The organism is Streptomyces sp. NPDC033165, from assembly GCF_055577965.1.
Genome location: NZ_JBVIPK010000023.1, coordinates 1 through 49,510, shown reverse-complemented (window position 1 = coordinate 49,510; position 49,510 = coordinate 1). Strand labels below are relative to the sequence as shown.

Genomic DNA, 49,510 nt, shown 5'->3' with positions numbered 1-49,510 from the left:
CGCAGCCACCTCATAGACGGCTGCCTCGCCGAGACCGGCCTGACCATCAGACCCACCTGAGCAACCATGTGACATCACGAGTTCAACCTCAGTAAGTACCGTTTGAGAACGCTCACATGAAGATTGCCACCCCCGCAGCCACAACGGAGATTGCGAACAAACCCTCTGACGTCCAGCACAGACGGAAGCGGACAGTCCTCACCCCGTCGCCCGCTCCCGAATGTTTGGCCTTCTGTACGTACTCCTGCACCAACGCGACAGCCTTGGGTGTGGTCTTGAAGACAGCGTCGACGACAGACCCACCGAAAGCGAAACAATGAATTTCGCGCCCGTCGCTAGTCTCGACACACAGGCCACCAGACCCTTCAGCTCGCCCCACGGAGGTAATGGACGCATAGGGAACATAGTGGGAACCAATCAGGTTATCCACTCGCATACCATCCGAGAAAAGAACCAGCCGGCAACTACCCACTCGCAGGACAACGGCCGCGGCACCGCTCATCGATGCCAAAAGCGCCCAAGCGTCCTGAACATTCCCTTTACCCGTGATCGCTTGCCAAGCGGCCAGGGTGATAGCCGCCAGCAAGCCAGCCCCACCCCACGTCACCCAGGGCCATGAACGACGGCGCAGAACAAAACCGCCACTCTCCTGCGCAAAGGCATCCTGCTGCATCTCTCTCAACACGCCTCTCCTGGTGCACTTGCACCGCCAGCTCCACAGAAACCCCATGCGAGCTGTGAATTCACTCCCATATTGAGAGCAGTCCGCCCACGGTCAACCACTTCCACCGGCTGCGTCACCCAGCCCTTCCGGCCGCCTCCCGGACCTGCCCCGTAGCCTCCCTTAGTCCGGTACATCGGCATCCTCACTGTGGCTCGCCCGACAGCACCGGACGTATACGCAGAACGCCATGGAGTCCCCATCACTCGAGCCACTCCACCGGCAACCGCTCCGCCGCCAACGGTCCAGGCCAGCGTCCTAAAATACCCCCCTGTGTCAAATTGACCAGTCTTGAGTGAATCTCCCCCATAGGCTATGGATGCACCAACCACCCCCACCACTGTGCATAGTCCAGCCGATACAACGAGACACGCCACGAATCCACCGATGGTAATCCCGAGCTTGATCCCCTCCCAGTTATCACTCACCCACCCACCAAGCGCCCGCGCATCACGGGCGACATTCGCCACAACTTTGCCACCGGTGTGATCCCAAATTGCTCGCAAGCCTCGCTTGACCGCACTGCCAACATCCGGCCCGTTCTGTAGATTCTTGCTGCGATAGATCTTGTTACCGGGAATGTACTTCGGGATCTTGGGCACCATGTACGTGGTCGGGCTGGCCCGGTAGCTGCTGTACCTCCGCTGCGACTCAGCATCCTCCTTGGGCGCCTGCGTCCAGATCCACTTGCCGCTCTTCTTCGTGAACCCGGCCGTCATCCCCCGGTCGTTCGCCCACCGCTCGTCGTTGTACGAGTTGCCGCCCACCGCGCCGTCCGGGCGCAGGCCCGTCGGGTCGGACTTGGTGAGCGGGCTGTTGTGGGCGTAGCTGTAGGCGTTCATCTGCGCCGGGTCGCCGAAGTCGATGATCGGGTCGACGGAGAGGAAGCGGCCCAGGACCGGGTCGTACTCGCGGGCGCCCAGGTGCGTCAGGCCCGTGGGGTCGTTGGTTCCGCCGACGAAGCCGCGGTTGCCGAAGACCGTTGACTGCTCGGATCGCAGACCGCCGAAGGGCAGCTGCTTCCTGCGGGTCAACGCGAGCGTGCCGACCGCGATGGCCGTCATCGCCGTGCCCTGGTGGTCGTTGATCAGGTAGGCGATGGCGTTGCCGTTGCGGACCGCGACCGTTTCGCCGTTGTGCGTGTAGTAACGCGTCGCCGTCTTCGTACCGTTCGCCGCGACGTTCAGCTGGTCACCGTTCGGGAGGGTGAGGGTGCTGGACCCGTCACCGTTCTTCGCGATGATGCGGTTGCCGTCCGCGTCGTAGGTGTAGCTGGTCTTCTTGCCGGCTTCGGTGAGGGTGGCCAGGTGGCCTTCGGCGTCCCAGGTCAGGTTCTGGACCGTGGAGCCGATGGTGCGCTTGGTCGTGTTGCCGGTCTTGTCGTACGCGAAGGTGCTCGTACGCCCGTCGTCCGGTCCGCCGGTGACGGAGGCCTGCTGCACCGCGTGCGGCCGGTCGCTGCCGGGGGCCGGGTGGGTGTAGTCGGTGACGGCGTCCGTGGTCCCGGTCGAGGTGGCGTGCTCGGTCTGCTCGGTGCGGTTGCCGAGCTTGTCGTAGCCGTAGCTGTGCCAGTACGCGTCCGGACCGCCGACCGTGGTGGCCGAGGGGGCCTTCGCGCAGTCGGTCTTCGCCGTCCACGCCTCGGTCAGCCGGCCCAGCGGGTCGTTGGTGAAGCACTGGGTGTCGGTGGACTTCTGCGCGTCCTGACCGCTGACCGTGGTCACACCGGTGACGTTGCCCGCCGGGTCGTACGCGTACGTGGTGTCGTCGACGCGCTGGGGAGCGACGTCCCGGTCAGTGGTCTGCCGAATGACCTGGCCGGTGTGTTCGTCGTAGACCTTGGTCTTGTAGGCCTTCTGGTTGAGAGTGGCGCTGAACTCCAGGCGCGTGGGCCGGGAGAAGACGTCGTACACCGTGTTGGCGACGAGAGCGCCACGCTGGCCGCTGGTGCGGAACGGCTGGTCGTCGCTGTTGTAGTTGGTCACCACCCGCTCGGATGGGATGTCACCCACGGCAGGGTTGAGCGTCCACAGCAGGGCGCCGGTCTCGGGGTCGTATCCGTACTTCCAGGTGAAGGTGCCCGCCAGGCCACCGGCGGCGGAAGGAACGGTGCTCGTCGTGGACGTCGGCTGGTAGCGGTCGTTGAATCCGTCGGTCGCCGTGGTGTACGCGGCGCCCCCGACGTAACGCGTGCTGCTGGTCAGCCGGCCCTTGGCGAGGGTGTCATAGGTCCACTTCGACAACAGCGTGTCGCCCTGCTTGACCGCGGTCTTGCGGCCCAGCACGTCGTACTGCGTCGTGAGAGTGACGCCGCGTTCGTCCGTCGTGCTGACGGGCCGGCCGAGGTCGTCGTACTTCGTGACCGTGACGCCCTTGTCCGGGTCGTCGCTCTTCGTCTTCTGGCCCCGGCTGTCGAACGTGTAGCTCCAGACGTTGCCGTCGGGGTCCGTGACCTTGCTCGGCTCGTCGTACTTGCCGTACGCGTACGTCGTCTTCTGGGACGCCGTACGTGCGGTGTTCGTGTACTGGAGGAGTTCGGTCGTGCGCCCCCTAGCGTCCGTCACGGTCGTGGTGGCCGTGCCGCCCTTCGGCGGAATGACGGTGGTGCGGTCTCCCTCGTAGACCGTCCTGGTGCGCCACTGCTCGTCGCCGAACTTCACCGAGAGGGCGTCCGTGACGCGGCCGAGACCGTCGTAGCGGTTCTGCACCGCCGCCGGCACGGTGTTCACCGCGGCGGAGGCCAGCGTCGCCGACGGCGCGCCCTTGGCGTAGTAGGGGGCATACGTCTGCCAGGCCCAGCCACGCGTGTCGTAGTGGGTCTCGGTCATGATCCGGTCCTGGGTACCGGTGGCCGGGGCCTGCGTCTGTCGCTCGCGCAGTAGACCGTCGTAGAGCGCGTAGGTCGTGCGGTAGTCGCCGTTCTGCTTCAGCTTCTTGGTGACCACGGCGTTCGCGGCGGTCTTGGAGATCGCATAGCTGTATTCCGCCGAGGGCTTGGTCGCGTGGTCGGCCTTGGCCCAGCCCGGCTCCCACACCTTCAGGACCCGGCCGAGACCGTCGTGGACGGCGTCGGTGCGCTTGCCGTTCGCGTCCACCGCTGAGGTGACCACTCCACGCACCGGGTCGTGGGTGGTGGTCGCCTCGTGGCCACGGGCATTGGTGACGGTGACCGCCGTCGGTGCCAGGAAGGTGGCGGGAGCGTAGTCGGTCCTGGTGGTGTTCTTCAGTGCGTCCGTGGAGGTCTTCTCCCGGCCGTGCTGGTCGTAGGTGTGGGTGGCGGTGGTGAGGTAGCCGGTGCCCTTGGCGTCCTGCTCGTCGAGCCGCGTCACATCACCCCTGACCGGTGCGGCGGTCAGGCTGGTCGCGCCGTCGTAGTAGTGGCGCGCTGCCGAGATCAGGTCCGCCGGAAGGGACGGCGTCGTACCGCAGGCCTTGGCCACGGTCCTGGACTCGGAGATCGTCGTGAGGATGTTGCGCGATGCGTTGCGCACGTAGGTGTTGGTGGTGCACTCCTCGTCACCGGTCTTCGCCGTGTCCCCGAGCGAGGACTCGGTCAGAGTCTGGCCGAAGGCGTCGAAGGTGCGTTCGGTGCGGGTGGTGCGCCAGCCCGCGCCCACGGCCGTACGGGTCTGCTCGCTCTTGCCGGCCGTGGCGTACGCATAGCGGGTGGGGAGACCTTCGGCGCGCTTTTCCGTGGCTGTCGCGGCCGACCGCCACGGCTCGTGGCTGGTGGTGGTTTCGAGCTTGCCACCGTCCCAGTTGTACGTGGCCTCTTCGCGGGTCATGCCGGCGAAGGCTTCTCGGTCGGTGACCGCGATGCCTTGGTGGTCCTTGACCGCGGCCCCGTCGATGCCCCGGAAGTAGCGGTACTCCTTCAGGGTCCGCTTGTCCGGTGCGACGCCGCTGCGCACCTGGACACGGCCGTACCCCTTGCGGTCGCCGTAGGTGAGGTGCTTGGCGTCGGTGAACTCGTCGTCCTTCGACTTGGCCCAGGCCATGCCGTCCAGGTAGGCGTAGTCCGTCTGCTTGGCGGGGGCGCCGCCCGTTTTGTCGGTCTCCAGGATCTGGGTGACGACGTAGGCGTGGAACCAGTCGAGGTAGGGCTCGTAGTCCGCGGCCGGGGCGTCCGGCGGAGACCATTTCACCGGATAGCAGCGGCGCTTGTTGGAGGTGGGCGTGGGGATGCTGCCCGCCTTGCAGTCGGCCGGCGAGTAGGTGATGCCGATCGTGCCGCCGGTCTCGGTGTCGATTCCGTGGACGCGGTAGCGCCACAGCGGCGGCACCGGGTCCGGGTCGCCTCCGGTGGTGGCTCCCTCGACGCGGTTCGGCAGGGCCTTGCCCTTGAACGTGACGGAGGGGAGGGTGACGGACCCGGTTCCGCCGTGCCCGGTGCGGGTGATCGACTTCAGCCAGAGCGCCGGATCGCTGCCGTCGCCGGTCGCGGGGAACTGGTGGGCGAGGGTCCAGGTGTCGACCGGCTTGAAGGCCGTGCCGACGAGCACCGACGTGTCGATCTTCGTCAGACGCTTGCGGTTCCAGAACGAGGGCGAGTAGCGGTCCTTGCACTCGGTGCCCTTGGCGCAGTACCGGTCGAAGGGGACGTCGGGCCAGTTCTTCGCGTGCGCCTTGTCGAAGGTGCCGCAGTCGCTCAGGCAGCGCTCACTGTTCGTGAAGTCGATCTTGGCCGCGGGCTTGGCGTAGAAGTTGGTGGACCGCAGGCCGTACTCGATGCGCTTCAGGGAGCCGCCGCGGGTGTACGGGGTCGCGGTGGACGCCCCCGTGTTGGGGTTGACGTTGCGCCCGTAGTAGTTGGTCTCCTTGTCCCAGTAGTACGTGATGGCGTCGTTGTGCGTGTCGATGACCAGGTCCAGGTTCCACCGCCAGCCCTGCTGGCACCAGGCGTCCTTGAACGACGCCGCGTAGCAGGGTTCGCCGGGCTGGTTGCCGAAGACGGGGACGGTCCAGACCGAGTCGGTCTCGTCCTTGCCCGCGGCCCAGCCGCGCGGCCGGTTGAAGCCGAAGTAGTAGCGCGTGCCGTCCGGGGTCGTCACCCGCCAGTACTCGCCGTTGTTGTCGCCGTTGGCCAGGGAGGTGTTGGTGAGCTGGGCGACTTTGGTGCCGTCATCGCTCTCCAGGCGCCACTCCCCGCTGTCGGTGTCCTTGATCAGGGTGTTGGACCGGCCGCCGAGGTTGATGACGGCGTTGTCCTTCTTCCAGCAGAGGTCTCCGACCTTCGCCGTGGTGGTGCTGTTCTTGGTGTCCTCGGTGCAGGAGATGTACTGGCGCTCGATGTAACCCGGCTCCATCGACCAGCCGTCACCGATGCCGTTGGCCTGGTTGTTCGTCGCCGCGGTACGGCCGTCGACCGACTGGGAGGAGTAGCCGAGCTTGAGGTCCGGAACGGCGCTGCCCGCGACGGCCGGTGTGGTGATCGGGTACGACCAGGAGAACGCGCCGTTCGATCCTCCCGCGGACCAGGACGCGGACGGGGAGAGGGAGGTGGCCTTGAAGTTGCCCGAGGAGCCCGCCGCAGAGGCGGTCGCGGCCAGCAGCACGGTCCCGCTGGAGACGGCACGGGCACCGGCCTTCGGCGCGACGGGGTCGGCGCCCGAGGTGCGGGCGGTGGATTCCGCGGTGGCTGCGGGCAGCCGCACGGCGGCCTCGATCGAGCCCGCCTTCACGTCGTTGCGCGTGGGGAGGGCCTCGCCGGTGGCGCAACCCTTCTTGCCCGGGGTGGTCAGCGCACAGGCGGGGAGCGTCTTCAGTGTGAGGCGGGAAGCCCAGTCGCCGCCGTAGGCGTCCCGGAAGCCCGAGTAGTCGACCGTGACGTCCACGTCGCCCTCGGCCCCCGCGGTGGGGCGCAGCGCGAGCACGAGGCCCTCGACGTCCAGCGCGTCGGTGGTGGCTCGGTCGAGGACCTGGACCTGGACCTTCTTCGGACCGGCCTTCGGAGTCCTGCCGGGAGCGGACGCCCGGGCAGCGGACTTCTTCGCCGGCTTCGCCGCCCCGGAGTCGGCCAGGCCCACGCTGACGGGGAGGGACCCGGCCTTCACCGGAGCTCCGTTGTCACGGAGTGCGGGAGTCGCCGTGCCCGGCTCGGGCCAGGCGACCTTGGCCTTCTTCCACGGGTGCCGGGCAGTCTGGTCGGGCTTGCCCGCACCCTTCTTCTTCACCTCGTCGGTGGGCACCGGGTCCGGCTTTCCCAACCCCAGCAGGTCGAGCTCGGCGGCTGCCGCCACCGGCCCGCCCAGGAGTCCCGCGAACAGGAACGCGGCGAGGACGGCGGCTACCGGTCGCGCCCGTCTTCTCACCCGTCCCGTACTGACGTCCCCACCCGTAAGCATGCGCAGAACTCCCCACCCTGTTGCCGCAAAAGGTCATAGCTGAGGACGGAAGTTAGCAGGGACTCCACAGATTCAGCACAGTTCGTGCGCAACGATTCAGCCCGATCCGATTACTCCGCACACAAATGAGTGTGTGCTTCATTGATAGATGAACCAAAATGAGAAGAATCACCACTGCCAAATCAGCCGTTTGATGCCGCATCACCAGGGCGTTACTTTCATCACGCTTCCCCCACGTTCTAGGGTGCGACTCGTACTCACTCGGGAGGGGACTTCTTTATGGAACTTTTGCGACGCAAGACCAGATGGAGAACAAAAGGGGGCGTCACAGGCACTGCCGCCCTCGCCGTGGTCCTGACTCTCGGCGTGCCCCAGCAGCTGCCGGAAGCCACTGCCGCAGAACCCGGTGCCGCCACAACACCTGTGACGCCAAAGGCCGACGCGGAGAGCTCGGCAGCCGCGGAAGCAGCGGAATCGGGCAAGCCGGTAGAAGTGCTCGCCCAGCGCACCGAGACCTCACAGGTCTTCGCCAATCCGGATGGCACTTTCACTCAAGACACCTACGCACTACCGCAGTTCGTACGCCAGGGAAGCAAGCTCGTCGAGATTGACACGACGCTGAAGTCTCAGACAGACGGAAGCTTCTCCCCGAAAGCCACCGAGGTGGACGTACGCTTTTCCGGCGGCGGCAAAGGTGCTCTGGCGACCGTCGAGCGCGACGGCCGCAGCATGTCCTGGACCTGGCCCCGGCCACTGCCTGAGCCGGACGTCGACGGGGACACCGTGACGTACGGGGAAGTCCTCACCGACGTCGACCTCAAGCTCAAGGCGAGCCCCGCCGGATTCACCAGTCTTCTCGTCGTCAAGTCGGCGGCGGCCGCCGCCGACCCGGCGCTCAGGCGCGTCCAGTTCGACCTGGACACCAAGGGCCTGGAGGCGCGCACCGACTCCCACGGCAACTTCACGGCGGTCAACCCGGCCGGCGAGGAAGTCTTCACCGCCCCGACGCCCCTGATGTGGGACAGCAGCTCAGCCGCGGCTCCGGCGGCCCTCTCGGCCCGCAGTGCCGCCACCGAACCTCCGCCGCCCGCAGACGAGTTCGAACCCGCCTACGGCGCGCAGCAGGCGACCATGGGCCTCGCGGTCGCGGAAGGGAAGCTGAGCCTCACCCCGGACCAGGAACTTCTGACGGGCGAGGACACGCAGTACCCCGTGCTGCTGGACCCGGCCGTCTCCGGCTCCCGCCACTCCTGGACGATCGCCTACAAGAAGCACCCGAACAGCTCGTTCTTCAACGGCTCGAACTGGGACACCGCCAAGGGCACCACCACTGCCCGCGTCGGGTACGAGAACGAGACCAACGGGCTGGCCCGGTCCTTCTTCCGGATGAACGCCAGCAACCTGTGGTCCACCAAGAAGGTGGTCTCCTCGTCCACCTTCCGGATCAAGAACACCTGGTCCTGGTCGTGCACCAACCGGACCGTCGAGCTCTGGGCGACCAGCGCGATCTCCTCGTCCACCACCTGGAACAAGCAGCCCACGTGGCGGAAGAAGCTGGACTCCGTCAACGACTCCCGCGGCTACAACTCGAGCTGCCCTGCGGGCAACCTCGCCTTCGACGTGACCGCGGCGGCGAAGGACGGCATCGCCAACCGGTGGAACACGCTCACCTTCGGCATGCAGGCCTCCAGCGAGGGCGACGTCTTCGGGTGGAAGAAGTTCGACGCCAACTCGGCCGTGCTGTCGACGACGTACAACACCGTGCCCAACGTGCCGAACAGCCTGGACACCGTTCCCAGCTCCGGCGGGTGCGACATGGTCGCCCCGTACACGACCATCGGGAACACCGACGTCACGCTCACCGCGAAGGTCTCCGACCCTGACGGCGGCACCGTGCGCGCCCAGTTCCGCCTGTGGGGCACCAACAACCTCACCGGCGGCGCCGAGATCTTCAACCAGATCGTCTCCGTCACCTCCGGCACCGTCGCCAAGGTCAAGGTCCCCAAGGCCACCTTGCAGAAGTACCTGACGGTGGCCAAGGGCAACTTCGGCTGGAAGGTGCAGGCGCTCGACGCGACCGCCAAGTCTGCCTGGAACCCCAACCCTGGCACCTGCCGCTTCGACTTCGACCCCACCCGGCCCAGCACTCCGCCCACCATCAGCTCCCAGCAGTTCCCCGACGGGACGGACGGCTGGCCCGCCACCACCGGGGAGGCCCGCACCGCCGGTACGTTCGTCCTCGGCGACGGAGGCGTCAACGACGTGAAGTCGTACGAGTACTGGAGTGACTGGGACCCCGCTGTGCGCACCGTCACACCCAACGCCGACCTCGACGGAGACGGCAGGATCGATGCCAAACTCGTCCTGACCCCGCCCGCAGCCGGATCACAGCGGCTCTACGTCCGCAGCCTCGACGCCGCCCAGAACCGCTCCGACCGGACCTCCTACCTCTTCTACGCGAACGGGCTCTCCGTCCCCGACAAGGCCGGCGACCTCAACGGGGACGATCACGCCGACCTCTACGGGGTCCGGAACAACGGCGAACTGTGGCTCTACCCCGGTCAGGGCAACGGCTACACCGGAGTCGGAACCGTCGCGAGCAACAGCGACTTCGACCAGGCCGGCATCACCCACCGCGGGGACTGGACCGGGGACGGATACGAGGACCTCATCGCGGCCGTCCCCGGAACCGACGGCAAGACGCTTCAGCTCTACCCGAACAACGGGGTCGGCTGGGCCTGTACCGCACAGGACGAACAGGCCGATGGCCACTCCCGCTCCTGCCTGCACGAACGCCAGGAACTCGCCGTCTTCGACGAGGCCAACAACCACTGGGCGAACGCCGATCAGATCCTCGCCATCGGTGATGTCGACGGCCCTCTGGACACCGACGGGGACGGAACTCCCGATGTCGCCGGATATCCCGACCTCCTGGTCAAGGAGGGCGACCTCCTCTGGCTGTACTACGGCGCCGAGTCCTTCTACCTCGACGACAGCCGTGCGCCCATCCTCATCGGCAACGGATCCTGGTCGAACTACGACCTGGCAGCACCCGGCGACCGCACCGGCAACGGTCACGTGGATCTCCTCGCACGCCACAGGACCAACGGAGAGCTCCGCCTCTACGAAGGCACCGGCCCGGCGGGTGAGGGCCTCGCCTACGGCCCCGCCGCCACCGTCATCGGAACAGGCTGGACCAGCACATATCGTCCGCTGGTCACGGCTTTCCCCGACGCGGGGTCGGACGGCAAGGCAGATATCTTCGCCACCGGCGGCGACGACCATCTCTACGTCTACTCCAACCTCTCCGGCAGAGGCGTCGCCGTCGGAACCAGCGGATGGCTGGACTTCCAAGCCCTCAGCTGACGTACTCGCCTGGTAGCACAAGGGGGGCTTCCCGTCACCGCGACCCCGCGACGGGAAGCCCCCCCTTCCTCTGCGCCCGCAGGGGCTACCCGCCCGCTACCAGGCAAACGCCTCCGGTGAAGGCCCCGGCCCCGGGAAGATCTCGTCCAGGCCCGTGAGGACGGCCTCCGGGAGGTCCAGGTCAAGTGCGCGCAGGGCGCTGGTCAGTTGGTCGGCCGTGCGGGGGCCGACGATCGGGCCCGTGATGCCGGGGCGGGTCAGGAGCCAGGCCAGGGCCGTTTCGCCGGGCTCCAGGCCGTGCTTGTCGAGCAGGTCCTCGTAGGACTGGATCTGTGCGCGGACCTCGGTGTCGGCCAGGGCGTCGGCCGCGCGGCCCGAGGCTCGGCGGCCGCCCTCGGTCGTCTTCTTGATGACGCCGCCCAGCAGGCCGCCGTGCAGCGGCGACCAGGGGATGACGCCGAGGCCGTAGTCCTGGGCGGCCGGGATGACCTCCATCTCGGCGCGGCGTTCGGCGAGGTTGTAGATGCACTGCTCGCTGACCAGCCCCAGCGAACCACGCCTGGCAGCCTGCTCGTTGGCCTGGGCGATCTTGTAGCCGGGGAAGTTGGAGGACCCGGCGTACAGGATCTTGCCCTGCTGGACCAGGACGTCGATCGCCTGCCAGATCTCGTCGAACGGGGTGTTCCGGTCGACGTGGTGGAACTGGTAGAGGTCGATGTGGTCCGTCTGGAGCCGCTTGAGCGAGGCGTCGACCGCGCGCCGGATGCTGACGGCGGAGAGCTTGTCGTGGTTGGGCCAGGACTCGCCGCCGGCGGCCATGTTCCCGTACACCTTGGTGGCCAGGACCACCTGGTCACGGCGGCCGCCGCCCTGGGCGAACCAGGTGCCGAGGATCTCCTCGGTGCGCCCCTTGTTCTCGCCCCAGCCGTAGACGTTGGCCGTGTCGAAGAAGTTCAGGCCCGCGCCGAGCGCGGCGTCCATGATCGCGTGGCTGTCCGACTCATTGGTCTGCGGACCGAAGTTCATCGTCCCGAGAACGAGCCTGCTGACCTTGAGTCCCGTACGTCCGAGCTGTGTGTACTTCATGGGCCCCAAGCCAACTCCTTCGAGTCCACTCCAGGCAAGCACCCGGAATCGTGCGGCCGCGGGCCCACGCTCAGCGGGTGCCCTCCAGCGTGATCAGCATCGCGCGCAGCAGCCTGTTCAGCTCCTCGCAGTCCGCCGCGTCCAGGTCCGCCAGCAGCCTGCGTTCGTTGCGCACATGGCCCTCCACCGTTTCGTCGACGAGTTCGCGCCCTGCGTCGGTGAGCGTGATGTGCAGGCTGCGGCGGTCGCCGGGGACGGCTTCCCGGGTGACCAGGCCGCGGGCGTCCAGCCGGTCGATGCGGTTCGTCAGCGCGGCGGAGCTGACCATGACGCTGGCGGCGAGTTCCTTGGGCGTGAGGGGGCGCGCGCTGCGGCGGAGCGTGGCCAGGACGTCGAACTCCCAGCGCTCCATGCCGTGTTCGGCGAAGTAGCAGGCGACCTCCTTGTCCACGAGCCGGGTCAGCCGCAGCAGCCGCCCCACCGCGCCCATGGCCTCCAGGTCCAGATCGGAGCGCAGGGCGGCCCACTGGTCCAGGAAGTCGTCGACCGCGTCGCGCATGAGCGCCCACCTCGCCTCTCACCAGTCCCGTCAGTCCCGTCAGCTGATTATTTGACGTCGAACTGTTTGACGTCAGTCTACTCCCCGGCCTACGGTCCCTCTCGACGCAAAGTTCGTTCGACGTCGAAATGTTTTACATCGAGCGGGCGGCGGCAGCCTTCGTATCCGTCGGCCGAACCCACGGAGTCCCCCATGCCCGACCAGCGCCTGGCGGCAACCGCCGCCGTCACCGCCCTCGCCCCCGCCGTATGGGGCTCCACTTACCTGATCACCACCGAGTTCCTGCCGCCCGACCGGCCCCTGCTGGCCTCGACCGTACGGGCGCTGCCCGCCGGTCTCGTCCTGCTCGCGGTCACCCGGGTCCTGCCCCGGGGCATCTGGTGGGTGCGGGCCGCCGTGCTCGGCATCCTGAACATCGGTGCCTTCTTCTACTTCCTCTTCCTCGCCGCCTACCACCTGCCCGGCGGCGTGGCGGCCCTCGTGATGACCGTCCAGCCGATGATCGTGCTGCTGCTCGGGCCGCTCCTGCTCGACGTCCGGATACGGCCCGCGCACCTCGCCGCCTGCGGGATCGCGGCCGGGGGCGTGGCACTGCTGGTTCTCCAGCCGGGGGCCGGGCTGGACCTCGTCGGCGTGATCGCCGGGCTGCTCGGAGCCGTGTCCATGGCGAGCGGGATCGTACTGACCAAGCGCTGGGGGCGGCCCGAGGGGGTGTCGCTGTTCGCGTTCACGGGGTGGCAGCTGACTGCCGGCGGGTTGTTCCTGCTGCCCGTGACCCTGCTCGGCGAATCGCTGCCGGACCGCCTGACCTGGGGCAACGTCGGCGGCTTCGGCTATCTGAGCATCGTCGGGGCGCTGCTCGCGTACGCGGTCTGGTTCAACGGGCTGGCTCGGCTGCCCGCGCTCGCCGCCTCGTTCCTGTCCTTCGCCTCGCCCCTGTGCGCGACGGCCCTCGGCTACCTCTTCATGGGGCAGACGCTCGGGCCGCTCCAGCTGCTCGGCGCGGCCGGGGTGGTCGGGGCGGTGGTCCTGGCCCAGCGCGGCACGCCGTCCGAAGCCGCACGCCCACCGGGCTCAGCCACCTCATCCGCCGAGGGCGGCCCCCACGGCGACGACGAGGAACATCAGCACGAGCACGGCCGCCATGATGCGGTTTCTGGTCTTCGGGTCCACCCTTCGAGCGTAACGGCACCGCTCACCGGCCCAGCGGCCAGGCCCGCACCTCCTCGTAGCCCGGCCGCTCCCCCGGAACGCCGGAGTCCGGGAGACTGCTCCGTACGAGAGTGAGTTCCGCGACCTCCCAGCCCTGCCCCTCGAACCCCGCCAGCGCCTCGGTGAACGGCCGCAGGTCCACCTCAGCTCGGCGGCTCCGGGCCAGCGTGAGGTGCGGGGAGTAGCGGCGGTGCTCCTCCATCGGCAGCCCGGCCCGCCGGGCGGCGGCGTCGGCGCGCTCGGCCAGCAGCCGCAGCGTGTCGAGCCCGCCCGCCGCCCCGGCCCACAGAGCGCGCCCGCCGAAGTGTCCGGCGCCGTGGATGCGGAGGGAGAGGGGCTCGGTGCGGTGTGCGGCCCGTTCGAGGCGTACCGACAGCTCCGGCAGGACGTCCTTCGGCACCTCGCCGTAGAACGCCAGCGTGAAGTGCCAGTCGGCGGGTCGCGTCCAGCGCAGGCCCTGCGAGCCCGGCAACGCGTGGAGCGGGGCGAGTGCCGTACGGAGTTCGGCGACCGCCTCGGCGGGCGGGAGGACGGCGGCGAAGAGCCGCTGGGTGGGCGGACGGCCGGAGCTGTGGCTGCTCATGCGCGCGAGTCTGGCAGGTCCGGGCGTGTCCGGGGCGCCGGGCCTATCGTTGTACTACGCGGCTGCCCGCACGCCCGTGCGGCAGCGGGGAGGAGCGGCACGATGACCGTCGTAGACACCGACAGGATCGACATGGCCGACACCAGCGACGAGCGCACCCTGGACATGATGTTCGAGTGGCTTGAGCCCGTCCCCGAGGGATTCAAGGTCGAGATCGTCGAGGGGAACGTCTACATGTCGCCGCAGCGGGACACGCACTGGGAAATCACCTTCGACATCCTGGAGCAGCTGCGCACCACCTACGAACGCCGGCAGCTGAAAACCGACGTACGCATCGACTTCCCCGGCCTCCTCAACGGCTTCGCCTCCGATGTCGCAGCCCTCTCCGCGGACGCCGCCGAAGGCGAGGACGGCCGCTGGCGCTGCCAGGACATCGAGTTCGTCGCCGAGGTGATCTCCAGGAGCACGGCCGCCAACGACTACGGCTCAAAGAAGGCCGCCTATGCCCTCGCCGGTGTCCCCGTCTACCTCATCGTCGATCCGTACACCGGCACATGGCACCTGCACACTCTCCCGAAGGGCGACGAGTACCGCAGCGTCCTGAGTCTGGACTTCGGCACCCCGGTCGACCTGACGTCAACCGTCGTCGGCCTCACCCTGACCACCGACGCCTTCCCCCGCGACTGACCCGCCGCACGAAGAACGCCCTCCTTCCGGTCGCTCCGGGAGGAGGGCGTTCTGCCCGTACAGCCATCCGTATCCAGCGGCCGTATCCGGCGCGCTACGCCGCCGTCGTCAGCTGCTCACGCGGGACGAAGCGCACGTGCGGGCGGCCCGGGCGGAGGTCGACCTTCAGGCGGAGGCCGCCCACCCGGGCGAGGACGAAGCCCACGGCGAGGGCGGCGATCACCGAGATCGCGCCGCCCGCCGCGAAACCGGTGCGGGCGCCGTACGTGTCGCTGATCCAGCCGACGATCGGGGCGCCCACCGGCGTACCCCCGGCGAAGACCATCATGTACAGGCTCATCACCCGGCCCCGCATCTCCGGGTCGGCGGCCATCTGGACGCTCGTGTTCGCGGTGATGTTCGTCGTCAGGCCCAGCATGCCGATCGGGACCAGCAGGAGCGAGAACAGCCAGACATACGGGGACAGCGACGCGGCGATCTCCAGCAGGCCGAACGCCGTGCCCGCCGCCACCAGCATCCGCAGCCGCGAGGAGCGGCGGCGGGCCGAGAGCAGGGCACCGGCCAGCGAACCGGCCGCCATCAGGATGTTGAAGAACGAGTACAGCCCGGCGCCGCCGTCGAAGACCCCGTCGGCGAAGGCGGTCAGCCAGATCGGGAAGTTGAAGCCGAACGTGCCGACGAAGCCGACCAGGACGATCGGCCAGACCAGCTCGGGGCGGCCGCGGACGTACCGCAGGCCTTCCCGCAGCTGCCCCTTGGCGCGGGGCACCCGCGCCGACGCGTGCAGTTCGCTCGTACGCATCATCAGCAGGCCGACGAGCGGGGCCAGGAACGAGAGGCCGTTGAGCAGGAACGCCCAGCCGCTGCCGACCGTGGTGATCAGGACGCCCGCGACGGCGGGGCCGATGAGGCGGGCGGACTGGAAGTTCGCCGAGTTCAGGCTGACCGCGTTGCGCAGCTGCGCGGGGCCGACCATCTCGGAGACGAACGACTGGCGGGCCGGGTTGTCGACGACCGTCACCATGCCGAGCAGGAACGCGATCAGGTAGACGTGCCAGACCTCGACGGCCCCGGTCAGGGTCAGGACGGCCAGGGCGATGCCGCACAGGCCGAGCATGGCCTGGCTGACGAGCAGGATCTGCCGCTTCGGGAGGCGGTCGGCGATGACACCGCCGTACAGGCCGAAGAGCAGCATCGGGAGGAACTGGAGGGCCGTGGTGATACCCACGGCGGTCGCGGAACCCGTCAGGCTCAGGACGAGCCAGTCCTGCGTGATGCGGGACATCCAGGTACCGGTGTTGGAGATCACGGCGCCCGTGGCGAACAGGCGGTAGTTACGGATCTTCAGCGACGAGAAGGTCCCGCCGGTCGTGCTCTCGTGGGTGGAAGTCGGTGCGGGGGCGGAGTCTGCTCCGGGTCCCGTACTCAAAAGGGTTCATCTCCTCGTGCGTCTGCGGCGTGCGGTCCGACGAGGACGTGACAACGGGCGCTCCGGCGGCCGGCCGGCCGGGCGGGACGAGACGTCCGGTCCGGCGGCGGGGGTCCGCCTTCGCGCCCGTGGGATCACAGGTGGGCGAGCTTCTCCAACACGGGCGCGGCGGCCCGAAGCGTCTCCCACTCGTCCTCGTCCAGGCCCTCGGCGAGATGGGCCAGCCAGGCGTTCCGCTTGGTGCGGCTCTCCGCGAGCATGGCCTCGGCCCGCTCGGTCTGGCTGACCATCTTCTGCCGACGGTCATCGGGGTGCGGTTCCAGCCTGACCAGCCCCTTCGCCTCCAGCAGCGCGACGATACGGGTCATCGACGGAGGCTGTACATGCTCCTTGCGGGCCAGCTCACCGGGGGTGGCCGATCCGCAGCGGGCGAGGGTGGCGAGCACCGACATCTCGGTGGGGCTCAGCGACTCGTCGACACGCTGGTGCTTCAGGCGCCGGCCCAGCAGCATCACGGCGGAGCGGAGGGAGCTCACGGCGGCGGCACTGTCGCCGTCGTGGATCAGGTCAGGCATGTTTGTTAGCGTAACTCATTACCCTATCTAAATACCACCCGATTGCGTGACCCGGCAGGTTCCGATCACCCGAACGGGTGAGTTGGAAGCGGAAAGTGACGCACGGAGCGCTCCGGGGCGGCGACCCTGCTGGACATGGGATCGACAGTGCTCAGCCTGCGGATAGACGGTGAGCTGCTCGACCGGCTCCGGCAGCACGCCGCGAAACGCGGAATGAGCGTCCAGGACTACGTGGTCCGGACGCTCATTCGCGACGACTTCGACGAACGCTTCGAGGCGGCCGTCGAGGAGACGGAGAAGTTCTACGGCGACACCCGGGGGAGCGACTCCAGAAGGGTTGACTCCCGAAGGAGCGTGACGCCACCGGTCACGTGAGGCCGAGCGCCGGCATCGCGTAGTAGAAGACGAACACCGCCGAGACCACGTACATCGCGATCGGGACCTCACGGCCGCGGCCCGCCGCCAGTCGCAGCACGGAGAAGGCGACGAAGCCGATACCGATGCCGTTGGTGATCGAGTACGTGAACGGCATCATCATCATCGCGAGGAACGCGGGGACCGCGAGCGTGTAGTCGCTCCAGTCGATGTCCCGCACCGAGCCCGCGATGATCAGGAAGCCGACCGCCAGCAGGGCGGGCGTGGCCGCCTGCGACGGGACCATGGTCGCCAGCGGCGTGAGGAACAGCGCCACCGAGAAGAGCAGACCGGTCACCACGCTCGCCAGTCCGGTGCGGGCGCCCTCGCCGACGCCCGCGGTGGACTCCACGAAGCACGTGGTGGCGGAGGCGGAGGTCGCCCCGCCCGAGGCGACCGCGATGCCGTCCACGAACAGGACCTTGTTGATGCCGGGGAACTTGCCGTTCTCGTCCATCAGCTTCGCCTCGTCGCCGACGCCGAGGATGGTGCCCATCGCGTCGAAGAAGCAGGACAGCAGCACCGTGAAGACGAACAGCGCACCGGTCAGATAGCCGACCTTCTCGAAGCCGCCGAACAGGCTGACCTCGCCGAGCAGTCCGAAGTCCGGCACGGAGACCGGGGTGCCCGGCCACGACGGCGTCGTCAGCCCCCAGGCCCCGTCGGGCAGACCGGCCACCGCGTCGATGACCAGGGCCAGGGCCGTCATGGCGATGATCGAGATCAGGATCGCGCCGGGCACCTTGCGCACGATCAGCGCGAGCGTGAGCAGAGCGCCGAGCACGAAGACGAGGACCGGCCAGCCGCCCAGGTGGCCGTCGCCGCCGAGCTGGAGCGGCACGGTGGTGTGGGCGGCGTCCGGCACACGCGAGACGAAGCCCGCGTCGACGAGGCCGATCAGCATGATGAACAGGCCGATACCGATCGCGATGCCCTTGCGCAGCGACTTCGGTACGGCGTTCATCACCCTCTCCCGCAGCCCCGTGGCGACCAGCAGCATCACCACGACACCCGCGAGGACGACCATGCCCATCGCGTCCGGCCAGCTCATCCGGGGGGCTAGCTGGAGCGCGACGACGGTGTTGACGCCGAGCCCGGCGGCGAGCGCGATCGGCACGTTGCCGATGACGCCCATCAGGAGCGTGGAGAAGGCGGCGGAGAGCACCGTGGCGGTGACCAGCTGACCGTTGTCGAGCTGGTGGCCGTACATGTCCTTCGCGCTGCCCAGGATGATCGGGTTGAGCACGATGATGTACGCCATCGCGAAGAACGTGGCGAATCCGCCGCGGAACTCGCGCGCGACGGTCGACCCCCGCTCGGAGATCTTGAAGAACCGGTCCAGACGGCCTCTGCGCCGGGGAGCCGCGGGCCGCGGGGAGTCGACCGGAACGGTGGCCGAGGGGGGCATGGGTGACCTCAGTCGTACGTAGGGGTGATGCAGGAGATGGCGATCCGGGCGAAAGGTGATCGAAATTGGATGTTCGAACGAACAATTCGAGCCAGCCCAAAGCAGATTCAGTATGAATACATCAAGCGAAGATCGCTATCTCCGCGCGTAGACCCCTGTGGTCCCCGGCCGACCGGTCCGCGTCCCGCCGATCAGGTGGCCCCATACACTGAACGTATGGAGAAGTGGACACCGAAGCACGAGGCGCCCGAGCCCCTGGAGGGCCCCGTCGTCTCCACCGTCGTCGGCGGCACGATCCTCTGGTTCGTCCTCTTCCTCGCACAGCTCCCCTTCTACGGCTGGTTCGCCGACCACGGGCACACCTGGTGGGTGTGGACCCCGCTGGCCGGCGCCGGGCTCGGACTGATCGGCATCTGGTACGTCCGCGGGCGCGACGCCGCCCTCAAGCGGCACGCGGCCCAGGCGGAGGCCAAGGAGGCCGCGGGCGCCGAGGCGGCGGACAACGCCCTGGGCCGCTGACGGGGGCACGGGCAGCGCCCTGGGTCGCGACGGGGCCACGGGCAGCGCCCTGGGCCGCAACGGGGCCACAGGCCGCCCTGGGTCGCAACGGGGCCACCGGCTCCGTACGACCACGGGACCGATTTGGTCCTCCCCTGGTCGGATCTTCGCCCCCCGCGCGGGAGATTCAGCGCGCGCGCCCGTAACGTCTCACCCATGACGCAGCGGGCACTCGACTCCTCCGGGGAGCAGACCCCCGGACCCTCCCGGCCGGGCACCATCGACGCGGGGGCGGAACTCGATCCCGTGCATCCCATGGAGCCACCACCCCCGGCCCACCGCCCCGGCGGTCTCACCACGGCCGAGGTCGCCGAACGGGTCGCCCGGGGCGAGGTCAACGACGTACCCGTACGCTCCTCGCGCTCCCTCACCGAGATCGTGCGGGCCAACGTCTTCACCCGGTTCAACCTGATCATCGGCGTGCTCTGGGTGATCATGCTGTTCGTGGCGCCGATCCAGGACAGCCTCTTCGGCTTCGTGATCGTCGCCAACACCGGCATCGGCATCATCCAGGAGTGGCGGGCCAAGAAGACCCTGGACAGCCTCGCGGTGATCGGCGAGGCGAAGCCGACCGTGCGGCGCGACGGGACCGCCGCCGAGATCTCCACCCACGAGATCGTCCTCGGGGACGTGATCGAGCTCGGCCCGGGCGACAAGGTCGTCGTGGACGGCACGGTCGCCGAGGCCGACAGCCTGGAGGTCGACGAGTCGCTGCTGACCGGCGAGGCCGACCCGGTGCTCAAGCGGCCCGGCGACCCGGTGATGTCCGGCAGCTTCGTCGTCGCCGGCGGCGGGGCGTTCACCGCCACGAAGGTGGGGCGTGCGGCGTACGCCGCCCAGCTCGCCGAGGAGGCGTCGCGCTTCACGCTCGTCCACTCCGAGCTGCGCAGCGGCATCAGCACGATCCTGAAGTACGTCACCTGGATGATGGTGCCGACGGCGATCGGGCTGATCATCAGCCAGCTGGTCGTGAAGGACAACAACTTCAAGGACTCCGTCGCCCGGACCGTCGGCGGCATCGTCCCGATGATCCCCGAGGGACTGGTGCTGCTGACCTCGGTGGCCTTCGCCATCGGCGTCGTACGCCTCGGGCGCAAGCAGTGCCTGGTGCAGGAGCTGCCCGCCATCGAGGGGCTCGCCCGGGTCGACGTGGTCTGCCTGGACAAGACCGGCACCCTCACCGAGGGCGGCATGGACGTCACCGAGGTCCGGCCGCTGAACGGGAGCGACGAGGCCTACGTCCAGCAGGTGCTGCGGACGCTCGGCTCCTCGGACCCCCGCCCCAACGCCAGCCTCCAGGCCATCATCGACACCTACCCGGCGGGCGACGGGGCCGCCTGGGCCGTCACCGACGCGATGCCGTTCTCCTCCGCCCGCAAGTACAGCGGCGCGGCGTTCACGGAGGCCGACGGGACCCCCTCCGCCTGGCTGCTCGGCGCCCCCGACGTCCTGCTCCCCGAGGGCGACCCCACCCTCACCGAGATCGAGCACCTCAACGAGCAGGGCCTGCGGGTGCTGCTGCTGGCCCGCACGCGGGGTGAGCTGGACGCGCCCGACGTCGCCGCCGGGGCCGCGCCCACCGCCCTCGTCGTCCTGGAGCAGCGGCTGCGGCCGGACGCGGCGGAGACCCTCAAGTACTTCGCCGACCAGAACGTGGCCACCAAGGTCATCTCCGGCGACAACGCCGTCTCGGTCGGCGCGGTCGCCGGGAAGCTCGGCCTCGCGGGCGCCGAGAACACCCTCGACGCGCGCCGCATGCCCACCGACCCGGACGAGATGGCCACGGCCATGGAGCAGAACGCGGTCTTCGGCCGGGTCACCCCGCAGCAGAAGCGGGACATGGTCGCCGCCCTCCAGTCGCGCGGCCACACGGTCGCGATGACGGGCGACGGCGTGAACGACGTGCTGGCCCTCAAGGACGCCGACATCGGCGTCTCGATGGGCTCCGGCTCCGAGGCGACGCGCGCGGTGGCGCAGATCGTGCTGCTGAACAACAGCTTCGCGACGCTGCCGTCGGTGGTCGCCGAGGGCCGCCGGGTGATCGGCAACATCACCCGCGTCGCCACGCTCTTCCTGACCAAGACGGTCTACTCGGTGCTGCTGGCGATCCTGGTGGTCTGCTCGCAGGTCGAGTACCCGTTCCTGCCGCGTCACCTGACGCTGCTGGCCACGCTGACCATCGGCGTCCCCGCGTTCTTCCTGGCCCTCGCGCCGAACAAGGAACGCGCCCAGCCCAACTTCGTACGCCGTGTCATGCGGTACGCGATCCCCTCGGGCGTCATCGCGGCGGCGGCCACCTTCACCACCTACCTGATCGCCCGCCACCACTACTCCGGCCCCGGCGCGCTGGAGGCCGAGACGAGTGCGGCGACGCTGACCCTGTTCCTCGTCGCGATGTGGGTCCTGGCGATCATCGCCCGCCCCTACACCTGGTGGCGCATCGGCCTGGTGGCGGCGATGGGGCTCGGCTTCCTGATCGTGCTCGTGGTGCCGTGGCTCCAGGACTTCTTCGCGCTGAAGCTGGTCGGCACGACCATGCCGTGGGCGGCGGTCGGCATCGCGGTGGCGTCGGCCGTCGCGCTGGAGTTCGTCTGGCGCTGGGTGGGACGGCGCTTCCGGGCGTAGGCGGTACGCACGGGGAAAGCCCCCCGGTGCGGTACGCACGGGAAGCCCCCGGGAGGACGGTGATCCTCCCGGGGGCTTCCGCGTGCCGGGCACTCCTTCGCGTCGGCGCGGTCACCGGCGGCCGAGACACCCCGGGCTCAGTCGAACCAGCGGTCCCGCGCCAGCTCCTCCGTACGCGACGGGTCCTCCAGCAGGGCCGCGACCTCGAAGCGCCGCGGCCACTGGCCCGCCGCCCAGGCCAGACCGGCCGCCACGCCCTCCAGCGTCGCGGCGTGGACGACCCCGTCCGGGGTGCGCCGCCAGTCCAGTTCGACGCCGCCCGCACGGAGCTCGGGATGCTCGATGTACGTGTCCGGGGTCCCGGGTCCGAGCAGGACCCGGACCGGCTCCGGTACACGGTGCTCCTCCCCCTCGCTGGTGACGCCCGCCTCGACCGTCTCGCCGAGGCGCCGCACCTGGAGGAGGTCGGCCAGCTCCGCCGCGCGCGCGGGGGCCACGGGGAGCAGGGGCAGGCCCTCCGTCAGCGGCAGCACGTCCGGGGCATCCGCGATCACGGCGTCCGCGGCGTCGACCACCGCCACGCCCCCGTCCACCACCGCGCGCAGCTCGTCCGGCAACGTCACCTGGTCCGGGTCGAGTTCGGCGAGGGCCGTGTACAGGGCGTGCAGCTGTACGGGGGTGACGGGGCGCTCCTCGTCGGCGAGGCGCCCCAGCAGTTCGGCCGCGCCGCCCGGCTCGTCCAGGAGCGCGGCGACCGAGGTGCGCACTCCCAGGGCCCTCAGCACCTGGGTGTCGTCGAAGCCGGTGGCGTCCACCGCGTCGTACAGCCCGGCCAGGCGCGGGTCGCCGCCCGCCGCGCGCAGTCCGGCGGGGCGCCGGCCGCCCAGCACGGGGTGGTCGCGCAGCCACCACGCGGTGTACGGGCGCACGGACTGCGTCGTCCCGTCCGGGAGCAGCACCCGCACCGGCTGCGTCAGCGCGTCGCGCAACGGCGGCCGGGCCAGCATGGCGAGCGCCTGCGGCCAGGCGTCGTCGTCGACCAGGTCCAGATCCCGTACGGCGACGATCTCCGTGGCGACGGGCGGCACCGGGGTCTCGGGCAGCTGGTCGAGGAGGTCCTCGCACCAGACGTCGACGGCGTCCAGCAGCCCGGCGTCGTCGGGTTCGGCGAAGTCGCTGTCGCGGGGCTCCAGCTCGTCCGGGTCCAGGACGACGTCGGTGGCCCGGACGAGGGCGAAGGTGGCGAGCACCCCGCAGGCGGTGAGGGGCGCCTCGCCCCAGCGGTCGGACAGCTCCTGGTCGGCGAGGGCGAGTTCCCCCTCGCGCATGATCTGCGCGAACGGGCTTCCGGGGAGGACCAGTTCACCGGCGGGGGCCGGTTCGCCGTCCTCGTCGGGAAGGGCGAGGGCACCGAGCCAGGGCTCGTCGCCGGGGGCCAGTTCGGCATCGCGCACGAGGGTGAGGACGGTCTCGGCCAGCTCGTCGGCGTCGAGCGCGTCCTCGTCCCAGATCTCCCCCGCGTCCAGCGATCCGGCGACGGCCGCCCGGACCTGGGGGGTCGTCAGCACGGCGCGCGGGGTGGCGGGCAGGGCGCCGAGCTTCTCCAGCAGCGGGTGGGCGGCGTCCGGGTGGGCGACCTTCAGTCCGAGCCGGGAGAGGCGGGCCAGGACGGTACCGGTGAGCGCGTCCGGGAGCGGCAGCAGGATCTGGCGCGGTCCGATGGTGGTGCGCGGCGGGCGGCCCGCCTGCTCGTCGTCGGGGTCTCCGGCGAGCGGGACGGGGAGGCCGGTGAGCCGGTCGGGGTCGGTGCCCGCGAGGCTGTCGTAGAGCCGGTGCCACCAGGCGGGGTCGCGCTCCAGACCGGCGAGGCGGTCGATGGCCTCGGTCAGGGGGACGCGGGCGACGCCGAGGGCGCGGAGCTCGGGGCGGCGTTCAAGACCGGCGGGCAGCAGACAGGGCAGCACCTCGGCGAGGACCCGTACGGTCTCCGCCCCGACTCCCTCGACGACCTCCGCCTCGACGGGCCGCAGGGCACCGGCGGTGTCCACGGTGGCGGTGGTGTCGTCCGTACGGTCCCAGTCGTCGTCCCAGCCGGCGTCGGCCTCGGCGTTCGCGTCCCGGAGCGCGGCGGGCTCCAGGAACGCAACGCGGGGCAGCCGGGCGAGGATCGCGCCGCGCAGGGCCCCGTCGAGCGCGCCCTTGCCGAGCTGGCCAGGCACCAGGCCGATGGTCCCGGTCGACACCGGCCGCCAGGCGCCCAGCAGCTCCGCGTACGCGTCGGCGGCCCGCTCCACGAGGAAGTCGGTGAGCGGCCCCGGCGCGGGGTGCCTGCGCGCGGTGTCCAGCGGGAGGGAGGCGATGAGCAGGGCGGGGATGCCGAGCGGTTCGTCGGTGGGCGTCGGGGCGTGGACGACGGGTGCCGTACGGGGGTGGAGGGGCGCCCCGGACTCGTCGACCGGGACCGCCCAGGTCACCGACCAGTGCGGGCGCAGCCGCTCCTCGACCGGACGGTCGGCGAGCAGGGCGGGCTCGATGGGCCCGTGGTGGAGGACGGTGCGCCAGCGGCCCAGGCCGCGGGCGGAGTCGTCGATGTGCGTGTACGGGCCGTGGACCGAACGGCTCAGGGTACGCGTCCCGTCCGGGGTCTCGATGACGACCTCGTCCAGGCCGGGCAGCGTGAGCAGCAGCGCGTCGTCCACGGCGGCCAGCAGCCGGGCCACCAGGTCCTCGGCGGTGCCGTCGCGCAGGGGCAGCACGACGACGGTGTCGTACCCGGCGGGCGCGGTGCCCTCGGCGGGCAGCGGGAGGCGCAGCAGCGGTACGTGTCCGTCGCGGCGGCGCAGCTCGTCCCCGAGGCCGGGGGAGCCGACGGCCGCGTCCCGGGCCATCTCGCGCGCCTCGGCCAGCGACCAGCGGACCCCGCCGTGCCGCCCCAGCACCGCGGGCTCGTCGCTGACGGCGAGCACGGCGGCGAACCCGACGCCGAACCGGCCCACCGAGGACTCGTGGCCCTCGCGCTTCGCGGAGGCCCGCAGGGTGCTCAGGGACTCGACGCCGGTGGCGTCGAGCGGCGCGCCGGTGTTCGCGGCGGCCAGCACGCAACGGCCGTCCGGGTCGCCGGGGGCGGCGGGGTGCAGGGTGAGGCGGAGCCGGCCGGGGACGCGGGCGCGGGCGGCGGCGTCCGCGGCGTTCTGGGCCAGCTCGACGACGAGGCGGTCGCGGTAGCCGCCGAGCGCGAGGTCCTCCTCGGCGTTGGCGTCCTCCCGGAAGCGGGCGGGGCCCGCGCCCCAGGCGTCGAGCACGCCGCGCCGCAGCCGTGCCGTACCGAACGGATCGGCCCCCTCGGTCGACTTCATGCTCACGCTCTCGACTCCGTCCGCCGTGTGGTGGGAGGCAGTGCCAAGCCCATGCCAATGCCTGTGCCTGCCGCCCAGTGTGCGCCCGAAGGTACCGCGTCCCCCGACCCGGCCGGGGCTGAGCAGCCCCGCAGAGGCACCCGGCACCCCGGCGACGGTTCCGTCCGCAACGCCGGACGGGCCGGACGGGTGGCCGCCCTACGAGTGGCCCAGGTCCTCCGACGCCCCGTCCGGCTCCGACGGGACCGAGCCCCCCTCGCGCTCGGGCCGGAGCGCGTACTCGTCCACCCGCATCGTGTCCAGCGCGTGCGGCGCGGGCTGCGGCGGCTTCGGCATCACCGCGGCCTCCGAGTGGCCGCCGCACCCGTACGCCAGCGACACCACATGGCCGTCCGCCGGACCGAACTCGTTCGCGCACACCCCGAAGGCCTGCTTCAGGGAGCCCGCCATCGGGATCAGGAACGCGCAGCTGACACACGTCGCCGGGGCCGCCTGGGCCATCGGCGTCTTCGGGCCGAACGCCTCGTCCCAGCGGTCGGCCGCCTCGTACAGCCCGTACCGCGACAGCACCCTCGCCCGCCGCGTACCCAGCTCCTCGGCCACGGAGGCGATGGAACCGCGGCTGGTGGCGGCCACCGGCCGGTCGGTCAGCTCGGCGTCCTCCGAGTCGACCAGCTCGGCCAGCTCCTCGGAGACCACGGAGTTCGGCGGCGGCTCGTCCTCGCCGGTCCAGCCGGGCTCCAGACGCAGGTCCTCCGCCTCGGTGGGCAGCAGGTCCCCCGGGCCCAGGTCGCCGGGGCGCAGCCGCTCGCTCCACGGCACCCACTCCGGCGCCAGGAGCGCGTCGGCCCCCGGCAACAGCACCGTTTCGTCCAGGGTGACGTTCTTGGCGCGGGAGGCCCGCGCCACCGTCACCGCCCAGCGCCAGCCGCGGTAGCCGGGCTCCTTGGACTCGAAGTAATGCGTGACGACCCGGTCCCCTTCGGAGACCACGCCGACATGCTCACCGACCACCCCGGGCGCGGCGGCCTCCTCCGCGGCCGCGCGCGCGAGGTCCACCGCCTCCGCGCACAGACGGTCGGGAACGGGGGTACGGGCCGTACGGCTTCGCGTCGTCGCAGCACTCACAGGTCTTCGCTTCTCTCCATACGCCAGTCTCACGAGCGCGCCAGCTGCTGCACGATTGCCGTTTCGGCCAGACAGGTGGGGGCGGAGCGGACCTGAGGGCCGCGTCGACGTCCACACCCGTTGTGCCTGCCTCGGGCGCGCCTTCTGCCACCCATTCTGCGGGATCGCCGAGAGGCGCGCGGCCAAGAACAACCGCCGGTGGCGCGTTACGCACGCTACCCTCTCCGCCGCTCTGCGCCCACCTGCCCGTCCCAAACGTGCCGTATCCGTTCACCGTGCCGTGTCCGTCAGCCGTTCAGCGTGCCGCAACCGTTCCGCGTGCCGCAGCTGGTCCGACAGGGCTTCACGCGCGCGTCCGCGGCCGATCGCCGTTCATCCCGGCCGGGGTTGGGGCACTATGACGGGGTGACTGCCGCCAGGTCGCACGACGGTCCCGGCCCGTTCCGCAGGGCGGGACGGGCAACAGGCCGTGCCCTGCACGCCCCGTTCACCGGCACGGCCCGGGGCATCCGCAAGGCGACGCACGCCCACGGCGCGGGGGAATCCGGCCTCGGCAAACTGATCGAGTTGCACGCGGTGAACGGCGCGGGCGACGTCATGATCACGGTCGCCCTCGCCTCCACGGTCTTCTTCTCCGTACCCACGGACGAGGCGCGCGGGCGGGTCGCGCTCTACCTCGCCATCACCATGGCCCCCTTCACCCTGCTGGCCCCGGTGATCGGTCCGCTGCTGGACCGCCTGCCGCACGGCCGCCGGGCCGCGATGGCGGGCGCGATGCTGGCCCGCGCGCTGCTGGCGCTGACCATGTCGGGCGCGGTCGCCACCGGCGGTCTTGAGCTGTATCCGGCCGCGCTGGGCGTCCTGGTCTCGTCGAAGGCGTACGGAGTGGTGCGCAGTGCGGTCGTGCCGCGCCTGCTGCCACCACGGTTCTCGCTGGTGAAGGCCAATTCCCGGGTCACCCTCGCGGGGCTGCTGGCGACGGGGGTGGCGGCCCCGATCGGGGCCGGACTCCAGACCATCGGCTCCGCCTGGCCGCTCTACGGCGCGTGCGCGATCTTCATCGCGGGCACCTTCCTCGCCTTCACCCTGCCGCACAAGGTCGACTCCGCGAAGGGCGAGCGCCGGGCGCGGCTGATCGACCCGCACGGCGAGGACGAGGCGGTACGGCCCGCCCCGGGAAGGACCGGCGCGTGGTCCGGCGGCAGCACCCGGGCGGGCCTCTGGAGGGGCGGCGACCGGAAGGGCGGCAGGACCGGCAGCGGGGACAGGGCCGCCAGGGAGCGCCCGCCCGGGCTGCGGTCCGTCGGCGGGTCGGTGCTCCACGGCCTCCAGGCCAACGCGGCGCACCGGGCCCTCTCCGGCTTCCTGATCTTCTTCCTGGCGTTCCTGCTGCGCGAGCACCCGATGGCCGGGCAGAGCGCGGCGGTCTCGCTCGCCATCGTCGGCGTGGCGGCGGGGGCGGGCAACGCCTGCGGTACGGCGGTGGGCGCCTGGCTCCGGGCGCGCGGGCCCGAGGTGATCATCGCGACGGTGCTGGGGCTCGCGCTGGGCACCGCGATCCTCGCCGCCGTGTTCTTCTCCACCCTGCTGGTCGCCGCGCTCGGCGCGGTCGCCGGCTTCACCCAGGCCCTGTCGAAGCTGTCGCTGGACGCGATGATCCAGCGGGACGTCCCCGAGGAGGTCCGCACCTCCGCGTTCGCCCGGTCCGAGACGTTGCTCCAGATGGCGTGGGTGGTCGGCGGCGGCATCGGCATCGCCCTGCCGCTCAACGCGGTGCTCGGCATGTCGGTCGCCGCGGGCATTCTCGGGCTCGGCGCCGCCGCGTCCGTACGGGGCCTCCTGGGGGCCGCGCGACGCGGCACGCCGCACCCCCGCGTGGCGTGAGCGGAGACGACCGATAGCCTTCGGCCCATGACCGTTGCGTTCTTCTCCGGTAAGGGCCGTCGAATCGGCGTCGCTCTTGGTGCCGTGTCCGCGGGACTCCTTGTCCTGTCCGCCTGCGACAAGCCGACGCCGCTCGCCACCGTGACGGTCGGCAGCAACTCGGTGAACACCGAGGCCGCCTGCTACAACGACGGCGAAGCGATCAAGGAATCCCTCATCCAGGGCTGCCTGAACAAGAAGGCCGAGAAGACCATCAAGGTCTCCATGGACGACAAGGTCCGCTTCGGCGTCGACCCCGAGATCGCCGAGAACGGCTGGACGCTCTTCATCAACGGCCAGCAGGCCGAGCAGGAGCCGTTCAAGAAGACCTACCGGACGATCCCCGGCAGCGCCTTCTTCGCCAGCCAGACGGGCCAGCCCGCCGAGAAGACGAACATCTCCATCGTGGAGACCAAGGGCAAGAAGCTCACGGGCATCTGGCAGTTCGAGTTCAAGAAGGACTGACCCGCCCGCCCGTCCCTCCCCCCTCCCCTCGTCCTCGACCCGAGGCTGAATCCGTGCGTGTGCTCGTCGTGACCGCTGTCCCGGTGGAACGGGACGCGGTCACGCGTGCGTTCGGGGGCGTTGCGCAGACCGTGGAGCTGCCGGGGGCCGCCGTGCACCGCTGCGGGGCGTTCGACGTCCTGGCGGGCGGCGCGGGCCCGGCCGCGGCGGCCGCGGCCACCGCGTTCGCGCTGGGCTCCGAACCGTACGGTCTGGTCGTCTCGGCCGGGATCGGCGGGGCCTTCACGCCCGTGACCCCGCTCGGGTCGCTGATCGTGGCGAGCGACATCGTGGCGGCCGACCTGGGCGCGCAGACCGCCGAGGGCTTCCTGCCCGTCACCGCGCTCGGCTTCGGCCGGGACCGCTTCACGCCTCCGCCCGCGCTCGTACGGGAGGTCACGGCCGCCACCGGCGCGGCCTCGGGCGCCGTCCTGACCGTCTCCACGGTGACCGGCACGGCCGAACGCGCCGTCGGCCTGCTCGCCGCGCACCCGGGGGCGCTGGCCGAGGCGATGGAGGGCTTCGGGGTCGCGGAGGCCGCCGAGCGGGCCGGGGTGCCCGTACTGGAGCTGCGGGCCGTGTCGAACGCCGTCGGCCCCCGCGACCGGGACGCCTGGCGCATCGGGGACGCGCTGGCGGCGCTGACGGACGCGTTCGGGAAGAGCGCCCCCGTACTGGAAGGTTGGAACCGGCATGACCACTGACGCGAACCCGGCACCGATCAGGATCGCCTTCTCCCCCTGCCCGAACGACACGTTCGTCTTCGACGCCTGGGCGCACGGCAGGGTCCCCGGCGCGCCCGCGCTGGATGTGACCTTCGCCGACATCGACATCACCAACGGCATGGCCGAACGCGGCGAGCTGGACGTGCTGAAGGTGTCGTACGCGGTCCTGCCGTGGGTCCTGGAGGAGTACGCGCTGCTGCCGTGCGGCGGGGCGCTGGGCCGGGGCTGCGGCCCGCTGGTCCTCACCAAGGAGCTGGGCCTCGACCTGACCGGCCGGACCGTCGCCGTACCGAGCGAGCGCTCGACGGCGTACCTGCTGTTCCGGCTGTGGGCGGCGGAGATGGTGCCGGGCGGCGTCCGCGAGGTCGTCGTGATGCCGTTCGACGAGATCATGCCCGCCGTACGGGACGGCAAGGTGGACGCCGGTCTGGTCATCCACGAGGCCCGCTTCACGTACCGGACCTTCGGGCTGCACAACCTGGCCGACATGGGCCGCCACTGGGAGGACACCACCGGCCTCCCGATCCCGCTCGGCGCGATCATCGCCAAGCGCTCCCTCGGGACGGAGACCCTGCACCGCCTGGCCGACGCCGCCCGCAGCTCGGTCCGCCTGGCCTGGGACCACCCGGAGGTCTCCCGGCCGTACGTCCTGGAGCACGCCCAGGAGATGGACCCGGCCGTCGCGGACCAGCACATCGGCCTGTACGTGAACGAGTTCACCGCCGACCTCGGCGAGGACGGCTACGCGGCGGTCCGCGGCCTGCTGACCCGCGCGGCGGCCGAGGGGCTCGTACCGCCCCTCGGCCCGGACGCGCTGGCGTTTCCCTGAGTCCTCCGCGGACCTCCCGGGTCAGACGTCCAGCTGGTCGGCGACCGCCCGCAGCAGGCCCGCGATCTTGGCGCCGGCGGCCTTGTCGGGGTAGCGGCCGCGCTCCAGCTGCGGCGTGATGTTCTCCAGGACCGTCGTCAGGTCCTGCACGATCGACGCCAGCTCGTCCGGCTTGCGGCGCTGCGCCGCCGCCACGGACGGGGTGGGGTCGAGGACCGCCACGGAGAGCGCCTGGTCACCGCGCTGGCCTGCGACCACTCCGAATTCCACGCGCTGGCCGGGCTTGAGTGCGTCGACTCCGGCAGGGAGTACCGACGAGTGGACGAAGACGTCGCCGCCGTCGTCGCGGGAGAGAAAGCCGAAGCCCTTCTCACTGTTGAACCACTTGACCTTGCCGGTGGGCACGTCTGTCCTCGTCCTCGTACTCGTCGATGTGCGGGAGAGCCGGGATACGGCTCCGGATAGCAGTACAGCGGGTCACCGTGACCCGCTCGGTCCCAGGCTAATGGCCCTACGGCCGGTGACAAGACGTCGCCGGAGAGTTCCTCCGGGCTGGGAACTACCCTGGTGGCGTGAGTACTACTCCTTCAGGCCCGGGCGACCGGCTCGTTCAGGTCGGCGCGATCGTCTTTTTCGTCGGCGCACTGGCCACACTGGTCACGGTCGCCCCGCTGTTTCTCGGTACGGACCCGTTCCCGTCCCTCGCGTACGCGGTCAGCATGCTGATGGGCGTCGGGTTCCTGATCGCCGCGGCGGGCGTCGTGCGTTCGGCCTGGAGCAACTCCCCTAGGCGGGCCGCGAACCGCCTCTAGCGGCTCTAGCGGTCAGCCCCGCCGCGCGACCCGGTCCGCCTCGAAGGCGGTCAGCCAGGCCGGGAAGCCGGTCAGGTCCGCCAGCACCACGTCAGCGCCCGCCGTCCGCAGCTCTGCCGCGGCGCACGGGCCCGTCGTCACCGCGACCGACAGCGCCCCGGCCGCCCGAGCGCCGCGCACGTCCCCGGTGTGGTCGCCGACGTACACCTGCGCGCCGTGGCGGCGCAGGGCCTCGCCCTTGGCCTCCGCCCACAGCCATCCGATCACCGTGTCCGGCTCGATCCCGAGGTGGGACAGGTGCAGCTTCGCGCTCGGCTCGTGCTTGGCGGTGACGACGAGCGCCCGCCCGCCGAGCGCCCGCACGGCCGCCACCGCCTCCCGCGCCCCGGCCAGCACCTCGGTCGGGGCTATCGCATGGCCGGGATACAGAGCGCGGTAGCGGTTCGCCGCGGCGGGCACCTCATCGGCCGGGAACCAGTACGCCAGCTCCGTCTCCAGCGGCGGGCCGATCCGGCTGACGACCAGGTCCACGTCGATGGCCACGCCCGTCTCGGCGGACAGCGCGCGGTAGGTGGCGGCGATGCCGGGGCGGGAGTCGATGAGCGTCATGTCGAGGTCGAAGCCGACCGTCAAGGGGTGCGGAGCCAGAGAGGACATGGCGCCCATTGTGCCGACCGGCCGCCGTCGGCGGCGAAATCGCGCCGCCTAGACTGAGCTCGCACTTAGCCAAGCCTTACCGGACCGGCCAGGCCCCGAGCTCACTGCCCGCAGCGTGTTCGGGGCCTGGCCCGGACCCGTACCCCTCACACCCGCACCTCCCGCATGCCCCGTACGTCCGCACGTACCGTGTCCGTCTCGATTGGGTCAGATGTCAGCGTCAGCGCCGGTCGCCGCGCCCCGCGCACCCCGTCTCTCCAGACGCGCGACCGCGACGGCCGCAGCCGTCGCGGCGCTGCTCCTGGCCGTCCTGCTGAGCCTCGCCGTCGGCGCGCGTTCCATCCCGCCGGGCGAGGTCCTCGACGCCCTGCTGCACGGCGGGCACTCCGACGCCGCCGAGGTCATCCGTACGATGCGGGTGCCGCGCACGCTCATCGGGCTGATGGTCGGCGCGGCGCTGGCGCTCGCGGGCACGGTGCTCCAGGGGATCACCCGCAACCCCATCGCCGACCCCGGCATCCTCGGCATCAGCCAGGGCGCGTCGGTCGCGGTGGTGATGGCGATCGCGTTCGCGGGGGTGCACACGCTGACCGGGTACGTCTGGTTCGCCTTCGCGGGCGCCGCCGTCGCCTCGGTCGCCGTGTACGCCATCGCCGCCGGCGGGCGCGGCGGCGCGACCCCGGTGAAGCTCGCGCTCGGCGGAGCGGCGATCAACGCGCTGCTGGTGTCCGTGACCATGGGAATCCTCACGACGAAGGCGTCCGCGCTGGACGAGTTCCGCTTCTGGCAGGTCGGCTCGATCGCCGGGCGGGAGGCGGACGTCGTCCAGCAGATCTGGCCGTTCCTGCTGCTGGGCGCGGTGCTCGTGCTCTCGGTCGCCCGCGGCCTGGACGCGCTCGCGCTCGGCGAGGACGTGGCGAAGGGGCTCGGGCAGAACGTCGCGGCGGTCCGGATCGTCGGCGGCATCGGGGCGACCGTGCTGACCGGGGTCGGGGTCGCCGCCGCCGGGCCGATCGCGTTCATCGGGCTCGCCGTCCCCCACATAGCCCGCGCGGTCGTCGGCAGCGACCACCGCTGGGTGCTGCCGATGGCCGCGCTGATCGGGCCGGTGATGCTGCTGGTCTCGGACGTCGTCGGCCGGATCGTGTTCCCGCCGAGCGAGGTCCCGGCGGGCGTGATGACGGCCCTGATCGGGGTGCCGTTCCTGGTCGCCCTCGTACGCCGGAAGGCGGTGCCCGCGTGAGCGACGCGACCGCGACCGAGACGCCCGTACGGGTCCGGCCCGCCGGGTACTCCGTCCTGAAGGCCGGACCGCGCGGCCGGTTCCTGCTGCACCGGCGGGCAGCCCTCGCCGCGGCGGCCCTGGCCGTCCTCCTGGCCGCCGTCTGCATCGCCTACCTCTGCGTCGGCGAGAGCTTCGTCGCGCCCGGCGAGGTCGTGAAGGTGATCCTCGGGCAGCCGTCCCCGGCCGAGCTGGTCGTGGGCACGCTGCGGCTGCCCCGGATGACCGTCGGGCTGCTGGTGGGCGTGGCCTTCGGGCTCGCGGGGGCGCTGATCCAGACGGTGGCCCGCAACCCGCTGGCCAGCCCCGACATCATCGGCATCAGCCAGGGCGCGAGCGCCCTCACGGTCGGCGCGATGACCTTCGGCATCACCTCGTACACCGTCCTGCCCTACCTCTCCGTCATCGGCGGGACGGCGGCGGCCGCGCTCGTGTACGTGTTCGCGTGGCGCGGGGGCCTGCACGCCACCCGCTTCGTGCTCATCGGCATCGGCTTCGCCATCGCCCTGCGCTCGGTGACCACGCTGTTCCTGACCAAGGGCGACTACCTGGTCGCCCAGCAGGCGCAGATCTGGATGACCGGTTCGCTGAACGGGCGCGGCTGGACGGAGGCGGGCCCGATCGGCTGGACGCTGCTGATCCTGCTGCCCGCCGTGCTGTGGGCGGCCCGCGCGCAGCGCACCGTCACGATGGACGACGACACCGCGACCGCGCTGGGCGTACGCCTGGGGCGCGTACGGCTCGGACTCGTCGCGCTCGGCGTGGTCCTGGCCTCCGTGGCGACGGGCACGGCGGGCCCGGTGGACTTCGTGGCGCTGCTCGCCCCGCAGATCGCCCGCCGGATGACCCGGACCGCGCAGATCCCGCTGCTGTCCTCGGCGCTGCTGGGCGCGGTGATCGTCGTCCTGGGCGACCTGCTCGCCCGCAGGCTGTTCTCGCCCACCGAACTGCCGGTGGGCGTCCTCACGGCGGCGGTCGGCGCCCCGTACCTGATCTGGCTGATCATCCGCGGTCACCGCGGCCGCAGTGGAGGCACCGCATGAGTCCGACGACCGACGCAGCGCAGCAGACGGGCGGCAGGCTGGCCGCCCGCGCACTGACCCTCGCCTATGAGGACCGCACCGTCGTCCACGAGCTGGACCTCGCCGTGCCCGACGGGCAGGTCACCGTCATCGTCGGCCCGAACGCCTGCGGCAAGTCCACCACCCTGCGGGCGCTCGGCCGGCTGCTGAAGCCGCGCGGCGGGGCGGTCCTGCTGGACGGGACGGAGCTGGCGCGGATACCGACGAAGAGGATCGCCCAGTCCATCGGGCTGCTCCCGCAGACCCCGGTGGCGCCCGAGGCGATCACCGTCTCCGACCTGGTGGCCCGGGGCCGCCAGCCGCACCAGAGCTGGTGGCAGCAGTGGTCGGACGAGGACGAGCGGGCGGTGACCGACGCCATGTCCCGTACGGACGTCTCGGCGCTCGCCGACCGGTCGGTGGACGAGCTGTCCGGCGGCCAGCGCCAGCGGGTGTGGATCGCGATGGCGCTCGCGCAGGACACGGACCTGCTGCTGCTCGACGAGCCGACGACGTACCTCGACATCGCGCACCAGGTGGAAGTCCTGGACCTGGTACGCCAGTTGGCGTCCCCTGCCGCCGACGGCACCCGGGGCCGTACCGTCGTCACCGTGCTGCACGACCTCAACCAGGCCGCCCGGTACGCGGATCATCTGGTCGCCATGAAGGCGGGCCGGATCGTCGCGGAGGGGCGTCCCGGGGACGTCGTCACCGCCGAGCTCGTCCGTGAGGTCTTCGGCCTGGAGGCGGTGATCGTGCCCGACCCGGTGACGGGTTCGCCGCTCGTCGTCCCGGGCGCCCCCTGGACCCCCGCGTCCACGGCTGCATCCGCGTCCACATCCGCACCGGAATCGGAGTCTGCTTCCGCTTCGGCGTCCGAATCCGCGTCCGCCCCGACTCCTGGAAAGGCCCTCTGACCCATGACCCTGCGCAGCTCCCGCCCCCGTGCCCTCGCCGCCGCGTCCCTGACGGCAGCCGCCGCGCTGACCCTGGCCGCGTGCGGTTCGTCCTCCGATTCCGGTTCAGGTTCCGGTTCTGATTCCGGTTCTGGTGGCTCCGCCTCCACTCGTACGGTCAAGACGGCGATGGGGGACGTGAAGGTCAAGGAGACCCCGGAGCGGGTCGTCGTCCTGGACACCGCCGAGCTCGACTCGGTCCTCACCCTCGGCGTGAAGCCGGTCGGCGCGACCCACTCGGACGTGAAGTCGGGCTTCCTGAACTACCTCCCGAAGGACCAGGTCGCGGGCATCGCGGACGTCGGCCAGATGATGACTCCGAACCTGGAGGCCATCGCCGGTCTGAAGCCCGACCTGATCCTCACCAGCAAGATCCGGCACGGCGACAAGTACGCCGAGCTGTCCAAGATCGCGCCGACCGTGATGACGGAGAACACCGGCTACCCCTGGAAGGAGAACTTCCAGGTCCACGCGGAGGCCCTCGACAAGACGGCCGAGGCGAAGACGGTCACCGACAACTACGCCAAGCACGTGGCCGGTGTGACGAAGGCGCTCGGCGGCAAGGAGAAGGCGGCCGCGACCGAGGTCAACATGGTCCGGTTCGTCGAGGGCGCGGACATCCGCATCTACGGCAAGAAGAACTACATCGCCACGATCCTCGCCGACGTGGGCCTCGGCCGACCCGCCATCACGGGCAAGGCGGCGGACGGCTTCTCCTACGACGTCAGCCCCGAGAAGATCGACCTCGCGGACGCGGACGCGGTCTTCCACTCGACGTACGGCGACGCGAAGAAGTCCAAGGAGACGCAGACCACCGGCAGCGGCCTGTGGAAGAACATGGACGCCGTGAAGAACGGCAAGGTCTTCGCGGTCGACGACCAGCTGTGGATCCAGGGCATCGGCTACACGGCGGCCGACAAGATCCTCGAAGAGCTGAAGGCGAACCTGACGAAGTGACCGGCCGGACGCAGCGGCAGGCGGCACGCTCCCTGGACGCGATGGAATGGGAGCTCGGTCTGCACGACTGGGCCGCCCTCCCCTGCCGCAGCTGCTGGAACGCGGCGCACGTCCCCGACGAGCTGCGACGGCTGGCCCTTGCCCAGACGACCGACGCGGCGAAGCCGACCGGTATCGAGTACCACGTGTTCCAGGAGACCTGGGCGACGTGGACCGCGGTCCCGGTGGCACGCGTCCTGATGGCCGGTCTGACGAGGCGGACCCTGTCACCCGCGGCCCGGCACGCCTTCCTTGACCTGCTCTGGTCGTTCGTCGTCGCCGACGACGAAGAGATCACGGAGGCCTGCAAGGACGTCGTGCGCACCGGCCTCGGGACCTTGTACGAAGAGGTGTTCTCGGGGCGGGCGATCGGCACCGCCATGTTCGCCTACTGGCTGCTGGACGACGTCGACGAGCCCGCCCGGGTCGAACGGCTCCTGAGGGACGCCCGCCGTCTCCTGCCGGAGAACCTCCACCCCGACCCTCCTGACGCGGCCCAGTCAGGACCTCACCCCGTACGCCTCCGCGCCCGCCACACCAGGTAGAGCGCGGAGGCGACGGCGGCGACGCGGACGACGACCGGCCAGGCGTCGAGCAGGACGTCGCGCATCGCGCCTTCGCGGATGGGCTCGCCCCAGCGCCCGTCCAGCCGCCCCCACACCCATACGAGCGCCCCGGCCGCCACCACGCCCGGCAGGCCGAGCGCCGCCCACTTCGCCTCCGTACGGGAGAGGGTGCGCGAGCTGTACGCGATGAGCCAGCCGCCCGCCAGCGGCAGCCAGGAGCCGGTGACGACTCCGGCGAGGAGCAGGAGGGCGGCCAGGAGCAGCAGGGGGTGGGCGAAGCCGCGGCGGGGGGCCGGGGCGGCGGCCGCGGGCTCGACCACGGCGGGGGCGGGGGCCTTGCGGCGGCGGAGCTTGAGGAGGCGTGGGGCGCGGCGGCGCTGGGCGGTCCCAACGGCCCCTTCACCACCGCCGTCTTCGCCATCGCCGTCCTCGGCGGTGTCGTCCTCGGCGGTGCCGTCCGTGATGCCGGGCTCGTCGTCCTCCGCGTCCTTCTCCGGGGAGTCGGGCTTCGGCGGCCTCCCGAGGAGCTCCGGTGCCTCGATGCCGCCGAAGAACCCGGGGATGGCGGTCCCCTGGTCGAAGGGGCCCGGCTCCAGGCGCCACCAGTCGGACTCCCCGGTGCCCTGCTGGCCCTCGCCGAGCATGTGCGGGGCGGAGGGGTCGGGCCAGTCGCGGGCGGGGACGTCCTCGGGGGCCGTCGCGTCGTCGGTGTCCGTGCGGGGCCGGGGCCGGGCCCCTGAACCGGCATCCGCACCGCCGTCCGCCCCGCTCCCGCCACCCCGCCGCGACGCGCCCCGCCCGGAACCGGCTTTCGGGGCGGGTCCAGGGGCTGAACCGGAGGCTGAGGGAGGGGCTGGGTCAGGGGCTGAGACGGGTTTCGCGCCCGGGGCGGGGCCCGCGTCCTTCGGGCCCTTGCGGAGCAGACCGCTCCGGGGCCGGGGGACCGCGCCGCGCCCCTTCTCCCGCCGAGGAGCGCCCGCCCCGCCGCCCGGCCGCGCCGACGGCGGCGGGACCGTCCCGTCGCCCGACTCCGCCGCAGCGGCGACCAGCGCGTCCGGGCTGCCGAGCCTGCTGATGATGCGCCGGACCGCCGCCGGGGAGTCCGCGCCCCCCGCGCCGCGCTGCCGGTCGATCTCTCCTCGGAGCGTCGAAACGAGTCGCATCCGGGCGCCCGACGACAGCTGTTGTTGCTGGGCCAGGTCCCCGACCCGGCTCAGGTAGTCGTAGACGAGCTGGTCGCTCTCGATCCCCACGCGGTGCATCCCCTCTACCGGCCCTGCCCCGACGGTAGCGTTCCAGCGGCTACCGTGGGACGGATGGGGACGACCACACCACCGCGCACGCTCGCCGAAGCCCTGCGCGCCCGGGGCGACGAATCGCTGGCGGGGCTGCTGCGTGCCCGCCCCGACCTCCTCAATCCGGTGCCGAACGACATCACCCAGCTCGCCACGAGGGCCGGCACCCGGGCCTCGGTGGTGCGCGCGCTGGAACACCTGGACCGGTTCGCGCTCCAGACCGCCGAGGCGCTGGCGGTGGCCCCGGACCCGGCTCCGTACACCACGCTGCTCTCGCTCCTCACCGGCGACGGTCTCGACGACGGCGAGCAGCACGACGACGCGGGAGCGGCGATCACCGCCGCGCTGCCGGGCGCGCTGGCGACCCTGCGCGAACAGGCCCTGGTCTGGGGCGAGGACGACCGGCTGCGGCTGGTGCGTACGGCCCGCGAGCTGCTCGCCCCGTCCCCGCAGCACCCCTCCCCCACCGGCCTCGGCCCGACGGTCTCCGAGGCGACGGCCGGGATGTCACCGGGCCGCCTCCAGGAGATCCTGGCGGCGACCGGCCTCCCGGCCACGCACGACCCGGTCTCGGCGGTGGCGGCGCTGTCCTCCCTGTTCACGGACCGGACGAGGATGGCGGAGCTGCTGGACACGGCCCCGGTGGAGGCGCTTTCGGTGCTGGACCGGCTGGTGTGGGGCCCGCCGTACGGGGAGGTCACCCCGAACCCGACCCCGCCGGTGAAGTGGCTGCGCGACCGGGGCCTGCTGCTGCCGGTGTCGACGCGCACGGTGGTCCTGCCGCGCGAGGCGGCGCTGCACCTGCGCGCCGGACGTGCCCACCGCGTACCGGAACCGGCCCCACCGGCCGTCGCGGCGTCCGCCGAGCGCGATCCACAGGCTGTGGACAGGGCGGCGGCCGGTCAGGCGTTCACGGCGCTGTCCACGGTCGAGGAGTTGCTGAGCCTCTGGAACGGCGGCGGCCCGCCGACCCTGCGCGCGGGCGGCCTGAGCGTACGGGAGCTGAAGCGGGCGGCCACGGCGCTGGACGTACCGGAGCAGATCGCCGCCTTCTGGATCGAACTGGCCTACGCCGCGGGCCTGCTGGCCTCCGACGGGGAGACGGACGAGCGGTACGCGCCGACGCCCGCGTACGACGAGTGGCTCGACCTGTCCGCCCAGGACCGCTGGACGCACCTCGCCACCGCCTGGCTCCCGGCCACCCGGGTCCCCGGCCTGGTGGGCGGCCAGGACGCGAAGGGCCGGGCCCTGTCCGCACTCGGCCCGGACCTCGACCGCTCGGCGGCCCCCGACGTACGCCGCCGGGTCCTGGCCCTGTTCGCCGAACTCCCCCCGGGCACCGCGCCGGACCCGGAGACGCTGCTGCAACGGCTGCGCTGGGAACGCCCGTTGCGCGGCGGCCCGACCGCCGCCTCCGGCGCGACGCCCCCCGGGGAGGGGGGCGACCTCCGCTCCCGCCTGGCGCTCTGGACGCTCAACGAGGCGGAGTTGCTGGGCATCACGGGCCGGGGCGCGCTGTCCGTACAGGCCCGCGCACTGCTGGCGGAGGGCCCGGACGCTTCCGCCGCGCTCCTGGCCCCTCTCCTCCCCGAGCCCCTGGACCACGTCCTGCTCCAGGCGGACCTGACGGCGGTGGCGCCGGGCCCGCTGGAGCGCCCGCTGGCGCAGACGCTGTCGGTCCTGGCGGACGTCGAGTCGAAGGGCGGTGCGACGGTCTACCGCTTCACGCCCGGCTCGGTGCGCCGCGCGTTGGACGCCGGGCAGGCGGCCGCCGACCTGCACGCGTTCCTGGCCGCGCACAGCCGTACGCCTGTGCCGCAGCCGCTGAGCTACCTGATCGACGACGTGGCCCGCCGCCACGGCCACCTGCGGATCGGGGCGGCGTCCGCGTACGTACGCTGCGACGACGAGGCGGTCCTCAACGAGATCCTGGCCGACCGCCGCTCCACGGGCCTGCGCCTCCGCCGCCTCGCCCCCACGGTCCTGGCCTCCCAGGCCGACCCCGGCTCCCTCCTCGAAGCACTGCGCGACATGGGCTACGCCCCCGCCGCCGAATCCGCCGAGGGCGATGTCCTGATCACCCGCGCAGGCGCCCACCGCACCCCGCCCCGCACCCCTCCGGCCCCGGTTCCCGAAGGCCCCCCGTCCCCGGACGCCACGCTGCTGGGGGCCGCGGTACGGGCGATCCGCGCGGGCGACACGGCCGCCACGGTCGCCCGCAAGGAACCCGCCGAGGGCCCTGCGGGATCTCCCGCCTCCGGCGCCCTCCCCCGCACCACCCCCGCCGAGACCCTGGCCACGGTCCAGGCCGCCGCGATGACGGGCTCCGCGGTCTGGATCGGCTACGTCAACGCGGACGGCGCGGCCAGCCAGCGCGTGATCGCCCCGGTCCGCGTGGAGGGCGGCTTCGTCACGGCCTACGACCACACGGCCGACGAGGTCCGGACCTACCCGCTGCACCGGATCACGGGGGTGGCGGAGCTGGCGGAGGACGGGCAGCCCTGAGGGCTGTCCCATAGCACCTGGCGGGCGCGTGCCGACTCCGCGTGCTGACGATGGGCGGGGCACACGGAAAGGGCGCCCGGGGCCGTTGCGTGACCAACGCCCCGGACGCCCTGCCGACCGGCCCCTGAAGGCCAAGCCGGGCGACTCGCGATGCTCAGCCGGTCAGACCGGCGGGTTGGAGTAGGCCTTGCGCCAGAACGCGGCCTTGGTCCCCGGTCCGGCGATGCCGTCGATGGCACCCTTGTAGCCTTCGAACTTCTTCAGGTTGGCCTGGAGCGACGAGATCGTCTTGGGTCCCACGATCCCGTCGATGGCGCCCTTGTAGGGACGGGGCTGGCCGGGCCACTTGGCCAGCCAACGCTGAATCGCCTTCCAGCTGTTGGTCCCGAGCACCCCGTCGATCGCGCCCTTGTAGCCGTACATGGTGAGAATCCACCGCTGGATCCGCTTGGCACCCTGCTTGTCGAGGCCGAGGTTGACCACGGCCGCGTTCGCCGGCCCTGCGAGACCGACCACCGCCACGCCGGATGCCGCCACCGCCAGCAGCCCGCCTCGGATCAGCCCGCGACGCGAGACGCCGTTCCGCCTGCTCTGCTCCACGTTCTTCCCTCCGTTGGCCGGGGATCTTCTCCCGACTTGGCGCACAGGTTACCCGGACCGGCGTCGGCCGATCCGGGTTCCGGCCTCGCACCCGTCTGCGATGCTGCGGACATGCCCTTCGCCGTCCGCGCCCCCGAGCCCGTGTCGCCCGACCCGCCCGCCGCGCCGATGCGGCCGCTCCTCACGCAGTCCTGGCTGGACCTGGCGTTTCTTCACTGGGCGGTCGAACCGGCTGACGTGGCACCGCTGTTGCCGTCGGGGACCGTGCCGGACACGTTCGACGGGACGACGACGTACGTGGGCCTGGTGGCGTTCCGGATGCACCGGGTGAGCGGGCTCGGGCTGCCGGGGATTCCGTACCTGGGCACGTTCCCGGAGACCAACGTCCGGCTGTACTCCGTGGACGGGCGCGGGCGGCGCGCGGTGGTCTTCCGGTCCCTCGACGCCTCGCGGCTGATCCCGGTCCTCGTGGCGCGGGCCGCCTTCCGGTTGCCGTACGTGTGGTCCCGGATGGACGTCGAACGCTCCGGCGACACCCTCACGTACACGAGCAGCCGACGCTGGCCCGGCCCCCGCGGGGCGCGGAGCAGGATCGTGGTGCGGGCGGGGGAGCCGATCGGGGAACCCTCGCCGCTTGAGCACTTCCTGACCGCCCGTTGGGCCCTGCACAGTTCGTTCTTCGGGCGGACCGTACATCTGCCCAACGTCCATCCCCGGTGGCCCCTGCACCGGGCGGAGCTCGTGGAGTGCGACGAGGACCTGGTGGCGGCCGGAGGGCTGCCCGCGCCGGCCGGGAATCCGGTGAGCGTGCTGTACTCCCCCGGCGTTCCCGTGCGCTTCGGCCGCCAGGCGCGCCCCGGGCCCGAACGGCCCTGAGGGGGCGCCGGCACCGGGGCTGCCGCGATGAGCGCTGTTCTTCTTCCCACAGCGCCGCCTCGCCGCTCTCAGCGGCCCTCAGCAGCCCTCAGCGGCTCTGCCACGAACGTTCCAGCAGCCGCTTCACCCGTCGGAGGTCCCCGCGCTCGCTACGCGCGATCACCGCGGCGATCACCGGACGCAGCAGGCGATCGCTCCCGCCCAGGGTCACCCGTTTAACGATGTCCACCCGGCAGGACTCCTCGCCCGTCGCGGTCACCGAGCGGCTGCCGTCGGCCGTCGCGCCCTCGACGACGCGCCAGGTGAAGGAGCGGCCCTCGCGGACGTCCGAGACCTCGACCACGCTCTCCACGACCCTGCCCAGCACCCGCAGGGTCTCCGCCACCCGGGCGCCGTCCCGCACCGGGCCCGGCGGGGTCTGGGTCATCCTCTCCAGGCCGGAGCGCCAGTCCAGGTCGTTGGCGTAGACGCGGAGGAAATCCCACACGAACTCCGCGGGGGCCTGCACAACGGCCGAGGAGCGCACAGCTATGGGCTTCATCAGAACGCCTTTCCGAGCACCTGCGCGATTTGATTAACCAGTTGACCATATACCGGTTAGCGGTTGCGATACCATCGCCGTATGGCCGAAAGCTCCGAGACGCCCCCCGACTTCGCCGACATCGCCGTCGCCCACTGGCAGCGCGAGCGGCCGGATCTCGACTTCACCGCCATGGGCACGCTGGCGCGCTTCGCCCGTCTCCACATCGCGGGCAGCCGCCGCGTGGAGGCCGTCTTCGCCGCCCACGGTCTGGATCGCGGGGAGTTCGACGTCCTGGCCAGCCTCCGCCGCACGGGGGCCCCGCACGAGATGCCGCCCTCGCGGCTCGCGGAGATCCTCCTCATCACGCGCGCCGGGATGACCAAGCGCGTCGATCGCCTGGAGGCGCGCGGTCTCGTCGCCCGGCGGGCCGACCCGGAGGACCGCCGCAGCCTCCGGATCGGCCTCACGCCCGAGGGGTTCGCCCTCGTCGACGCCGCCGTCACCGAGCACGCCGCGAACGAGAACCGCCTGCTCGGGCTGCTCACCGAGGACGAGGCGCACACCTTCGACGCGGTCCTGCGCAAGCTGCTGGCCGCCTTCGACGCGTCCGGGCCCGGGTCCGACCCCGCATCCGATCCCACGTCCGATCCAGAGTCCGATCAGCGGTCCGATCACCGGCCCGATCACCGGTCCAAGCCGAAATCGGCGTGATCGGCCCGATCAGCCCGGGCCCAGGTAGAATCGTCTGTTCGCGTGAACGTCTGACGTAGTCGGCAGCGCGCATCCCGGCGCACCGGCCGAGGCGCCCTGAAGGCGTCGGGCACGGGGCGGAGCCCGAGCCATGGCGGGTGTGCTGTCCGTCACGGGACGATCCAACTTCCGGAGGTATGTGTTGTCCTGCCTGATCGTCCAGAGCGACAAGACTCTGCTCCTTGAGGTCGACCACGACCTGGCGGACGCCTGCCGTCGTGCCATCGCACCGTTCGCGGAGCTGGAGCGTGCGCCCGAGCACATCCATACGTACCGCGTCACCCCGCTCGGGCTGTGGAACGCCCGGGCCGCCGGGCACGACGCCGAGCAGGTCGTCGACGCGCTCGTCGAGTACTCCCGCTACCCCGTGCCGCACGCGCTCCTGGTCGACATCGCCGAGACGATGGCGCGGTACGGGCGGCTCACCCTGTCCAAGCACCCCGTGCACGGGCTCGTGCTCACCAGCACCGACCGGCCCGTGCTGGAGGAGATCCTCCGGTCGAAGAAGGTCCAGCCGCTGGTCGGGGCCCGGATCGACCCGGACACCGTGGCCGTGCACCCCTCCGAGCGCGGGCAGATCAAGCAGACCCTGCTCAAGCTGGGGTGGCCCGCCGAAGACCTCGCGGGGTACGTCGACGGCGAGGCCCATCCGATCGAGCTGGCCGAGGACGGCTGGGCGCTGCGGCCGTACCAGAAGCAGGCCGTCGAAGGGTTCTGGCACGGCGGGTCGGGGGTGGTGGTGCTCCCCTGCGGGGCGGGCAAGACACTCGTCGGGGCCGGTGCCATGGCCGAGGCCAAGGCCACCACCCTCATCCTCGTCACCAACACCGTCTCCGCCCGGCAGTGGAAGCACGAGCTGGTGAAGCGGACCTCACTCACCGAGGACGAGATCGGCGAGTACAGCGGTACGAAGAAGGAGATCCGGCCGGTCACCATCGCCACCTACCAGGTGCTGACCACCCGGCGTAAGGGCGTCTACCCGCATCTGGAGCTCTTCGACTCCCGCGACTGGGGCCTGGTCGTCTACGACGAGGTCCACCTGCTGCCCGCCCCCGTCTTCAAGTTCACCGCCGACCTCCAGGCCCGGCGGCGGCTCGGGCTCACCGCGACGCTCGTGCGTGAGGACGGGCGGGAGTCGGATGTGTTCTCGCTCATCGGGCCCAAGAGGTTCGACGCCCCGTGGAAGGAGATCGAGGCGCAGGGCTACATCGCGCCCGCCGACTGCGTCGAGGTACGGGTCAACCTCACCGACTCCGAGCGGCTCGCCTACGCCACCGCCGAGACGGAGGAGAAGTACCGGTTCTGCGCCACCACCGCCACCAAGCGGAAGGTGACCGAGGCCCTCGTGCGCAAGCACCAGGGTGAGCAGACCCTCGTCATCGGCCAGTACATCGACCAGCTCGACGAGCTCGGCGAGCACCTGGACGCCCCCGTCATCAAGGGCGAGACCAGCAACGCCCAGCGAGAGAAGCTCTTCGACGCGTTCCGCCAGGGCGAGATCAGCGTCCTCGTCGTCTCCAAGGTCGCCAACTTCTCCATCGACCTGCCCGAGGCCACCGTCGCCATCCAGGTCTCCGGGACCTTCGGGTCGCGCCAGGAGGAGGCGCAGCGGCTGGGGCGCGTCCTGCGGCCCAAGGCCGACGGGCACGAGGCCCGGTTCTACTCGGTCGTCGCCCGCGACACCATCGACCAGGACTTCGCGGCACACCGCCAGCGGTTCCTCGCCGAGCAGGGGTACGCGTACCGCATCGTCGACGCGGACGAGCTGCTCGCCGGGAGCTGAGGAAGCCGAAGACCGGGGAAGCGGAAGCGATGCGGCGGGCTCCTCAGCGGGCCCGCCGCACTCCCGCCTCCTCCGCGTACTCCCCCAGGACGACCACGCCGAACGCCGTCGTCACGAACACCTTCACGGCGCGCAGCGCGTCTCCGACGCGGTGGGGACGGTGGTGACCGGTGACCGCGGTCGCGCCGTGCGCGGGGCCGGTCCTTCGTGGGTTCAGGGTGGCTGTGCTCATGCATCCATGGTGCTCCCGTCACCCGTTCGGACGCGTCGGTCCGCAGACCGAACCCGTACGCCCGGCTCGTAGCCCTCCGGTACCGCTCGGTCCGCCCGCATCCCCTACGGGGACCCCCTACCCGCGGTCCCGCGGTCCCGGTCCCGGGCGGAGCCCGTATTCCGTTTCGCCCGGGACCGGACCTGTGGCTACAATCGCCGGTCTGCCCGCCTCCCGTGCCGGTCCAACGGCCCCGGGAGCGCCGCCGACCGGACGGAAACCGGCCGACACCCACGCGATCGGACCTTCCGAGCGAACCGCCCCGTTCCGGCCCCGGCCGGTCCCCGCGCGGTCCGCCGTCCTGCGTCGAAGCGCCGTCGAAGAGCCCTTGAAGAGCCGGAGGCAACATCGTGCCCGCGCACGTAGCAGAAGCAGCAGACAGCGATTCCACGCCCGCCCCCCTCGCGTACGAGCGCGCCCACCTCGCCGCGTCCCGGGCCGCCCTGCGGGGGATGCGCGAGGACGTCCAGGCCCTCGACATCGCCGATGTCACCGCGAACTGGGTCAACGCCGAAGTGCTCCAGTCCCAGATCGACGACCGCATCAGGGCGCTCGCCGACCTCTCGCACACCCCGCTGTTCTTCGGCCGCCTCGACTATCTGCACGCCGTGGGCGGCGAGCTGGCCGAGGGTGCGGAGGGCGAGCGGTTCTACATCGGGCGCCGGCATGTCCACGATGCCGCCGGGGACCCGATGGTCATCGACTGGCGTGCACCGGTCTCCCAGCCGTACTACCAGGCGTCCCGGAAGAACCCCCAGGACGTGGGGCTGCGCCGCCGCTTCGGTTACACCGGCGGCGAGCTGACCGCGTACGAGGACGAGCACCTCACCGATCCGGCCGAGGCCGAGCACACCAGCAAGCTCCTCCAGGCGGAGATCGAGCGGCCCCGCGTCGGGCCGATGCGCGACATCGTCGCCACCATCCAGCCCGAACAGGACGAGATCGTACGGAGCGGGCTCGGCGGGACCGTCTGTGTGCAGGGCGGGCCCGGTACCGGGAAGACCGCCGTCGGCCTGCACCGCGTGGCGTACCTGCTGTACGCGCACCGCGAGCGGCTCGCCCGCACCGGGACCCTGGTCGTCGGGCCGAACCGTTCCTTCCTGCACTACATCGAGCAGGTCCTGCCCGCCCTCGGCGAGCTGGAGGTCAGGCAGGCCACCGTCGACGACCTGGTGACGGCGGGCGTGGAGGTGCGCGGCACGGACGACGCGGCCGCCGCCGTCGTCAAGGGCGACGCCCGCATGGCCGAGGTGCTGCGGCGGGCCATCCGCTCGCACGTGAGCGCCCCCACCGAGCCCGTCGTCGTGGTGCGCGGGTCCCGGCGCTGGCGGGTGCCCGTGTACGAGGTCCAGGAGATGGTCGACGAGCTGCTGGCCCGGGACATGCGGTACGGGGCCGCGCACGAGGCGCTGCCGCAGCGGATCGCGCACGCCGTCCTCGTCCGGATGGAGGAGGCCGGTGAGGCCCCCGACGACCGGGTGCAGAACGCGGTCGCCCGGAACCCGGCGGTCAAGGCGGCCGTCAAGGCGGTCTGGCCCGCCGTCGACCCGGCCAAGGTCGTGCTGCGGCTGCTCTCGGACGCCGAGTTCCTGGCCGCGCACGCCGAGGGGCTGCTCAGCGAGGACGAGCAGAAGGTCATCCTGTGGGCGAAGCCCGCGAGGAGTGTGAAGTCCGCCAGGTGGTCGGCGGCCGACGCCGTGCTGATCGACGAGGCCGGGGATCTGGTCTCCCGTACGCACTCGCTCGGCCATGTCGTGCTCGACGAGGCGCAGGACCTGTCCCCCATGCAGTACCGGGCGGTGGGCCGGCGGTGCTCGACCGGTTCGGCCACCGTGCTCGGCGACCTCGCGCAGGGGACGACCCCGTGGTCCACGGAGAGCTGGGGCGAGGCGCTGTTCCACCTGGGCAAGGCGGATGCGGTGGTCGAGGAGCTGACGGCCGGTTTCCGCGTGCCGCGCGAGGTCATCGCGTACGCCTCCCGGCTGCTGCCAACGATCTCGCCGGGGCTGGCGGCGGTGGAGTCGGTGCGGGAGTCACCCGGGTCGCTGGTCGTCCGGGAGGTGGCGGGCGGTGCGGATGAGGTGGCCGCCGCTGTCGTCGCCGCCTGCGAGGAGTCGTTGCGCCACGAGGGGTCCATCGGGCTCATCGCCGCCGACGCCCGGATTCCGGTCCTGGGCGCGGCCCTGACGGCGGCGGGCCACGCGTACCTGTCCCCGGGCGAGGAGACCACCGCCGCCTCCCGGCTGACGCTGGTGCCCGCGTCGCTCGCCAAGGGCCTGGAGTACGACTACGTGGTGCTCGACGAACCGGCCGCCGTGGTCGGCGGCGAGCCGGACGAGCGGACCGGGCTGCGGCGGCTGTACGTGGCCCTGACCCGTGCGGTCTCCGGGCTCACGGTGCTCCACGCGGCGCCGCTGCCGGAGGCGTTGGCGTAAAACCGCCGGTGGGGGCAGGGTCTTCCCCGCCCCCCGCCGGCCTCACGCGTCCAGCGCCTCGCGCCACTCCCGTACGGCCGCCGTGTCCACCGGGGCCGACCAGCCCGCGGGCCTCGCCGCCCCGCCGATGTGGAAGGCGCCGATACCCGCCGCCCGCAGCCGGGAGACGTGGTGCAGGTGGAGGCCGCCGCCGACCAGGATCTGCGCCTCGTAACCCGGCTCCCGGCTACGGGCCGCCTCGGCCACGAGCGTCGGGATACCGGCGTCCACTCCGGCCGGCGAACCCGCCGTGAGGTACGTGTCGAGGCCGGGCAGGTCCGCGAGCTGCTTGCGGAGGGTGTCGCGGTCGGCGGCCCGGTCGATCGCGCGGTGGAACGTCCACCGGCAGCCGTCCAGCTCGGCGACGATCCGCTCGACGGCGACGAGGTCGGGGTGGCCGTCCTCGTCGAGGAAGCCGAACACGAACTCGTCCGCACCCGCCGCGCGCATCTCGCGGGCCTTGCCGACCAGCACGTCGATGTCACCGGCGGCGAAGCCGTCCGCCAGCCTGAGCATCACGCGCAGCGGGATGTCCACGGCGGACCGGATCGCCTCGAAGGTCTCCCGGGACGGCGTCAGACCGTCCGCGGCCATGTCGGTGACCAGTTCGAGGCGGTCTGCACCACCGGCCTGAGCGGCGACCGCGTCCTCCGCGTCGAGAGCGATCACCTCCAGGACTGCACGGTTGCTCATGGGTCCCCATTCCTCCGATACACAGCTACAGAGCTACTCAGCTATAGGTCTAGTCCAATGACCAGACTACGGGTCGGCCACCGCGCGGCACAGCCCTCCATCTGAACGCATGATCGCGCTTTGGCGCGAACTCGCCCCCGCAGGCGAGTGACGTGCCGCGTGCACATGTCACCGCAGATCGGGCACCCCACCCCGCGACCGCGGCCGCGATCACACCTTGCGATTCATAGGGGAGGGGGGTATACATGAAGTGAGAAGGAGATACCCCCTAGGGGTATCAAGTCGGCAGCAGGGAGGACCCCGTGTCCGCGCACTCCGCCACCACCGCCACCACCGCTCCCGGGACCGCCACCGGGACCGACGCGGTCGAGCTCGCGATCGGCGGGATGACCTGCGCCTCGTGCGCGGCCCGTATCGAGAAGAAGCTGAACCGGATGGACGGTGTCGAGGCCACCGTCAACTACGCCACCGAGAAGGCCAAGGTCGCCTACCGGGGCGCCGATGTGTCCGTGCAGGACCTGATCTCGACGGTCGAGGCCACCGGCTACACCGCCAGGGAACCCGCCCCGCCCGCCGCCACGCCACCGGCGACCGGAGGGCCGGAGGGCGGCGGGGAGGAGGCGGCGGAGGACGACGGCCTCACCCCGCTGCGCCAGCGCCTGATCACCGCCGTCGTCCTCGCGGTCCCGGTGATCGCGATGGCGATGGTCCCGGCGCTCCAGTTCGACTACTGGCAGTGGCTGAGTCTCACCCTGACCGCCCCCGTCATCGTCTACGCCGCCTGGCCCTTCCACCGGGCCGCCTGGACCAATGCCAAGCACGGCGCGGCGACCATGGACACCCTGGTCTCGGTCGGTACGTCGGCGGCGTTCCTGTGGTCGTTGTGGGCGCTGTTCTTCGGCACGGCGGGCATGGTCGGGATGACCCACCCCTTCGAGCTGACGATCGCCCGATCCGACGGCGCGGGGAACATCTATCTGGAGGCCGCCGCCGGGGTGACCGCCTTCATCCTCGCCGGGCGCTACTTCGAGGCCCGCTCGAAGCGGAAGGCCGGGGCGGCGCTGCGGGCGCTGCTGGAGCTGGGGGCGAAGGAGGTCACCGTCCTGCGCGACGGCGCCGAAGTGACCGTACCGACAGGTGAGTTGCAGGTCGGGGACCGCTTCCTGGTCCGCCCCGGGGAGAAGATCGCCACCGACGGGACCGTCGTCGAGGGCTCCTCGGCGGTGGACGCGTCGATGCTGACGGGCGAGTCGGTGCCCGTGGAGGCCGGCGTCGGCGACACCGTCACCGGTGCGACGCTGAACGCGGGCGGGCGGCTCGTCGTCGAGGCCACCCGCGTCGGGGCCGACACCCAGCTCGCCCGCATGGCGAAACTGGT

39 protein-coding genes are annotated in these 49,510 nt (G+C 71.5%); 22 read left to right on the top strand and 17 right to left on the bottom strand.

Features of this window, described 5'->3' with window-relative positions:
* Positions 1-112: 112 nt before the first annotated feature.
* Together ACZ5WC_RS32040 and ACZ5WC_RS32035 are read right to left on the bottom strand one after the other, a co-directional pair.
* On the bottom strand, positions 113-682 hold the full coding sequence (locus ACZ5WC_RS32040) for a hypothetical protein (protein WP_468544113.1): 570 nt from the start codon (positions 680-682) through the stop codon (positions 113-115).
* Complete coding sequence (locus ACZ5WC_RS32035) at positions 679-7,065, bottom strand: RHS repeat domain-containing protein (protein ID WP_468544112.1); 6,387 nt, start codon at positions 7,063-7,065, stop codon at positions 679-681. Before ACZ5WC_RS32035 ends, ACZ5WC_RS32040 begins: the two co-directional genes overlap by 4 nt.
* Positions 7,066-7,728: 663 nt before the next feature.
* Between ACZ5WC_RS32035 and ACZ5WC_RS32030 the strand changes: the two genes are divergently transcribed.
* Positions 7,729-10,431: a VCBS repeat-containing protein gene (locus ACZ5WC_RS32030; RefSeq protein ID WP_468544111.1), complete on the top strand. Its 2,703-nt coding sequence runs from the start codon at positions 7,729-7,731 to the stop codon at positions 10,429-10,431.
* Between the two features lie 96 nt (positions 10,432-10,527).
* Here the strand turns inward: ACZ5WC_RS32030 and ACZ5WC_RS32025 are convergent, their stop codons facing one another.
* Positions 10,528-11,517: an aldo/keto reductase gene (locus ACZ5WC_RS32025; protein ID WP_468544110.1), complete on the bottom strand. Its 990-nt coding sequence runs from the start codon at positions 11,515-11,517 to the stop codon at positions 10,528-10,530.
* A gap of 70 nt (positions 11,518-11,587) precedes the next feature.
* Entirely contained in the window at positions 11,588-12,076 is a 489-nt protein-coding gene (locus ACZ5WC_RS32020; RefSeq protein ID WP_468544109.1) for a MarR family winged helix-turn-helix transcriptional regulator, read from the bottom strand.
* A 192-nt stretch (positions 12,077-12,268) separates the two neighbouring features.
* Here ACZ5WC_RS32020 and ACZ5WC_RS32015 point away from each other — a divergent pair, with 192 nt between their 5' ends.
* The gene (locus tag ACZ5WC_RS32015) at positions 12,269-13,363 is read left to right on the top strand and encodes an EamA family transporter (protein ID WP_468544108.1); all 1,095 of its coding nucleotides are present in this window, start codon (positions 12,269-12,271) and stop codon (positions 13,361-13,363) included.
* Here ACZ5WC_RS32015 and thpR read toward each other — a convergent pair.
* On the bottom strand, positions 13,272-13,871 hold the full coding sequence (gene thpR, locus ACZ5WC_RS32010) for an RNA 2',3'-cyclic phosphodiesterase (RefSeq protein ID WP_468544107.1): 600 nt from the start codon (positions 13,869-13,871) through the stop codon (positions 13,272-13,274). The two genes, ACZ5WC_RS32015 and thpR, sit on opposite strands and share 92 nt — an antisense overlap.
* A gap of 102 nt (positions 13,872-13,973) precedes the next feature.
* On the opposite strand from thpR, the gene ACZ5WC_RS32005 reads away from it, so the two are divergent.
* A complete protein-coding gene (locus ACZ5WC_RS32005; protein WP_468544106.1) occupies positions 13,974-14,558 on the top strand; it encodes a Uma2 family endonuclease in 585 nt (194 codons plus the stop codon).
* 94 nt (positions 14,559-14,652) lie between these two features.
* On the opposite strand, the gene ACZ5WC_RS32000 is transcribed toward ACZ5WC_RS32005, so the two are convergent.
* Positions 14,653-15,987 carry an MFS transporter gene (locus tag ACZ5WC_RS32000; RefSeq protein ID WP_468544105.1) on the bottom strand — a complete coding sequence of 445 codons (1,335 nt, stop codon included), beginning with the start codon at positions 15,985-15,987 and terminating at the stop codon, positions 14,653-14,655.
* A 134-nt stretch (positions 15,988-16,121) separates the two neighbouring features.
* The gene (locus ACZ5WC_RS31995) at positions 16,122-16,562 is read right to left on the bottom strand and encodes a MarR family winged helix-turn-helix transcriptional regulator (protein ID WP_468544104.1); all 441 of its coding nucleotides are present in this window, start codon (positions 16,560-16,562) and stop codon (positions 16,122-16,124) included.
* A 135-nt stretch (positions 16,563-16,697) separates the two neighbouring features.
* Here ACZ5WC_RS31995 and ACZ5WC_RS31990 point away from each other — a divergent pair, with 135 nt between their 5' ends.
* Positions 16,698-16,937 carry a hypothetical protein gene (locus ACZ5WC_RS31990; protein WP_468544103.1) on the top strand — a complete coding sequence of 80 codons (240 nt, stop codon included), beginning with the start codon at positions 16,698-16,700 and terminating at the stop codon, positions 16,935-16,937.
* On the opposite strand, the gene ACZ5WC_RS31985 is transcribed toward ACZ5WC_RS31990, so the two are convergent.
* Complete coding sequence (locus ACZ5WC_RS31985) at positions 16,930-18,384, bottom strand: NCS2 family permease (RefSeq protein ID WP_468544102.1); 1,455 nt, start codon at positions 18,382-18,384, stop codon at positions 16,930-16,932. The genes ACZ5WC_RS31990 and ACZ5WC_RS31985 overlap by 8 nt on opposite strands.
* Positions 18,385-18,600: 216 nt before the next feature.
* On the opposite strand from ACZ5WC_RS31985, the gene ACZ5WC_RS31980 reads away from it, so the two are divergent.
* Both ACZ5WC_RS31980 and ACZ5WC_RS31975 read left to right on the top strand, forming a co-directional pair.
* On the top strand, positions 18,601-18,903 hold the full coding sequence (locus ACZ5WC_RS31980; protein WP_468544101.1) for a DUF2530 domain-containing protein: 303 nt from the start codon (positions 18,601-18,603) through the stop codon (positions 18,901-18,903).
* Between the two features lie 195 nt (positions 18,904-19,098).
* A complete protein-coding gene (locus tag ACZ5WC_RS31975; protein ID WP_468544100.1) occupies positions 19,099-21,567 on the top strand; it encodes an HAD-IC family P-type ATPase in 2,469 nt (822 codons plus the stop codon).
* 137 nt (positions 21,568-21,704) lie between these two features.
* Here the strand turns inward: ACZ5WC_RS31975 and ACZ5WC_RS31970 are convergent, their stop codons facing one another.
* Positions 21,705-24,923: a sacsin N-terminal ATP-binding-like domain-containing protein gene (locus tag ACZ5WC_RS31970; protein ID WP_468544114.1), complete on the bottom strand. Its 3,219-nt coding sequence runs from the start codon at positions 24,921-24,923 to the stop codon at positions 21,705-21,707.
* Between the two features lie 198 nt (positions 24,924-25,121).
* Entirely contained in the window at positions 25,122-26,051 is a 930-nt protein-coding gene (locus tag ACZ5WC_RS31965; protein WP_468544099.1) for a DUF3027 domain-containing protein, read from the bottom strand.
* 405 nt (positions 26,052-26,456) lie between these two features.
* On the opposite strand from ACZ5WC_RS31965, the gene ACZ5WC_RS31960 reads away from it, so the two are divergent.
* The 4 genes from ACZ5WC_RS31960 to ACZ5WC_RS31945 are packed head-to-tail and all read left to right on the top strand — an operon-like array spanning position 26,457 to position 30,032.
* The gene (locus tag ACZ5WC_RS31960; RefSeq protein WP_468544098.1) at positions 26,457-27,935 is read left to right on the top strand and encodes an MFS transporter; all 1,479 of its coding nucleotides are present in this window, start codon (positions 26,457-26,459) and stop codon (positions 27,933-27,935) included.
* Positions 27,936-27,962: 27 nt separating this feature from the next.
* Entirely contained in the window at positions 27,963-28,439 is a 477-nt protein-coding gene (locus tag ACZ5WC_RS31955; protein WP_096631470.1) for a DUF2771 domain-containing protein, read from the top strand.
* A 53-nt stretch (positions 28,440-28,492) separates the two neighbouring features.
* A complete protein-coding gene (locus tag ACZ5WC_RS31950; RefSeq protein ID WP_468544097.1) occupies positions 28,493-29,182 on the top strand; it encodes a futalosine hydrolase in 690 nt (229 codons plus the stop codon).
* Positions 29,172-30,032, top strand: coding sequence for a 1,4-dihydroxy-6-naphthoate synthase (locus ACZ5WC_RS31945; protein ID WP_468544096.1), 861 nt, complete (start codon positions 29,172-29,174; stop codon positions 30,030-30,032). The genes ACZ5WC_RS31950 and ACZ5WC_RS31945 overlap by 11 nt, the downstream gene beginning before the upstream one ends.
* A gap of 21 nt (positions 30,033-30,053) precedes the next feature.
* Here ACZ5WC_RS31945 and ACZ5WC_RS31940 read toward each other — a convergent pair whose 3' ends face one another.
* Positions 30,054-30,437 carry a cold-shock protein gene (locus ACZ5WC_RS31940; protein WP_096631474.1) on the bottom strand — a complete coding sequence of 128 codons (384 nt, stop codon included), beginning with the start codon at positions 30,435-30,437 and terminating at the stop codon, positions 30,054-30,056.
* A 167-nt stretch (positions 30,438-30,604) separates the two neighbouring features.
* On the opposite strand from ACZ5WC_RS31940, the gene ACZ5WC_RS31935 reads away from it, so the two are divergent.
* Positions 30,605-30,844, top strand: coding sequence for a hypothetical protein (locus ACZ5WC_RS31935; RefSeq protein ID WP_468544095.1), 240 nt, complete (start codon positions 30,605-30,607; stop codon positions 30,842-30,844).
* 12 nt (positions 30,845-30,856) lie between these two features.
* Here ACZ5WC_RS31935 and ACZ5WC_RS31930 read toward each other — a convergent pair whose 3' ends face one another.
* Positions 30,857-31,501: an HAD family hydrolase gene (locus ACZ5WC_RS31930; protein WP_468544094.1), complete on the bottom strand. Its 645-nt coding sequence runs from the start codon at positions 31,499-31,501 to the stop codon at positions 30,857-30,859.
* 211 nt (positions 31,502-31,712) lie between these two features.
* Between ACZ5WC_RS31930 and ACZ5WC_RS31925 the strand changes: the two genes are divergently transcribed.
* From ACZ5WC_RS31925 to ACZ5WC_RS31905, 5 genes are read left to right on the top strand one after another with little or no spacing between them, the layout of a single operon-like run.
* Positions 31,713-32,744, top strand: coding sequence for a FecCD family ABC transporter permease (locus tag ACZ5WC_RS31925; RefSeq protein WP_468544093.1), 1,032 nt, complete (start codon positions 31,713-31,715; stop codon positions 32,742-32,744).
* A complete protein-coding gene (locus tag ACZ5WC_RS31920; protein WP_468544092.1) occupies positions 32,741-33,826 on the top strand; it encodes a FecCD family ABC transporter permease in 1,086 nt (361 codons plus the stop codon). Before ACZ5WC_RS31925 ends, ACZ5WC_RS31920 begins: the two co-directional genes overlap by 4 nt.
* Positions 33,823-34,761, top strand: a complete 939-nt coding sequence (locus tag ACZ5WC_RS31915; protein ID WP_468544091.1) for an ABC transporter ATP-binding protein — start codon at positions 33,823-33,825, stop codon at positions 34,759-34,761. Before ACZ5WC_RS31920 ends, ACZ5WC_RS31915 begins: the two co-directional genes overlap by 4 nt.
* A gap of 3 nt (positions 34,762-34,764) precedes the next feature.
* Positions 34,765-35,757 (top strand): ABC transporter substrate-binding protein, encoded by a 993-nt coding sequence (locus ACZ5WC_RS31910; RefSeq protein ID WP_468544090.1) that lies wholly within the window; start codon positions 34,765-34,767, stop codon positions 35,755-35,757.
* A complete protein-coding gene (locus ACZ5WC_RS31905; RefSeq protein ID WP_468544089.1) occupies positions 35,754-36,341 on the top strand; it encodes a hypothetical protein in 588 nt (195 codons plus the stop codon). Before ACZ5WC_RS31910 ends, ACZ5WC_RS31905 begins: the two co-directional genes overlap by 4 nt.
* Here ACZ5WC_RS31905 and ACZ5WC_RS31900 read toward each other — a convergent pair.
* The gene (locus ACZ5WC_RS31900) at positions 36,305-37,624 is read right to left on the bottom strand and encodes a hypothetical protein (RefSeq protein WP_468544088.1); all 1,320 of its coding nucleotides are present in this window, start codon (positions 37,622-37,624) and stop codon (positions 36,305-36,307) included. The two genes, ACZ5WC_RS31905 and ACZ5WC_RS31900, sit on opposite strands and share 37 nt — an antisense overlap.
* Before the next feature lie 54 nt (positions 37,625-37,678).
* Here ACZ5WC_RS31900 and ACZ5WC_RS31895 point away from each other — a divergent pair, with 54 nt between their 5' ends.
* A complete protein-coding gene (locus ACZ5WC_RS31895; RefSeq protein ID WP_468544087.1) occupies positions 37,679-40,162 on the top strand; it encodes a helicase-associated domain-containing protein in 2,484 nt (827 codons plus the stop codon).
* 162 nt (positions 40,163-40,324) lie between these two features.
* Here ACZ5WC_RS31895 and ACZ5WC_RS31890 read toward each other — a convergent pair whose 3' ends face one another.
* On the bottom strand, positions 40,325-40,762 hold the full coding sequence (locus ACZ5WC_RS31890) for a hypothetical protein (protein WP_468544086.1): 438 nt from the start codon (positions 40,760-40,762) through the stop codon (positions 40,325-40,327).
* A gap of 111 nt (positions 40,763-40,873) precedes the next feature.
* On the opposite strand from ACZ5WC_RS31890, the gene ACZ5WC_RS31885 reads away from it, so the two are divergent.
* Entirely contained in the window at positions 40,874-41,638 is a 765-nt protein-coding gene (locus ACZ5WC_RS31885) for a YqjF family protein (protein WP_468544085.1), read from the top strand.
* Positions 41,639-41,726: 88 nt separating this feature from the next.
* Here ACZ5WC_RS31885 and ACZ5WC_RS31880 read toward each other — a convergent pair whose 3' ends face one another.
* Complete coding sequence (locus ACZ5WC_RS31880) at positions 41,727-42,179, bottom strand: SRPBCC family protein (protein ID WP_468544084.1); 453 nt, start codon at positions 42,177-42,179, stop codon at positions 41,727-41,729.
* 81 nt (positions 42,180-42,260) lie between these two features.
* On the opposite strand from ACZ5WC_RS31880, the gene ACZ5WC_RS31875 reads away from it, so the two are divergent.
* Together ACZ5WC_RS31875 and ACZ5WC_RS31870 are read left to right on the top strand one after the other, a co-directional pair.
* Complete coding sequence (locus tag ACZ5WC_RS31875) at positions 42,261-42,872, top strand: MarR family winged helix-turn-helix transcriptional regulator (RefSeq protein ID WP_468544083.1); 612 nt, start codon at positions 42,261-42,263, stop codon at positions 42,870-42,872.
* A gap of 178 nt (positions 42,873-43,050) precedes the next feature.
* Positions 43,051-44,694, top strand: coding sequence for a DNA repair helicase XPB (locus ACZ5WC_RS31870; protein WP_096631497.1), 1,644 nt, complete (start codon positions 43,051-43,053; stop codon positions 44,692-44,694).
* A gap of 43 nt (positions 44,695-44,737) precedes the next feature.
* Here ACZ5WC_RS31870 and ACZ5WC_RS31865 read toward each other — a convergent pair whose 3' ends face one another.
* Positions 44,738-44,926, bottom strand: a complete 189-nt coding sequence (locus ACZ5WC_RS31865) for a hypothetical protein (protein WP_096631489.1) — start codon at positions 44,924-44,926, stop codon at positions 44,738-44,740.
* Between the two features lie 389 nt (positions 44,927-45,315).
* Between ACZ5WC_RS31865 and ACZ5WC_RS31860 the strand changes: the two genes are divergently transcribed.
* A complete protein-coding gene (locus tag ACZ5WC_RS31860; RefSeq protein WP_468544082.1) occupies positions 45,316-47,400 on the top strand; it encodes a HelD family protein in 2,085 nt (694 codons plus the stop codon).
* Positions 47,401-47,442: 42 nt separating this feature from the next.
* Here ACZ5WC_RS31860 and ACZ5WC_RS31855 read toward each other — a convergent pair whose 3' ends face one another.
* Entirely contained in the window at positions 47,443-48,132 is a 690-nt protein-coding gene (locus tag ACZ5WC_RS31855) for a copper homeostasis protein CutC (RefSeq protein WP_468544081.1), read from the bottom strand.
* A gap of 302 nt (positions 48,133-48,434) precedes the next feature.
* Here ACZ5WC_RS31855 and ACZ5WC_RS31850 point away from each other — a divergent pair.
* Positions 48,435-49,510 (top strand): heavy metal translocating P-type ATPase (locus ACZ5WC_RS31850; RefSeq protein ID WP_468544080.1); only part of this gene is annotated, 1,076 nt, incomplete at its 3' end.

What these genes read in the sequence shown, in the direction of transcription:
- ACZ5WC_RS32035 (WP_468544112.1), bottom strand. Translation starts at nt 7,065, where the DNA reads ATGCTTACGGGTGGGGACGTCAGTACGGGACGGGTGAGAAGACGGGCG.
- ACZ5WC_RS32025 (WP_468544110.1), bottom strand. Translation starts at nt 11,517, where the DNA reads ATGAAGTACACACAGCTCGGACGTACGGGACTCAAGGTCAGCAGGCTC.
- ACZ5WC_RS32020 (WP_468544109.1), bottom strand. Translation starts at nt 12,076, where the DNA reads ATGCGCGACGCGGTCGACGACTTCCTGGACCAGTGGGCCGCCCTGCGC.
- ACZ5WC_RS32015 (WP_468544108.1), top strand. Translation starts at nt 12,269, where the DNA reads ATGCCCGACCAGCGCCTGGCGGCAACCGCCGCCGTCACCGCCCTCGCC.
- thpR (WP_468544107.1), bottom strand. Translation starts at nt 13,871, where the DNA reads ATGAGCAGCCACAGCTCCGGCCGTCCGCCCACCCAGCGGCTCTTCGCC.
- ACZ5WC_RS32005 (WP_468544106.1), top strand. Translation starts at nt 13,974, where the DNA reads ATGACCGTCGTAGACACCGACAGGATCGACATGGCCGACACCAGCGAC.
- ACZ5WC_RS31995 (WP_468544104.1), bottom strand. Translation starts at nt 16,562, where the DNA reads ATGCCTGACCTGATCCACGACGGCGACAGTGCCGCCGCCGTGAGCTCC.
- ACZ5WC_RS31990 (WP_468544103.1), top strand. Translation starts at nt 16,698, where the DNA reads ATGGGATCGACAGTGCTCAGCCTGCGGATAGACGGTGAGCTGCTCGAC.
- ACZ5WC_RS31985 (WP_468544102.1), bottom strand. Translation starts at nt 18,384, where the DNA reads ATGCCCCCCTCGGCCACCGTTCCGGTCGACTCCCCGCGGCCCGCGGCT.
- ACZ5WC_RS31980 (WP_468544101.1), top strand. Translation starts at nt 18,601, where the DNA reads ATGGAGAAGTGGACACCGAAGCACGAGGCGCCCGAGCCCCTGGAGGGC.
- ACZ5WC_RS31975 (WP_468544100.1), top strand. Translation starts at nt 19,099, where the DNA reads ATGACGCAGCGGGCACTCGACTCCTCCGGGGAGCAGACCCCCGGACCC.
- ACZ5WC_RS31970 (WP_468544114.1), bottom strand. Translation starts at nt 24,923, where the DNA reads ATGAAGTCGACCGAGGGGGCCGATCCGTTCGGTACGGCACGGCTGCGG.
- ACZ5WC_RS31955 (WP_096631470.1), top strand. Translation starts at nt 27,963, where the DNA reads ATGACCGTTGCGTTCTTCTCCGGTAAGGGCCGTCGAATCGGCGTCGCT.
- ACZ5WC_RS31945 (WP_468544096.1), top strand. Translation starts at nt 29,172, where the DNA reads ATGACCACTGACGCGAACCCGGCACCGATCAGGATCGCCTTCTCCCCC.
- ACZ5WC_RS31930 (WP_468544094.1), bottom strand. Translation starts at nt 31,501, where the DNA reads ATGTCCTCTCTGGCTCCGCACCCCTTGACGGTCGGCTTCGACCTCGAC.
- ACZ5WC_RS31925 (WP_468544093.1), top strand. Translation starts at nt 31,713, where the DNA reads ATGTCAGCGTCAGCGCCGGTCGCCGCGCCCCGCGCACCCCGTCTCTCC.
- ACZ5WC_RS31915 (WP_468544091.1), top strand. Translation starts at nt 33,823, where the DNA reads ATGAGTCCGACGACCGACGCAGCGCAGCAGACGGGCGGCAGGCTGGCC.
- ACZ5WC_RS31910 (WP_468544090.1), top strand. Translation starts at nt 34,765, where the DNA reads ATGACCCTGCGCAGCTCCCGCCCCCGTGCCCTCGCCGCCGCGTCCCTG.
- ACZ5WC_RS31900 (WP_468544088.1), bottom strand. Translation starts at nt 37,624, where the DNA reads ATGCACCGCGTGGGGATCGAGAGCGACCAGCTCGTCTACGACTACCTG.
- ACZ5WC_RS31895 (WP_468544087.1), top strand. Translation starts at nt 37,679, where the DNA reads ATGGGGACGACCACACCACCGCGCACGCTCGCCGAAGCCCTGCGCGCC.
- ACZ5WC_RS31885 (WP_468544085.1), top strand. Translation starts at nt 40,874, where the DNA reads ATGCCCTTCGCCGTCCGCGCCCCCGAGCCCGTGTCGCCCGACCCGCCC.
- ACZ5WC_RS31880 (WP_468544084.1), bottom strand. Translation starts at nt 42,179, where the DNA reads ATGAAGCCCATAGCTGTGCGCTCCTCGGCCGTTGTGCAGGCCCCCGCG.
- ACZ5WC_RS31875 (WP_468544083.1), top strand. Translation starts at nt 42,261, where the DNA reads ATGGCCGAAAGCTCCGAGACGCCCCCCGACTTCGCCGACATCGCCGTC.
- ACZ5WC_RS31865 (WP_096631489.1), bottom strand. Translation starts at nt 44,926, where the DNA reads ATGAGCACAGCCACCCTGAACCCACGAAGGACCGGCCCCGCGCACGGC.
- ACZ5WC_RS31855 (WP_468544081.1), bottom strand. Translation starts at nt 48,132, where the DNA reads ATGAGCAACCGTGCAGTCCTGGAGGTGATCGCTCTCGACGCGGAGGAC.